The sequence below is a fragment of the Micromonospora sp. NBC_00389 genome (assembly GCF_036059255.1).
In the GTDB taxonomy this organism is placed as follows: Bacteria; Actinomycetota; Actinomycetes; order Mycobacteriales; family Micromonosporaceae; genus Micromonospora.
Genome location: NZ_CP107947.1, coordinates 6,552,680 through 6,609,120 on the forward strand (window position 1 = coordinate 6,552,680; position 56,441 = coordinate 6,609,120).

General features: G+C 69.2%; 55 protein-coding genes (2 of these 55 running past the window's edge). 23 read left to right on the plus strand and 32 right to left on the minus strand.

Features of this window, described 5'->3' with window-relative positions; translation table 11 throughout:
* On the minus strand, positions 1-548 hold the start of the coding sequence (locus OG470_RS31010) for an RNA-guided endonuclease InsQ/TnpB family protein (protein ID WP_328418029.1). It extends 682 nt beyond the left edge of the window; the window shows 548 of its 1,230 coding nt (coding positions 1-548); its start codon is at positions 546-548; its stop codon lies off the left edge, out of view.
* A 22-nt stretch (positions 549-570) separates the two neighbouring features.
* Between OG470_RS31010 and tnpA the strand changes: the two genes are divergently transcribed.
* A complete protein-coding gene (tnpA, locus tag OG470_RS31015) occupies positions 571-987 on the plus strand; it encodes an IS200/IS605 family transposase (RefSeq protein ID WP_328418031.1) in 417 nt (138 codons plus the stop codon).
* Here the strand turns inward: tnpA and OG470_RS31020 are convergent.
* Positions 941-1,492 carry a hypothetical protein gene (locus tag OG470_RS31020; protein ID WP_328418033.1) on the minus strand — a complete coding sequence of 184 codons (552 nt, stop codon included), beginning with the start codon at positions 1,490-1,492 and terminating at the stop codon, positions 941-943. The two genes, tnpA and OG470_RS31020, sit on opposite strands and share 47 nt — an antisense overlap.
* A 27-nt stretch (positions 1,493-1,519) precedes the next feature.
* On the opposite strand from OG470_RS31020, the gene OG470_RS31025 reads away from it, so the two are divergent.
* The gene (locus OG470_RS31025; protein ID WP_328418035.1) at positions 1,520-2,038 is read left to right on the plus strand and encodes a TetR/AcrR family transcriptional regulator; all 519 of its coding nucleotides are present in this window, start codon (positions 1,520-1,522) and stop codon (positions 2,036-2,038) included.
* 67 nt (positions 2,039-2,105) lie between these two features.
* Here the strand turns inward: OG470_RS31025 and OG470_RS31030 are convergent, their stop codons facing one another.
* The gene (locus tag OG470_RS31030; protein WP_328418037.1) at positions 2,106-2,894 is read right to left on the minus strand and encodes an SGNH/GDSL hydrolase family protein; all 789 of its coding nucleotides are present in this window, start codon (positions 2,892-2,894) and stop codon (positions 2,106-2,108) included.
* 285 nt (positions 2,895-3,179) lie between these two features.
* On the opposite strand from OG470_RS31030, the gene OG470_RS31035 reads away from it, so the two are divergent.
* Positions 3,180-5,423 carry a penicillin acylase family protein gene (locus tag OG470_RS31035; RefSeq protein WP_328418039.1) on the plus strand — a complete coding sequence of 748 codons (2,244 nt, stop codon included), beginning with the start codon at positions 3,180-3,182 and terminating at the stop codon, positions 5,421-5,423.
* Positions 5,424-5,504: 81 nt separating this feature from the next.
* Here OG470_RS31035 and OG470_RS31040 read toward each other — a convergent pair whose 3' ends face one another.
* The gene (locus tag OG470_RS31040; protein WP_328418041.1) at positions 5,505-5,693 is read right to left on the minus strand and encodes a ribonuclease; all 189 of its coding nucleotides are present in this window, start codon (positions 5,691-5,693) and stop codon (positions 5,505-5,507) included.
* Between the two features lie 61 nt (positions 5,694-5,754).
* On the opposite strand from OG470_RS31040, the gene OG470_RS31045 reads away from it, so the two are divergent.
* Positions 5,755-7,284 carry a pyridoxal phosphate-dependent decarboxylase family protein gene (locus tag OG470_RS31045; RefSeq protein WP_328418042.1) on the plus strand — a complete coding sequence of 510 codons (1,530 nt, stop codon included), beginning with the start codon at positions 5,755-5,757 and terminating at the stop codon, positions 7,282-7,284.
* A gap of 21 nt (positions 7,285-7,305) precedes the next feature.
* Here the strand turns inward: OG470_RS31045 and OG470_RS31050 are convergent, their stop codons facing one another.
* A complete protein-coding gene (locus OG470_RS31050; RefSeq protein ID WP_328418044.1) occupies positions 7,306-9,468 on the minus strand; it encodes an ABC transporter permease in 2,163 nt (720 codons plus the stop codon).
* Positions 9,469-9,638: 170 nt separating this feature from the next.
* Here OG470_RS31050 and OG470_RS31055 point away from each other — a divergent pair, with 170 nt between their 5' ends.
* A complete protein-coding gene (locus OG470_RS31055; RefSeq protein ID WP_328418046.1) occupies positions 9,639-10,301 on the plus strand; it encodes a TetR/AcrR family transcriptional regulator in 663 nt (220 codons plus the stop codon).
* Between the two features lie 266 nt (positions 10,302-10,567).
* Here OG470_RS31055 and OG470_RS31060 read toward each other — a convergent pair whose 3' ends face one another.
* From OG470_RS31060 to OG470_RS31080, 5 genes are all read right to left on the minus strand, one after another.
* Entirely contained in the window at positions 10,568-11,407 is an 840-nt protein-coding gene (locus OG470_RS31060; RefSeq protein WP_328418048.1) for a CHRD domain-containing protein, read from the minus strand.
* Between the two features lie 668 nt (positions 11,408-12,075).
* Entirely contained in the window at positions 12,076-12,387 is a 312-nt protein-coding gene (locus OG470_RS31065) for an NIPSNAP family protein (RefSeq protein WP_328418049.1), read from the minus strand.
* A 65-nt stretch (positions 12,388-12,452) separates the two neighbouring features.
* Positions 12,453-15,014, minus strand: a complete 2,562-nt coding sequence (locus OG470_RS31070; protein WP_328418051.1) for a M14 family metallopeptidase — start codon at positions 15,012-15,014, stop codon at positions 12,453-12,455.
* Between the two features lie 291 nt (positions 15,015-15,305).
* The gene (locus OG470_RS31075; protein WP_328418053.1) at positions 15,306-16,943 is read right to left on the minus strand and encodes an amidase; all 1,638 of its coding nucleotides are present in this window, start codon (positions 16,941-16,943) and stop codon (positions 15,306-15,308) included.
* Positions 16,940-17,242: a hypothetical protein gene (locus OG470_RS31080; RefSeq protein ID WP_328418055.1), complete on the minus strand. Its 303-nt coding sequence runs from the start codon at positions 17,240-17,242 to the stop codon at positions 16,940-16,942. The genes OG470_RS31075 and OG470_RS31080 overlap by 4 nt, the downstream gene beginning before the upstream one ends.
* Positions 17,243-17,448: 206 nt before the next feature.
* Here OG470_RS31080 and OG470_RS31085 point away from each other — a divergent pair, with 206 nt between their 5' ends.
* The gene (locus OG470_RS31085) at positions 17,449-20,817 is read left to right on the plus strand and encodes a hypothetical protein (protein WP_328418056.1); all 3,369 of its coding nucleotides are present in this window, start codon (positions 17,449-17,451) and stop codon (positions 20,815-20,817) included.
* A gap of 124 nt (positions 20,818-20,941) precedes the next feature.
* On the opposite strand, the gene tnpB is transcribed toward OG470_RS31085, so the two are convergent.
* Together tnpB and OG470_RS31095 are read right to left on the minus strand one after the other, a co-directional pair.
* Positions 20,942-22,363 carry an IS607 family element RNA-guided endonuclease TnpB gene (gene tnpB / locus OG470_RS31090; RefSeq protein ID WP_328418058.1) on the minus strand — a complete coding sequence of 474 codons (1,422 nt, stop codon included), beginning with the start codon at positions 22,361-22,363 and terminating at the stop codon, positions 20,942-20,944.
* Between the two features lie 26 nt (positions 22,364-22,389).
* Complete coding sequence (locus OG470_RS31095) at positions 22,390-22,968, minus strand: IS607 family transposase (protein WP_328418060.1); 579 nt, start codon at positions 22,966-22,968, stop codon at positions 22,390-22,392.
* Between the two features lie 27 nt (positions 22,969-22,995).
* Here OG470_RS31095 and OG470_RS31100 point away from each other — a divergent pair, with 27 nt between their 5' ends.
* On the plus strand, positions 22,996-24,441 hold the full coding sequence (locus OG470_RS31100; RefSeq protein WP_328418062.1) for a carboxylesterase/lipase family protein: 1,446 nt from the start codon (positions 22,996-22,998) through the stop codon (positions 24,439-24,441).
* 80 nt (positions 24,442-24,521) lie between these two features.
* Here the strand turns inward: OG470_RS31100 and OG470_RS31105 are convergent, their stop codons facing one another.
* Entirely contained in the window at positions 24,522-25,583 is a 1,062-nt protein-coding gene (locus OG470_RS31105) for a saccharopine dehydrogenase family protein (protein WP_328418064.1), read from the minus strand.
* Positions 25,584-25,687: 104 nt separating this feature from the next.
* On the opposite strand from OG470_RS31105, the gene OG470_RS31110 reads away from it, so the two are divergent.
* From OG470_RS31110 to OG470_RS31130, 5 genes are all read left to right on the plus strand, one after another.
* Positions 25,688-26,626, plus strand: a complete 939-nt coding sequence (locus OG470_RS31110; RefSeq protein ID WP_328418066.1) for a helix-turn-helix domain-containing protein — start codon at positions 25,688-25,690, stop codon at positions 26,624-26,626.
* A gap of 72 nt (positions 26,627-26,698) precedes the next feature.
* On the plus strand, positions 26,699-27,247 hold the full coding sequence (locus OG470_RS31115; RefSeq protein WP_328418068.1) for a dihydrofolate reductase family protein: 549 nt from the start codon (positions 26,699-26,701) through the stop codon (positions 27,245-27,247).
* Between the two features lie 83 nt (positions 27,248-27,330).
* Positions 27,331-28,206: an alpha/beta fold hydrolase gene (locus tag OG470_RS31120; RefSeq protein ID WP_328418070.1), complete on the plus strand. Its 876-nt coding sequence runs from the start codon at positions 27,331-27,333 to the stop codon at positions 28,204-28,206.
* A gap of 140 nt (positions 28,207-28,346) precedes the next feature.
* Positions 28,347-29,357 (plus strand): Acg family FMN-binding oxidoreductase, encoded by a 1,011-nt coding sequence (locus OG470_RS31125; RefSeq protein WP_328418072.1) that lies wholly within the window; start codon positions 28,347-28,349, stop codon positions 29,355-29,357.
* A gap of 69 nt (positions 29,358-29,426) precedes the next feature.
* Entirely contained in the window at positions 29,427-32,201 is a 2,775-nt protein-coding gene (locus tag OG470_RS31130; RefSeq protein WP_328418074.1) for a cation-translocating P-type ATPase, read from the plus strand.
* A 22-nt stretch (positions 32,202-32,223) separates the two neighbouring features.
* Here the strand turns inward: OG470_RS31130 and OG470_RS31135 are convergent, their stop codons facing one another.
* The gene (locus OG470_RS31135) at positions 32,224-33,117 is read right to left on the minus strand and encodes a universal stress protein (RefSeq protein ID WP_328418076.1); all 894 of its coding nucleotides are present in this window, start codon (positions 33,115-33,117) and stop codon (positions 32,224-32,226) included.
* Between the two features lie 17 nt (positions 33,118-33,134).
* Between OG470_RS31135 and OG470_RS31140 the strand changes: the two genes are divergently transcribed.
* On the plus strand, positions 33,135-33,455 hold the full coding sequence (locus OG470_RS31140) for a hypothetical protein (RefSeq protein ID WP_328418078.1): 321 nt from the start codon (positions 33,135-33,137) through the stop codon (positions 33,453-33,455).
* 98 nt (positions 33,456-33,553) lie between these two features.
* Here the strand turns inward: OG470_RS31140 and OG470_RS31145 are convergent, their stop codons facing one another.
* Positions 33,554-34,618 carry a golvesin C-terminal-like domain-containing protein gene (locus tag OG470_RS31145; protein WP_328418080.1) on the minus strand — a complete coding sequence of 355 codons (1,065 nt, stop codon included), beginning with the start codon at positions 34,616-34,618 and terminating at the stop codon, positions 33,554-33,556.
* 227 nt (positions 34,619-34,845) lie between these two features.
* Here OG470_RS31145 and OG470_RS31150 point away from each other — a divergent pair, with 227 nt between their 5' ends.
* Entirely contained in the window at positions 34,846-35,556 is a 711-nt protein-coding gene (locus tag OG470_RS31150) for a DNA alkylation repair protein (protein WP_328418082.1), read from the plus strand.
* A 19-nt stretch (positions 35,557-35,575) separates the two neighbouring features.
* Here OG470_RS31150 and OG470_RS31155 read toward each other — a convergent pair whose 3' ends face one another.
* The 4 genes from OG470_RS31155 to OG470_RS31170 form a co-directional block, all read right to left on the minus strand.
* Positions 35,576-35,932, minus strand: coding sequence for a nuclear transport factor 2 family protein (locus OG470_RS31155; RefSeq protein ID WP_328418084.1), 357 nt, complete (start codon positions 35,930-35,932; stop codon positions 35,576-35,578).
* On the minus strand, positions 35,929-36,396 hold the full coding sequence (locus tag OG470_RS31160) for an SRPBCC family protein (RefSeq protein WP_328418086.1): 468 nt from the start codon (positions 36,394-36,396) through the stop codon (positions 35,929-35,931). Before OG470_RS31160 ends, OG470_RS31155 begins: the two co-directional genes overlap by 4 nt.
* Entirely contained in the window at positions 36,393-36,740 is a 348-nt protein-coding gene (locus OG470_RS31165) for an ArsR/SmtB family transcription factor (protein WP_328418088.1), read from the minus strand. Before OG470_RS31165 ends, OG470_RS31160 begins: the two co-directional genes overlap by 4 nt.
* A 97-nt stretch (positions 36,741-36,837) precedes the next feature.
* A complete protein-coding gene (locus OG470_RS31170; protein WP_328418090.1) occupies positions 36,838-37,050 on the minus strand; it encodes a hypothetical protein in 213 nt (70 codons plus the stop codon).
* Positions 37,051-37,277: 227 nt separating this feature from the next.
* Between OG470_RS31170 and OG470_RS31175 the strand changes: the two genes are divergently transcribed.
* Positions 37,278-37,751, plus strand: a complete 474-nt coding sequence (locus tag OG470_RS31175; protein ID WP_328418092.1) for a DUF2231 domain-containing protein — start codon at positions 37,278-37,280, stop codon at positions 37,749-37,751.
* 29 nt (positions 37,752-37,780) lie between these two features.
* Here OG470_RS31175 and OG470_RS31180 read toward each other — a convergent pair whose 3' ends face one another.
* The 6 genes from OG470_RS31180 to OG470_RS31205 all read right to left on the minus strand — a co-directional run bounded on the left by OG470_RS31180 (position 37,781) and on the right by OG470_RS31205 (position 43,082).
* The gene (locus OG470_RS31180; RefSeq protein WP_328418093.1) at positions 37,781-39,610 is read right to left on the minus strand and encodes a glycoside hydrolase family 15 protein; all 1,830 of its coding nucleotides are present in this window, start codon (positions 39,608-39,610) and stop codon (positions 37,781-37,783) included.
* A 73-nt stretch (positions 39,611-39,683) separates the two neighbouring features.
* On the minus strand, positions 39,684-40,160 hold the full coding sequence (locus tag OG470_RS31185; RefSeq protein WP_328418095.1) for a hypothetical protein: 477 nt from the start codon (positions 40,158-40,160) through the stop codon (positions 39,684-39,686).
* 324 nt (positions 40,161-40,484) lie between these two features.
* A complete protein-coding gene (locus OG470_RS31190) occupies positions 40,485-41,099 on the minus strand; it encodes a dihydrofolate reductase family protein (protein ID WP_328418096.1) in 615 nt (204 codons plus the stop codon).
* A 148-nt stretch (positions 41,100-41,247) separates the two neighbouring features.
* Complete coding sequence (locus OG470_RS31195; RefSeq protein WP_328418098.1) at positions 41,248-41,481, minus strand: mycothiol transferase; 234 nt, start codon at positions 41,479-41,481, stop codon at positions 41,248-41,250.
* A 109-nt stretch (positions 41,482-41,590) separates the two neighbouring features.
* Positions 41,591-42,703, minus strand: coding sequence for an RNA-guided endonuclease InsQ/TnpB family protein (locus tag OG470_RS31200; protein ID WP_328418100.1), 1,113 nt, complete (start codon positions 42,701-42,703; stop codon positions 41,591-41,593).
* A gap of 10 nt (positions 42,704-42,713) precedes the next feature.
* Positions 42,714-43,082 (minus strand): mycothiol transferase, encoded by a 369-nt coding sequence (locus OG470_RS31205; protein ID WP_328418102.1) that lies wholly within the window; start codon positions 43,080-43,082, stop codon positions 42,714-42,716.
* A 181-nt stretch (positions 43,083-43,263) separates the two neighbouring features.
* Here OG470_RS31205 and OG470_RS31210 point away from each other — a divergent pair, with 181 nt between their 5' ends.
* Entirely contained in the window at positions 43,264-43,752 is a 489-nt protein-coding gene (locus OG470_RS31210; RefSeq protein ID WP_328426701.1) for a nitroreductase/quinone reductase family protein, read from the plus strand.
* A 97-nt stretch (positions 43,753-43,849) separates the two neighbouring features.
* On the opposite strand, the gene OG470_RS31215 is transcribed toward OG470_RS31210, so the two are convergent.
* The gene (locus tag OG470_RS31215) at positions 43,850-44,194 is read right to left on the minus strand and encodes a hypothetical protein (RefSeq protein WP_328418104.1); all 345 of its coding nucleotides are present in this window, start codon (positions 44,192-44,194) and stop codon (positions 43,850-43,852) included.
* 265 nt (positions 44,195-44,459) lie between these two features.
* On the opposite strand from OG470_RS31215, the gene OG470_RS31220 reads away from it, so the two are divergent.
* The 3 genes from OG470_RS31220 to OG470_RS31230 all read left to right on the plus strand — a co-directional run bounded on the left by OG470_RS31220 (position 44,460) and on the right by OG470_RS31230 (position 47,169).
* Positions 44,460-45,401 (plus strand): ATP-binding cassette domain-containing protein, encoded by a 942-nt coding sequence (locus OG470_RS31220; RefSeq protein ID WP_328426702.1) that lies wholly within the window; start codon positions 44,460-44,462, stop codon positions 45,399-45,401.
* Positions 45,398-46,147, plus strand: a complete 750-nt coding sequence (locus OG470_RS31225; RefSeq protein WP_328418106.1) for an ABC transporter permease — start codon at positions 45,398-45,400, stop codon at positions 46,145-46,147. Before OG470_RS31220 ends, OG470_RS31225 begins: the two co-directional genes overlap by 4 nt.
* Positions 46,148-46,332: 185 nt before the next feature.
* The gene (locus tag OG470_RS31230; protein ID WP_328418108.1) at positions 46,333-47,169 is read left to right on the plus strand and encodes a DUF4097 family beta strand repeat-containing protein; all 837 of its coding nucleotides are present in this window, start codon (positions 46,333-46,335) and stop codon (positions 47,167-47,169) included.
* Positions 47,170-47,188: 19 nt separating this feature from the next.
* On the opposite strand, the gene OG470_RS31235 is transcribed toward OG470_RS31230, so the two are convergent.
* The gene (locus OG470_RS31235) at positions 47,189-50,344 is read right to left on the minus strand and encodes a BTAD domain-containing putative transcriptional regulator (RefSeq protein WP_328418111.1); all 3,156 of its coding nucleotides are present in this window, start codon (positions 50,342-50,344) and stop codon (positions 47,189-47,191) included.
* A 164-nt stretch (positions 50,345-50,508) separates the two neighbouring features.
* Here OG470_RS31235 and OG470_RS31240 point away from each other — a divergent pair, with 164 nt between their 5' ends.
* Complete coding sequence (locus OG470_RS31240; protein ID WP_328418113.1) at positions 50,509-51,264, plus strand: MBL fold metallo-hydrolase; 756 nt, start codon at positions 50,509-50,511, stop codon at positions 51,262-51,264.
* Between the two features lie 31 nt (positions 51,265-51,295).
* Here the strand turns inward: OG470_RS31240 and OG470_RS31245 are convergent, their stop codons facing one another.
* Both OG470_RS31245 and OG470_RS31250 read right to left on the minus strand, forming a co-directional pair.
* Entirely contained in the window at positions 51,296-51,988 is a 693-nt protein-coding gene (locus tag OG470_RS31245; RefSeq protein WP_328418115.1) for a nitroreductase family protein, read from the minus strand.
* Positions 51,985-52,326: an ArsR/SmtB family transcription factor gene (locus OG470_RS31250; protein WP_328418117.1), complete on the minus strand. Its 342-nt coding sequence runs from the start codon at positions 52,324-52,326 to the stop codon at positions 51,985-51,987. The genes OG470_RS31245 and OG470_RS31250 overlap by 4 nt, the downstream gene beginning before the upstream one ends.
* 182 nt (positions 52,327-52,508) lie before the next feature.
* Here OG470_RS31250 and OG470_RS31255 point away from each other — a divergent pair, with 182 nt between their 5' ends.
* On the plus strand, positions 52,509-53,177 hold the full coding sequence (locus tag OG470_RS31255) for a ThuA domain-containing protein (RefSeq protein WP_328418119.1): 669 nt from the start codon (positions 52,509-52,511) through the stop codon (positions 53,175-53,177).
* Between the two features lie 45 nt (positions 53,178-53,222).
* On the opposite strand, the gene OG470_RS31260 is transcribed toward OG470_RS31255, so the two are convergent.
* Entirely contained in the window at positions 53,223-53,729 is a 507-nt protein-coding gene (locus tag OG470_RS31260) for an ArsR/SmtB family transcription factor (RefSeq protein ID WP_328418121.1), read from the minus strand.
* Between the two features lie 33 nt (positions 53,730-53,762).
* A complete protein-coding gene (locus OG470_RS31265) occupies positions 53,763-54,197 on the minus strand; it encodes a hypothetical protein (RefSeq protein ID WP_328418123.1) in 435 nt (144 codons plus the stop codon).
* Between the two features lie 59 nt (positions 54,198-54,256).
* Between OG470_RS31265 and OG470_RS31270 the strand changes: the two genes are divergently transcribed.
* Complete coding sequence (locus OG470_RS31270) at positions 54,257-55,033, plus strand: hypothetical protein (RefSeq protein WP_328418125.1); 777 nt, start codon at positions 54,257-54,259, stop codon at positions 55,031-55,033.
* Positions 55,034-55,094: 61 nt separating this feature from the next.
* Positions 55,095-55,436, plus strand: a complete 342-nt coding sequence (locus OG470_RS31275; RefSeq protein ID WP_328418127.1) for a hypothetical protein — start codon at positions 55,095-55,097, stop codon at positions 55,434-55,436.
* A 54-nt stretch (positions 55,437-55,490) separates the two neighbouring features.
* Here OG470_RS31275 and OG470_RS31280 read toward each other — a convergent pair whose 3' ends face one another.
* On the minus strand, positions 55,491-56,441 hold the 3' portion of the coding sequence (locus tag OG470_RS31280) for an epoxide hydrolase family protein (RefSeq protein WP_328426704.1). Its footprint extends 183 nt past the window's final position; the window shows 951 of its 1,134 coding nt (coding positions 184-1,134); the start codon falls outside the window, past its right edge; the stop codon is at positions 55,491-55,493.

Here is a 56,441-nt window from a genome sequence, read left to right on the forward strand (position 1 = left end):
GGTAACGGCTCGTCTGTGGTCTGCACAACGAACGAGGCGAAGTACCGGCCCGCGGCGTCCCGGATCACCGTGACCGAGGTGGGCTCGGCCGGCAAACCCCGCGACCAGCGCACGCTTAGGTCACCGACCTTCGGCAACCGCAGCCGGCCATTGGCGCAGACCTTGAACCGGCTGTTCCTGGTGAACCGGATGGCCTGCCGGTTGTCCTTGCGGGACCGGAACCGCGGCGGAGCCACCTTCCGACCTTTGCGTTTGCCGGTGACCGAGGCGAAAAAGTTGCGGTACGCGGTGTTCAGGTCCGCGAGGGCCTGCTGCAGCACCACCGACGACACCTCGCCCAGCCACGCCCGTTCAGGTGTGGCCTTAGCCGCGGTGATGACCTGCCTGGACAGTTCCCCGTCGGTGACATACCGCCGCCCGGCGTCGCGGGCTTCCTGCCGCGCGCGCAGTCCGTCGTTGAACACCACCCGCGCGCACCCGAACGCCCGAGCCAGCGAATGCTGCTGACTCGGCGTCGGGTAGACGCGGTAGTTGTAACGGAGCTGCACAGACAAAACGTACCATTGGTTTATGGCTCAGATCGAAGGCATTCGCACTGGCAGACACTGCGTTTTCGCTCTGCACGCTCATTTGGTCTTCGTGACTAAGTTCCGGCACGAAGTGTTCGCAGACCGGCACCTCGCCCGGATGGAGGAGATCGTGCGGACGGTGTGCGCCAACTTCGAGACTGAGTTGGTCGAATTCAACGGCGAGAACAACCACGTCCACCTGCTCGTGAACTTTCCACCCAAAGTCGCCCTGGCGAAGCTGGTCAACTCCCTCAAGGGCGTGTCCAGCCGACGGATGCGGCAGGAGTTTCCCGACCTGCGGCGGCACTACTACCGGGCCAACAAGCTCTGGTCGGGATCGTACTTCGCAGGCTCTCTCGGCGGGGCACCTCTCAGTGTCGTACGTCAGTACATCGAGCAGCAGAACCGTCCGGTTTAGAGCACTGCTCGGGCTTAGCGCCCTCCCAGCGCGGGTCTCCACCCCCGCCCTGAAGGGCGGAGCACTGGCCCGCAACCCGGTAGCCGACGGGCCCTGCGAACCGCTCCCGCACCGTGGGCACCGCCTCGGCGAGGAAGTCGCGCACCGCGGCGCGCGCGGCCGGGACCGCCTCCCTCATCCGCATCAGTTCGGTGAACAGCGCCATGCGCTCGGCCAGGTCGCGGCCGGGCAGGAAGCCGTCGGTGAACATGGCGATCTCGGAGCCGGTGAGGTACACGACCGACGCCCCGATCTGCCGCAGCCGCTCGGCCCGCTCCGCGCCGTCGAGCACGAACGCCATGAGCCCGTCGCGGTCGAGGCCGTTGGTGAACGGGCTGTACCACACCTCGAGCCCGGCCTCGGCGGCGAACCTCGCGGTCAGCTCGAGCCGGTCCTGGACCCCGCCGGTGATGCGCACCGCGTCGCAGTGCAGCTCGTCGCGGATGACGCGCAGGTCGCGCCGCACGATCTCGGGGTCGAACGGCTCGTGGGCGTGAGTGAGTCCGGCTACGCGGGGATGACCATGGACCGGGTCGCCGCCCGGGCCGGGACCAACAAGAACGCCATCTACCGCCGGTGGCCGCACCGGGCGGCGCTGGGCATCGCGGCGTACCGCCACCTGTCCGACGCCGTGCTACCGAACCCGGACACAGGCACTCTGCGGGGCGACGCGCTGGAGATGCTGCGGCGGGCGAACGAGACGTGGTCGTCGCCGTACGGGGCGATCCTGCGCGGGTTGCTCGTCGCCGCGGCCGACGACCCCGAGCTGCTCACTCTCATGCGGGAGCGGTCCGGCGCGGACACCATGGACCGCGCCTGGCTGGCGATGCTGGAGCGCGCCGCAGCCCGGGGCGAGGCACCGGCCGCGGCCGTACACCACCGGGTGGCGACGACGCCGATGATGCTGCTGCGCGCCGAGTACGCGATGCGCGGCATCCCCTCCGTGCCCGACGAGGTGCTGGTCGAGATCGTGGACGAGGTGTTCCTACCGCTCGTGCGCGGCCGCCACTGAACGTGCGCGGCGGCCGCGCGGAGGCTGGTCGGGGTGATACCGCTGCTGGCCGACCGCGTATCCGGACTCAGCCGGCCTTGGAGCGGAAGACCGGGTAGTAGCCGCCGGACTGACCGGCTGCGGTCGGGTGGTAGGAGATCCCGATGCTGGCGAAGTTGAGCGCGTGCAACCACTTCGTGCCGCCGCTGCACAGCTGGTGCCCGACGAACTGCGACCGGACGTCGGCGAAGGTGAACCCGGCGGCTGCGGCGGCAGTGCGGATGATGTCGTCCACCAGGTTGATGCCCTCGTTGATCTTCGTACGCGAGGTGACACTGAGCCCGACACACGTCGTGCCCAGCTGGTAGAAGACCGGGTAGCCGACGACCACCACCCGGGCCGAGGGCGCTCGGTTCCGGATTCCGGTGTAGACGTTGCGCAGCAGGGTGGGGAGGTCGGCCCGGGCCTTGTCCTCGGCAGCCTGCACGGCGGCCACGCAGTCGGTGGTGCCGTAGAGCACGCAGGTGGTCATGATGTTGGCGAAGCCGACGTCGTTGCCGCCGACCGTGACGCTGACCAGGGTCGTGGCGGCGCTGAGCGCGCCAAGCTGCGTGTTGATCACGCTGGTGGTGGTGGCGCCCGAGCAGGCGACCGAGCGGTACGACGCGGGCTGCACATTGGTGGCGTACAGCGCCGGATACGCCTTGGTGCTGCGCTGGCAGGAACCGCTCTCGGCGGTGTAGCTGCCGGCACCGACCCCGGAGGAGTAGGAGTCGCCGAGGGCGACGTAGTGGTCGCTGGGAGCGGCCTGGGCGGGCGCTGCCAGGGCGAGGGTGGCGCCCAGAGCCGTGACCAGGCTCAGGACGAGGGTTGCCAAACGGGATCTCCGCACGTTGCACTCCGGTGGTGTAGGAGGATCGGTGGGAGATTGATATCACCTAATATTGATGCTGGAAAGATCCTTCCGGCAAGTTCCGTGGTTGCGGCAATTTCCGCCGGTGGTCGCAGGGGTCCAATGAGGACAGTCGCGGGCAACTCCCGCGGAACCGGTCGTCCAGAACGGCTCGGCCGCCCCTGCGAGGCGCCCATCGGGCGCGCCCGCCACCGCTCCGATCGGCACTCCGGCAGGATCCGTTGACCCCCGAGGAAGGTGGACCACCTCATGAACCACCCGCAGAACGAAAGGTTGAGCCGACGCCGCGTACTGGGCGGAGCAGCCGGACTGGCAGCGGGCGCCGCGGTCGTCGCGGCGGGGCTGCCGTCCGGCGCCGCCGCCGCTCCCCCGCGGACCGCGCCCGACGTCGCCCGCTGGCACCGGCAGGCGGCGCACGTGACCATCACCCGCGATGACTGGGGTATCCCGCACGTGGTCGGCAGGACCGACGCCGACGCGGTCTTCGGAATGATGTACGCCCAGGCCGAGGACGACTTCAACCGGATCGAGAGGAACTACCTGGTGAGCCTCGGCCGCCTCGCCGAGGCCGAGGGTGAGGGTGCGATCTGGCAGGACCTGCGCCAGCGGCTGTACGTCGACCCCGGGGCGCTGAAGAGGGACTACGCGCAGAGCCCGTCCTGGCTGCGCAAGCTGATGCAGGCCTGGGCCGACGGGCTGAACTACTACCTAGCGACACACCCCGAGGTGCAGCCACGTGTGCTCACGCGGTTCGAGCCGTGGATGCCGCTGAGCTTCTCCGAGGGCAGCATCGGTGGTGACACCGAGCGGGTGCCGCTCACCCAACTCGAAGCTTTCTACAGCAAGCGCACGGTGCCGATGACCGATGACGAGCGCGGTCTGCTGTTCCGCGAGCCCAGCGGCTCGAACGGCATGGCGATCGCGCCGAGCCACACGCGTAACGGTCACGCCCTGCTGCTGATCAACCCGCACACCAGCTTCTTCTTCCGCTCCGAGCAGCACGTGACGAGCCGGGAGGGGCTCAACGCCTATGGCGCGGCCACCTGGGGCCAGTTCTTCATCTACCAGGGCTTCAACCCGAACACCGGCTGGATGCACACGTCGAGCGGCGTCGACAACGTCGACGAGTTCGCCGAGACGATCGTGACCCGGGCGGACGGCCGACACTCCTACCGCTACGGCAACGCGCTGCGGCCGGTGACGACGAAGACGATCACGCTGTCGTATCGCACGACGGATGGCGGGCGGGCTCGGCGTAGCTTCACGACCTTCGCCACGCACCACGGCCCGATCGTCCGGGAGGCGGACGGCAGGTGGATCGCGTTCGCGCTGATGAACAAGCCGGTCGAGGCGCTGCAGCAGAGCTTCCTGCGCACCAAGACGCGGGACTACGCGGACTTCATCCAGGTGGCGGGCCTCAAGGCCAACAGCTCGAACAACACGCTCTTCGCGGACTCGAAGGGTGAGATCGCCTTCCTGGTGCCGCAGTTCATGCCGCGCCGCGACGATCGCTTCGACTACCGCAAGCCCGTCGACGGCAGCGACCCGGCGACGGACTGGCGCGGACTGCACAGCCTCCGGAGCCTTCCGCAGGCGGTGAACCCGAGGAACGGCTGGGCGTTCAACGCGAACAACTGGCCCTGGACCGCGGCCGGCCCGGACAGCCCGGACGCCGCCGACTATCCGCGCTACTTCGACCAGGCCGGCGAGAACCCCCGTGGACCGCAGGCGATCCGGGTGCTCACCGCGCGCGACGACTTCACCCCGCAGACGCTCATCGCTGCCGCCTTCGACACCTACCTCACCGCCTTCGCCCGGCTCGTGCCCGGGCTGATCGCGGCATGGGACAGGCTGCCCGGGGGCAACCAGCAGAAGGCGGCGCTCGCCGACCCGATCGGCCTGCTACGCGGCTGGGACTACCGCTGGAGCGCGCAATCGACCGCGACGTCGCTGGCCGTGTTCTGGGGCGAGGCGCTCTGGGCGCCGCTGGCCCAGGCGGCGAGAGACGCGGGCATGTCGATGTGGGACTACCTGGCCGAGCGCGCCACCGATGCGCAGCGACTCACCGCGCTCGAAGCGGCGACGCAGCGGCTGACGCAGGATTTCGGCAACTGGCAGGTGCCCTGGGGCGAGATCAACCGCTTCCAGCGCAACGACGGCGCGATCGTCCAGACGTTCGACGACGCCAAGCCGAGCAGGCCGGTGCCCTTCACCTCCGCGCAGTGGGGCTCGCTCGCCTCCTTCGGGGCGAGGCGCTACCCGGGAACGAAGCGCTACTACGGCACCAGCGGCAACAGCTTCGTGGCGGTCGTGGAGTTCGGCCCGAGGCTGCGCGCCTGGGCCGTGACGGCGGGGGGCGCGAGCGGCCACCCGGACTCGCCGCACTTCAACGACCAGGTCGAACGCTACGCGAGCGGCAACCTCCGGCCCGTCTACTTCTATCCGGAGGACCTCAGGGGCCATGTCGAGCGAAGCTACCGGCCGGGTAGGTGATCACTCGCCCACAGTCAGGTCGTCGACGCCGTCGCGTGCCCAGGCCGGCCATCCGGTCGGGCACGCCTCGGCGCCGGCTGCCTACTCCTCCGGGATGCCCGGCCCGACCTCGCCACGCCTCAGCTGCTCGGCGTTGCGGTCGGCTTCGCTGTTGGCGTGCGCCGCCCCGGCGCCCGGGTCTCTGGTTCGGCGTCCTTCGGCGTCCTGATACACCTCGCCGCTTTCGAGTGCATCCTCCTGCTGCCGCCGGCTCTGCTCAGGTGTGGTCACAACGCCCGGTTACCCTGCACCCACAGCAGCAAACGGCAAGATCCAGACTATCCTCCGGGCCATGACCTCGATTCCACCCGATCGGCGCGGCGTCGACTCGGCCCTGGACCCCTCCACGGAGCAGATCCGGGACATGGTGGCCCGATCCGTCGACTGGGTCACCGCCCACCACGACTCGATCCGTGACCTGCCCATCGCCCCGCGCACCTCCGCCGCCGCGCTGAAGGAGACGCTCGCCGAGCCCCTGCCCGTCGAGGGCCGTGACTTCGCCGACCTGCTCAGGGTCTTCCGTGAGGTGGTTGTGCCCGGCACCCGGCACAACGGGCATCCCCGCTTCTTCGGGTACGTCTCGGCGCCGGGCACCGCCGTCGCCTCGGTGGCCGACTTCCTCGCGTCGGCGCTGAACGCCAACCTCACCGCGTGGCGGTCGGCACCGGCTCCCGCCGAACTGGAGCATGTGGCCATCGACTGGATCAAGGAGGCCCTCGGCTGCGACCCCGGTGCCGGAGGCCTGTTCATGAGCGGCGGTTCGATGGCTAACTTCACCGCGCTCGCCGCCGCCCGACACCGCCACTGCGGTGACACGGTCGCCACCCACGGGGCGGCCGCCCACCCGGCGCCGCTGCGCGTCTACGCCTCCACCGAGACCCACCACTCGATCCACAAGGCCGCCGCGCTGCTCGGCATCGGGCGGACGAACGTCCGCGACATCCCGGTGGACGCCCGTTTCCGGATGGACGTCGACGCCCTCGTCCGCGCTATCGAGGAAGACCGGGCCGCCGGGGCGGAACCGCTCTGCGTGGTGGCGAACGCCGGCACCGTCGTCACCGGCGCGGTCGACCCGCTCGCCGACATCGCAGCGGTCGCGCGGGAGTACGGGTTGTGGATGCACGTCGACGCCTGCTATGGCGGCTTCGCGCGGCTCTCCCCCACGGCCCGTCCGCTCTTCGACGGCCTGTCCGAGGCCGACTCGATCTCCCTCGACCCGCACAAGTGGCTCTACCTGCCCGCGGACTGCGGCTGTCTCATCTACCGCGACCCCGAGGCGGCGCGGCCCGCCTTCAGCCTGGACGCCGACTACACCCGGGTCACGCAGACCGAACCGGCCGAGGCCTTCGCCTTCTGGGACTACGGCCCCGATCTGTCCCGACGATTCCGGGCACTCAAGGTCTGGATGACGCTGGCGCACGCCGGTTCGCGAGCTGTCGGCGACGCGATCGAGAGCAACCTCGACTGTGCCCGGCACCTGGCCGAACTCGTCGAGGGCAGGGCCGACTTCGAGCTGCTCGCCCCGGTCGAACTCTCCATCTTCTGCTTCCGCTACCTGCCGCCGAACGCACGGGCCGGCTCACGGTCGCGCACCGAAGAGGAGCAACTCGACCGCCTCAACGAACGGATCATGCTGGCAGTCCAGCAGGCCGGCAGCTCGTACCTGTCGAACGCCACCGTCAACGGCCGCTTCGCGCTGCGCGGCTGCGTGCTCAACTACCGCACCACGCGGCGCGACATGGAGATCCTGCTCGACGACGTACGCCGCGCCGCCGAGCAGGTGGTCGAGAAGACCCCTGAAGACTCGACGGACGCGGCGTAACGCGCGTCAGCGTGGCGGCCGTCAGATGGCGGCGGTGCCCGTCAGCTCATCGCGGACCTCGCGGCGGTCAGCATCGACGTCGGGTGCCTTCGCGAGGTGAGCCGGAGGGGCCGCCTTCGTCGACTTTTCCCGGCGCCGCAGCCAGAGGTCGACCACGAGGTTCAGCGCAAGGCCGATCACACCCCAGATCGCGATGACCAGCAGGTTCCGGCCGACCCCGTTGCCGTCGAAGTAGATCAGGGATCGAGCGGTGTCGACTGCGGCCGGCAGCGGCAGGATGTCCTGCAGATGCCGGAACAACTCGGGCACCATGTACACCGAGAGTCCGCCGCCGGACGCCGGCACGCCCGCCAGCATCAGCACGACCATCACCGGGATGATGGCGGCCAGGCCGAGGGTACGTGTGAAGACAGCGGTGGCGAGGGACACGGCGAGGATGGTCGCCGCGCCGAATCCGATCATCTCCCAGGCGTGCCCGTTGACCGCGCCGATGATGACGTCGAAGAGCACCCACAGCCACACGGACATGCCGATCGCCCAGCCGCCGAGCAGCGGCAGGAACTGGCGCAGGCGCTTGAGCTCCGGCGCACCGCCGCGCAGTACGGCCAGCATCAGGAACCCGGCCATGATCCACGACATGCCGACGTACAGGCTGTTGCTGCCCATGGTGTCGGTGTCCGTGAGTGGCGTCACGTCGGTGGTCGTCAACGGGGCCTGCTGCTGGGCGGAGATCTGCTGGAACATCGCCTGCACCGCGCTCTGCTGGCTGACCCCGGCAGCTGAGGAGGTGTAGAGCGTCGCCGCGGCGTCGGGCGCCGTGGGCAGGACGTAGGCGGCGACCACGTCCTGGGAGCGGATCCGGTCGGTGGCGTCGTCGACCGACGTGGCCACGCCGACGTCGAGGATGTCGCCCAGGTTCGACCTGAGTCCGGTGGCGACCTGGTCGGCCTGCTGCGCGTTGGCGCTGACCACGATGACGGGAAGGCTGTGCACCTGCGGCTTGTGCATGGAGAAGCCCATCAGGCCGACCACCATCACCAGGATCGACAGCGGGAAGGCCGCCACCGCCAGGTACCGCGTCCACAGCGGTCGATTCGGACCACCGGCCAGCGCCGGCATCGGCGTGCCGGGGTGGACGCCCGGTGCCACGCCCGGAATCGCCTTCCCGCTGACGCGCTCCTTGAGCAGGGACAGCAGCAGCCCCGCGACCAGCCAGATGGCGAGCGTCAACAGGTGCCCGCCGGCGCCGCGACCGTCGAAGTAGAGCAGCGAGCGCAGTGCTTCCCCGGCGGCCGGCAGGGGAAGGACGCCGTGCAGGAACTGGAAGAAGCCAGGCATCACGTCGATCGACAGCGCCAGGTTCGACGACGGCATGCCGAACACGACGTACAGCAGCATGCCGACCAGGACGGCGAGCGGACCCATCAGCTTGGTGAACAGCAGCTGGGCCGCGCCGACAGCGCCGACGGTGAGCATCCCGACGCCGAGGAACTGCAGATAGTGGCCTTCGACTGCGCCGACGATCGGCCCGAGGATGAGCCAGATGATCGTGCTGGTGGCCGCCGCCCAGCCGGTCAGCAGCGGCACGAACCGCCGCAGCGCCAGCAGGTGCGGGGTGGCGATCACCAGCAGGCTCAGGGGGACGTACCCGGCCAGCATCATGCCCATGGCGGCGAACAGCACCGAGATGCCGGCCAGGTCGCCCTCGGGCAGCGGGGCCACGTCCTGAGTGGTGGTGGTCCAGTCCTGCTGCACGGCGATCGGGGCAAGTAGTTGCTGGGCGGTGGTGGCCTGGGAGGCGCCAGCCGCCATCGCGGTGTAGACGGTCGCCTCGCGGGAACCGGCGGCCGGGATCTCGATCGCCCCGGCGATCTCACGTTCTTCGAGCAGCTCGACGGCATCACTGCCGGAGGGGACCAGGCGTGCGTCGACGGCCTGGCCTGGCGCGGAGTTCAGCCCGTCGACGACTGCCTGAGCCTGCGCGCCCGATCCCACCACGGCCACCGGCATGTCTCGCGGCTGCGGGGAGTGCATGGTGGCCACGTAGGTGGCGAACATCATCGTGACCATGAGGAACGGCATCACGAAGAGAGCGACATACCGGGCGATCCGGGTCTTGCGGTCCTCGACAGGCGGGCCGGTGCCAGCCTCGGCGGCGGGAGCAGAAATGGCCGAGCTGTCCAAGGGGATACTCCAGGCGGGTTGCGGGAGGCGTCTGCGTCACACGCGGAACGGAAGGCTTGCCCCGCGTAAGCCACGTGACTTATAAGAGTAAGTCACGTGGCTTGTAATGTCTTGGAACGGCTACCTTGATGTAGATCACACCGCCACGCCACCTAGAGGAGAGGGCTGCGATGACCCAGGCAGAACCGGCTCGAACCGCGCTGCTCGACGCGGCAGAGCGCCTATTCGCCGGGTCCGGCATCGCGCAGATCTCCGACCGCAAGGTGGCCGAGGCCGCCGGAAACACCAACCATTCCGCGGTGCGGTACTACTTCGGAGGCCGGGACGGGCTGTTGCACGCGCTGATCCTTCGCCATGCGGCCGCGCTGGAAGAACCGCGCCGGGCGATGTTCGAACACTCCGACTCGGTTCTCGGCGACGTCCGCAGCCTGGTCATGCCGACCATGAAGGTGCTCGCCGGGCTACCGCAGCCGACCTGGCGCGCCCGGTTCCTCGGTCAGGCCCTGCACGATCCGGCCACCAGGCCACTCCTGATCGAAGCCGCGGACGCCGTGCCCACCGCGAGAATGATCGTCCGGTCACTCGCAGCGCGCCTCGAGCACCTGGACCCGGACATCGTGGCCGCCCGGGCGGGGCTGATCACCATGATCGTCTCCACGGCCGCCGCCGAGGTCGAGGCCCGCACCGAACGCAGCGGTCAGGATGCCCGCTGGGCGTCAGTGGGCGACTTCCTCTGCGACGCCATCGCCGGCATGCTGCTCGCCCCCGTCACCCGGGCGACCAGCAGTAACCCGCTCACCGAGGACCCCGCATCCGCCGACACCGCGGGGTGACCACCGCGTCGACCCGCGGCTCCGGCCGAGGGCGCGTTCAACCAGACGGCAGGAGCGGACAACGGGCCAGCCGCCGTGCAGACTGAACCGGATCTGGTCGACCGGCCCCGACCGCCTTGGTGCCGCTGTACGCAGCTGCTGCCGCTGAGGTCGCCGGCGGTGGTCGACGTGGCGGCGGGTGGGCCGACGCATGGCGGAACGCCCAACCCGTCAAGGGTTGGGCGTTCCCCCCGTCGCGAGGCGACAGGTCACTTCTCGTCGTTGGGTCAAGCGTCCCCGTGGTCGTGGCCCTTGTCCCGGTCCTCGTCGCCCTTGTCGTCGTGGCCCTTGTCCCGGTCCTTGTCGCCCTTGTCGTCGTGGCCCTTGTCCCGGTCCTCGTGGTCCCGGTCCCAGTTCTTCTTGAACTCGTTCCAGTCCCGGTCCTCGTCACTGCTCCACCACGAGTTCCGGTCCTCGTCCTTGTCGCGGCTCCGGTTCTGGTCCCGCTTGTCGTCGCTCTTGATCTGGCCGCGGATTTCGCCGTTCGGGTACTTCTTGGTGTGCACGTTCACGTAGGTGACGCCGGCCTCGATCGCGTCGACGAGTTCGTCGAACTCGCCCGGCTCGATGCCCTGGTCGGCGGGGCCGACCACGTCATCGGGCTTGATGGTCCCCTTGATGGTGGCTGGGGCCTGGGGGCAGGACTGGACGTCGTGCGACGCGCCGCCCTTCGCGTCCTTCAGGTTGGAGCACAGGAAGACGGCGATGCCGCCGCTCTGGTGCCTCCCTCCGAAGTGGATGTGGGCCTGCTGGACGTCCTTCAGGTCCTCGTAGCTCAGCTTGAACTCGATCTTCTTGTCCCGCTCGTCGATCGTGGCTTCGAACTGGCCGGAGCCGGGCGTCGAGATCGGCTTTGGATCTTCCTCGAAGCCGCTGAGCTTGGCCCGGACGTTCACCTCCTTACGGTCCCGCGAGTCGCTCCAGTCCCGCGAGTCGCGGGAGTCGTGCGAATCCCGCTTGTCGCCCGAGTCGTCCCGGCCGTCGCCCATGGCGGCGGTACCGATGGCGGTTACCGCCACCGCTGCGCTGGCCGCCATCGCGACCGCCCAGAGTCGGGTACGTCCCATCATTGCTGCTCCCTTCTCCGTGGAGTCCTGAGCCGCGGGATCACCGGCGGACGAACCACTCGTGACCGGACTCAGGCAGGCAAAGGTGCCGTGCGCCGGAGGTCGTTGTCGTCGAGACCGTCCCGCGCTCGGTTCGATTGGCACCCTTTGTGAAATTGTTCCACGTTCGCGGCAAACATGAGCCAGCTTCCCTGATCCGACCGTCAGGGATCTTCGGGAGGTGTGGAGCAGGCTGGGTGCTGTGCGGCCCGCCCGGGCGGTTCGACGGGGCCGAGGCCCTTGGTGGACGCGCCCCATCGGGTCCTCGCCGTGCCGCATCTTTTGGGCCTCTGCCGCGCCCTCGCACCACTGGTGCGGCATGGGGGCGATCGACTCGTTGTCGGCGATGTCGCCGTATCCCGACGCGGGGATGCCCAGTGTCGGCGATCTGGAATTGACCATCACCTGGCGTGCGACCGGCTGCACCCGTGCGGGCGGTACCCTCCGGCGTGCTCATCCGGCCCGACGGCCGCGAAGACGTACGGCGCCCGTCCCGCCCGGGCTCGCCGCGTCGATCAGGTTGGGTACGTGGGGCAGGCCCTGGCTGCGCGGGTCCATGGGGTCCTCGCCTGCCGGAGGCACGGCGCGGTGACCCTCACGCCGACCCGCAGCTCCGGCCGACGGCGCGTTCAATCAGACGGCAGGAGCGGACGCATGAACGTCCGCTCGTAGCGCACGACACAACCCGACTCGTCGCGAATCCGATCAGCCACGACGAACTCCGGGTCATCGCCGAACCGTGCGCGGTAACGCTCGTAGGCCGCCAGACTCTCGAAGCTGAACAACGCCTCGGCCTTGTCGCTCGCGCCCTCGGCCGGCAGGAAGTAGCCGTGGTGCACACCACCGTGCTTGCCCACCAACCGCATCCACTCCCGGGCGAAGCGTTCAAATGCTTCGATCTGTGCGGGATTGATGGTGTAGTGCACCACGCAGGTGATCACGCATTCACCATACGCGCGCGGTGGCCGAGCGCAGAGCGCGCTCGGCCACCACGACTGACGTCAGGTCAGCGCTGACCCCCCAGGTACATCGCGTTGAACAGCAGCCGGTACGTACCGTGCGACTGAGCCCGGTGCTGCGGCTTGAAGCCGATCATCACGACCTGCCCGTCGCCCACCTTCGCCGTCACCACGGCCGCCTTGCCACCGATGACGTCCTCACCGAGGAGGAAGCCGCTCTTCAGCAGGTTGGTCTTCGGCCAGGTGGCCGCCACCGTGACACCCTGCGCGCCGTCCTCGACCTCGAACGCCGGCCCGTCGGCGACGAACGCCGACGCGGTCGATCCGAACCCGGCGGCGACCGGGTCACTGGCGTCGACGTTGAGGTTCAGCACCGAGCCCGGAATGTTGTAGCTGGTGTCCGGCACCCCCTCGGTGACGTCCTTGACCGGCACGTCGAACGCCTTGATCGGCAACTCGGCCGCCTTGTTGAGGGTGACCACCGTGCCGCCCGCCTCGACGAACGCCTTCAGGTTGGCCACGCCGGCGTCGGTCATCCCGCCGGTGTACTCCGGCGGCAGCGAGCCCGCCGCCCGGCCGTTGCGCATCGAGTTGTACGTGGCGTCGGGCAGCACGATCGTATCGAACTTCGCCCGCAGATCGCCGGCCCGGACCGACGCGTTCGTCAGCTTCTGGTAGCCGAAGCCGAACTGGTCCAGGGCCAGCCGGGTCCAGCCCTCGTCGTAGTTGTTGAAGCCGTCGTACAGTCCGATCCGAGGCGCGACGAGCTCCCGCACCTGAGCCGGCTTCGCATCCACCGCGGCGATGCTGAGCCCGTACCGGGTGGCGAGCGCCGTCACCCGAGCCTCGGTGCCCGGACCGGGCGTCACCAGGAACGTGCCAGCCGGCAGCTTGCCACTGCGAGTGGTCACCTCAGCGCTGCTGAGGAAGACCTTGTCCCCCGCCGCCAGCAGGGAGTTCACGGCGGCGGAACTGTCGTTGACCCGAGGGTCGAGGGCGTACGCGTACTTCGGCGCGCCGGCCACCACACCCGCCGGCACCTTCGGCGAGTCGACCCGGACAGTGCTGGCCTGCACCGCCTGGCCGAGCTTGTCGACGGCGACGCCCATCTGGAACGACAGGGTGTAGCCGGTGATGTCGTACGGCGGCTCCAGCGGGCCACCCGGGTAGAGCCGCCGGTCCGGATAGACCTGCGGGTTCAGCAGGTCCAACACGGCTGCCCGGTACGGCTGGGCCTCCCGCACCAGGTAGCTCCCGGCCGGGTAGGTGCGCTTGCCGACGGTGAAGGAGTTCACCGCACGCTCGACCTGGATGTTGTTCCAGCGCAGCTTGTCCACCAGCTTGGTGGCGGTCGGGAAGTCCGCCTGATCCGCGGGGATCACGTAGGTGGTGCCGGCACCGTTGCGGGCACCGTCCCGGGCCATCTGTGCCACGCCGTAGAGCAGGCCCTCGCGGTCGTCGCTGGCCACCCGCAGCATCGCCCAGGAGGCCGTCTTGATGTAGTCGCAGCTCTGCGACAGATGCCACTCGCCGCCCTTCCAGGGGCTGGGGTAGAAGACCGACGGCTCGCTCGTCGAGGTGCCGTCCGCGAAGGTCTTCGGGAAGGTCGCCGGGTCGTACACCCTGGGGGTCGCCGAGGCGTGCGCGGTCTCGGTCAGGATGCCGATCTGGTTGTGGTAGTACGGCGCGGTCCGCGCGCCGCCGTTCCACCAGATGTCGTACGACTGGCGGGCCAGCGCGCCGACCTTGCCCTCACGATCCAGCCGCTGCCCCATCGCGTCACCGACGAGGTTGACGCCCCGGACCACCTGGGGGTTGATGTTCGGGTTCAGCGGGTCCTCGTACGGCGGGATGCTGATCCGGGCGGGGAAGACCGCGGTCTGATGCACGTTGTGCATGACCTGCGGAATCCACTCGTGGAACAGTTGACGCCCGACGTTCTGCGTCTCCTGCAGGTTGAACATGTACCAGTCCCGGTTGTTGTCGTGTCCGGCGTACTTCTGGTACAGCTCGGGATAGCCGGCATCCTGGTAGGGCCCACCCAGGTTCTTCTTGTACCACTCGGCGACCTTCGTGCCGCCGTCCGGGTTCACGTTCGGCACCAACAGGGTGATGACGTTGTCCCGGATCGCTCGCGCCTCGGGCGTCTCGCTGGTCACCAGGTCAAACGCGAACTGCGGGGCGGTCTGGTGGCCGGCCACCTCGGTGGAGTGGATGCCGAAGTCGACCCAGGCGATGGCCTTGCCGTTCTTCGCCAGGTCACGCGCCTGAGACTCGGACAGCGAGTCGCCCTGAGAGAGCCGCACCGAGGTTTCCCGGTAGCGCTTGAGGTTCGCGTCCTTGAGATTCTTCTCGGAGGAGACGATCGCCATCAACTGCGGCCGTCCCTCGCTGGTCTTGCCGATCTCGACCAGCTTCATCCGGTCGCTGGCCTTGTCGATTGCCCGGTAGTACTCGGCGATCTGCTCGTAGGTGGCGAGCTTGTAGTCGGCACACGGCGCCCAGCCGATCACCGACTCCGGCTTCGGTACGCGGTTCGAGGCGGTAGCGGTGGTCGCCGACGTCAACACCGGCGTACCGACCAGAGCCAGCGCGCAAGCAACCGACACCGTTGTCCGAGACAGTCTTCGTTTCACCTGATACCCCTTCGCAGTACGTACACGACGGAAAAGGGTCCGGTAGGGGCGGCCGCGCCAATCGGATAGCTTGATTCAACAGGTTTCGATCGAGGTCCGGAATGCTCAGGATGGCAGTTGAGGAAATCTTGAGACTCACCACTGTGCCGGATCGGACCAGGACCAATTTGTTTAGGCACGACAATTCCACCAAGGACGTATTGGACAGTCCTTGGCGTTGGCGTGGCCACAAAGGGCGGGCATCGAATGCCCGCCCTTTGCACGTCACTGGCTGAGCTCGGCGACCTCCTCGGCCGTCAGGCGGAGCGCCTCGGCGGGAGCTGCGCCCCGCGCTGCGGCGGTGGGCGGGTCGGTCGGCCGCCGCAGATGCCAGTCCGTCACCGCCTGGTAGGCGGCCACCACGGACAACAGCCGGTCCTCGGCGTACGGGAGGCCACCCAGGATGGTGCCGACCGGTAGCCCCGCGGTGGTGAGCCCGATCGGGAAGGCGATCTCCGGCAGGCCCAGGATGTCGAAGGGCACCGGGTCGGTCTGCACCACCACGTCGCAGCCGTCGAAGAGGTCGTTGAGCACCCGGTCCATCAGCAGCAGCTTGGCCCGCTGACCGGTGATGAACTCGTTGCCACCCATCAGCGCTCCTTGCAGCCAACTGGTCACCGACACACCGAAGCCGCGCAGGTCGGTGCGCAGGTACGGCATGAACGGCTCGGCTCGCTCGGGCAACCGGATGTTGTTGAAGGTGCTGCCGGTCAGCTGGCTCCACTCGGCGGGCAACTGCACGTCCACCAGGGTGACGCCCGGGATCGCGGCGAGCTGCGCCAGGTACGCCGTACGGGCCAGCGCACTGGGCGAGGTGCCGTTGGCGAAGCCCGGCAGCACGCCGATCCGGGTTTTCCAGCGCAGCTTGACGCGGCGTCCCTGATAGACCGGGCTCGCCGCGTCGATCAGTTTGGGTACGTGGGGCAGGCCCTGGCTGCGCGGGTCCATGGGGTCCTCGCCTGCCATCGCGGTCAGCATGATCGCGGCGTCCTTGGCGTCGCGCGCCAACGGGCCCGGATGGTCGCGGCTGTACGTGAGCGGAATGATGCCGGCCGCCGAGACCCGACCCATGGTCGGCTTGAGGCCGGTGAGGTTCTGCGCGTTGGACGGGGCGGTGATCGAGCCGCCGGTCTGCGTGCCGATGCCCGAGGTGGCCATCCGGCCGGCAACCGCGGTGGCGGTGCCGGTGGAAGACCCGCCCGGGTCGACGCCGCGGTCGGTCGGCGTCCAGGCGTTCACCGTGGTGATCACACCGGCCGGCGTGGTGGCACGGGTGGTCGCCAGCGGGCCCATCTGAGTCTTGCCGAGCACGATCGCGCCGCTTGCCTTCAGCCGGGCCACCGCAGTCGCGTCGTACGGAGGCACGAAGTCCTTGAACAGGAACGAGTTCGCGGTGGTGGGGACCCCTTCCGTGTAGTAGTTGTCCTTGATGGCCAGTGGGATGCCGTGCAGCGCACCGTGTCGGGGCCTGCGTCCGGCATCTCTCGCGGCCGCAATGGCCGCCTCGGCGAGCACCCGGTTGAACGCCTGGTAGCTACCGTCGTACCGGGAGATGCGATCCAGGTACGCCTCGACCAGGTGCTCGGGGGTGAGTTTGCCGGCGCGGATGAGCCAGGCTGCCTCGGCGATGGTGAGCTCGGACGGATCGGCGAGCGCTTCCGGCCGGGGCTTGGTGTAGGCGTTCGGCTGGTCCAGCGGCCGTCCCCCCGCTCCCGGCTTGGCGTTGGCGGACAGGCCGCTGCTCGCCAGCGCGACCGAGGGCAGTCCAACGTTGACGCCCACGGCTGAGACGGTGGCCAGAGCGGCGGCGCGGGCCAGAAACGCGCGGCGGTCGACCGTACGGTCGAGCGGTTCGGACGTCATGCCGACCGCCATTCAGTGCTGTTGGAGGGGTAGAGGACCGGCACGTGCTGCTGCGACAGCGCCTTCGCGGTGTCGGGATCGGTGCCATCGGGAGCGGGCAACTGGTATGCGGCGAGCGTCGCCACGGTGCCCCGCATGAAGGAGCGCAGCGAGGCGAGCACGGAGTCCCGGCCGGGCGAGCCGGTCTCCGGGTCGGGGCTGGTCCCCGGCGGAAGTTGGTCGAGGTCGATGCCGAGGGCAGCGAGCCGGGCACGGATCAGAACGTTCAGCTCAGCATCCGTGGGCGGAGTAGGTGCCATGATGCTCCCAAGTCGTGCGACAGGGGGTGTCGCGGGTCCCGGTCGAAGTGACCTTGACCGTAGGCCGGTAGCAACTCGCGGCGGCCGGGCGCGCGTAGAAGTTGAGCAATATTTGAGTTTGCCGATCATGTGGCACCCGACGTCGGGTGGACTGGGGCGGGCGCCCGTCAGAAACGGGTCGGCAGGGCGACCCTGCGCCGGTCACAATGAGCGCCGTGCAGAGATCAACGCAGCGCCTGCTCGACGAACTGGACGTCCTGCCGTACCGGGAGCGGATGGCCACGCTCGCGCGCCGGGCCGTCGATCTCAGCACCACCGGCGAGCTGCCGGGAGTGCTGACGGACCTGCGTGGTGGCACGACGTACCACCGGTTCCTCGCGGTCACCGCCGGCCAGGTCGTCGGCGACGGCGCGGCGGTGCGGGTGGCGCTGGACGACCCGCACCGCCCGATCCGGTCGGTCGCGGTGAAGGCCGGCCTGCGCGCCGGTTGGCTCTCCGGTGCCGAGCTGCTCACCCTCGTGCTCGACGCGTCGGCTGATCTGCGCCGCCTGGTCTACCGGTCGCTGCGCAACCTACGCCGCTCGGAGGTCGCGGACGCGCTGGTCGACGCCGTGTGGGATCGCTTCGGCGCGGTGGAGGCGGTCGCTCTGCTGCCGGCCTGCGGTCCGGACACCGTCCGCCGGCTGCTCCCAGCGGTCGAGCACGCGGTGGAAGGTTGGGTTCCACTGGCCCGTCGCCATGCCAACGTGCTGCTCGACCATGCCGAGGCGGTGCTGCCCGACCTGGACCCGAAGGAGCTTTCGCGGTGGTGGTCGGCGCACTCCAGGGGCGTCCTGATGGCTGGCCGGGGCCGACCGGATCGCGCGCTGACGCTACTCGAACGCCACGCCCCGGCCGACTGTCTCCCCGGCGACCTGACAGATTACGGTGCGCTCGCCGCCGCGGCTCCGAGCCGGGTCCTGGCGCTGCTGACCGCTCCCTCCCGGGCGGGCTGGGTGGCCTACCAGTGGCTGCCTCCGGCGCTGCTGCGTCGGTTCGTGGGGCTGCCGCACGCGGAGTTGGTCGAGCTGGGCCGGCGGGTACGCGGCCACAACAACTCGCTGGACCGGCTGTTGGGAGCAGTGCCCCCGTCGCGTCGAGGCGCCCTCTACGACGCGGTGCTCGCGGACCTGGAGACCGCCGACGAGATCCCGGACGTGGCGTTGCTGGAGGTGCTGCCACGCGCCTGGCGGGAGCGGGAGGCCCGCCGGGTGCTCGCCCTGGACCGGGTTCGCCACGACGAGGCGGCGGTACGGTCGTGGAGCGCGTTCCTGCCCTGGCCGGAGGCGTCCGCAGCGCTCACCCCGGCCCTGCGCGCCGCCGACGCCCAGGACCGTGCGGTGGCATACGAACTGCTCCTCGACGCCGCGCGGCGTAGCCGAGACCCGGCCGTGGTGGCCGAGGCGGTGGCCCGGTTGAGTCGGTTGCGCAACGAGCAGGACCCCGTCCGCGCCGCAGCCCTGACGGCCCTGGCAAGCCTCGCCCGGTTGCTGCGCGCGGACTCCGTCGAGGCGCTGACCCAGATCACGGTCGACGCGACGACCACCCGGGACGCGTCAACGCGCACCCTCGCCGCACTCGGCAGCCTCTCCACCGGGGTGCTGGGTCAGCACATCGACGAACCGGCCCTGCTGCGGTGGGCGCTGGACACCCTCGACCGACTCTTCGGCGGCCACCGGCTACCGACGCTGGGCCGGTTCGACGAGACGCTGCGCCACGGCCAGGAGGAGATGGTTTTCGCCCAGTTGCGAGGGTGGATCGAGGCGGGCTCGGCGCGGGGGCAGTTCAGCGCGCTGTTCGCGGTGACCCGGGCCCTGGGACGGCGGGCCTGGCGGCTGCCCGAGCTTCAGGAGTTGCTGAGCAGGGCGGGCGACCCGGGCAGCGTCGCCGTGGTGGTCCGGGAAGCCGTCGAGCTGTGGCTGGCTGACCCGAGGACCCGGGCGCAGCGCGTGGCGCACGTCCTGGACCGCGACGCCTCCACCATCACGTTCCCGACGGTGTGGCGGACGGTCAGCGCTCGGCGTACCGATCTGCTCGACCGGGTGCTGCTCGGCCCGCCGCCCACCGGGGCGTTTCTCACCGCCGGCACCCGCTGGATTCCGGGCCCACCCGTGCATCCCGAGCGGTGGCTGCCCCGGCAACAGGAGGCGTTCGTGCGGTTGCAGGCCCGGCTCGCCGCCGACGCCGGCACGCCACTGCACGGCCGGGCCGCCGCCATCCGGGCCGCCGCGCCGGTCCCCGACGCCGGGCGCGAGCTGGTGCTTCGGTACGTCGAGTCGCCGAACATCACCCTGGCCGAGGCGGCCCTCGGGGCGCTGCCGTGGACCGACCGACCGGACGAGGCGCTGCCGGTGCTGATGTCGCACGCCGACGACGAGCAGGCCCGCGTCGCCCTCTACGCCGCCGGCCGCGCAGTCCGGTTCACCCGGCCGGCCGCGCTACTGACGCCGCTGTCCGGCGTGGCCCTTGGCCGAGGCAAGGTGACCAGCCGCAAGGAGTCCCTCCGACTGCTCGGTCGCTACGGACCGCCAGCGGCGATGCCAGTGCTGCTGGCGGCGTGGCAGCAGCCCGACCAGCACCGCGACGTCCGGGCGGCAGTCGTCGCCGCCGCCCGGCAACGGCTGCACGCGCCGCAGAGCTGGACCATCCTCGAAGAGGCGGTCGTCGGTAGCCGCGAGGAGTCCCTGACCGTTCTGACGACCCCGCCTGATCGTGTCGCCCGACCGGACCGCCCCCGGTACGCCGCCCTCATCGTGCGGGCCTGCGCGAACCCGGGCCGCGAGGTCACCCGGGCCGCCTGGCCCCGACTCGCGCACTGGATGTCGTGGGCGCCAGACGTCACGGACCTGATCACGGCGGCGCTCACCGACCTGGGCGAGCACCACGCCTGGCCGTCGCTGCACCCGATGGTGGGCGCGTTGCTCGACCACCCGGACCGACCCGAACGGGGAGCGCTCGCCACGGCCCTGCGCGCCCTGGTCCAGATCGACGAGGCCGACCTGAACGCCGGTGGCCCCGCCGCCGACCGCCCGGCCCGACGGCGGATCAGCGCCATCCTGGACCAGGCAGGGACCTGGGCACGGTCGGTGGGCTCGCAGATCGACCGCGCCCAGGCCCGAGCGGCGGCCCGCGACCTGGGTCGACACCCGGCGTACGTAGCCAAGGCAGCTGAACTGTTGACCGCGCTGCAACTGGGCGGCACGACACCCCACCAGCTCACTGCCGACGTGGTGGAGATCGCCGAACTGGTCAGCGGGCGGCCGGCGCTCGCCGCCCGGCTGGCCGACGGCCTCGGCCAGCAGACAGAGCGGCGGTGGTCCGGGACAACCATCGACTCGGACCTGCTGTTCGACACCACCCGCAACCTCACCGCGCGAGGCGAGGCGACCACAGGCCTGTTCGCGGTGGCACTGGTCCGCGAGGGCAGGTCACTCGGCTGGCCGGAGCCGTGGCGGGACCTGCTCCGTTCGCTACGGGAGCACCCGATCGCCGACGTCCGCGATGGCGCCTTCGACATCTCGATGGAGGCAGTCTGACCGTACCCGCCCGCCTGCCCTGCCTCGTCGTCACGCCGCCGTGGCGAACTTCGCCAGCCGTTGCTGATCCCATCGTCAGGTCTCAGCAATCCGTGCGTTTCCGCAGGGAAGGTCCGTAACGGTGTCACCACAACGTGAGGGTCGCGGCGTCCTGATGACGGTCTCTCGCTTCCGTCTGCCGACATGTCGGCAGGGTTGCGCCACCTGCCCGCCCCGCCCCAACCTTTCGGCCGGGGCGGGTAGCGCGGGTCTTCTGGTCGGCTCCACGAGGGTTCGGCGCTTGCGCGCCCCGGTCTCCGGCCACTGCGGTACCGGTCGAGCTGGCCGCCGCGAGGGCGGCGAGGTTGCAGGCGGCGTTAGCGTCCCGGTCGGCGACCAGGCCGCACACGTCGCAGCGGAAAGTGCGCACGTGCAGCGGCAGCTTGGCTTTCACCGCGCCACACGTGGAGCAGGTCTTCGAGGAAGGGAACCAGCGGTCGGCGACATGGATCCGTCCACCGTTCCAGCCGGCCTTGTACGTCAGTTGCCGCCGGATTTCCCCGAATCCGGCGTCGGCGATCTTCCGCGCCAGGCGCCGATTGCGCAGCATCCCAGCGACGTTGAGGTCTTCGACCACAACCGTGCCGTACTCGGCGCTGATCTTGGTGGTGAGTTTATGCAGCGCGTCGCCGCGCAGGTTCGCCACCCGATGGTGCAGCCGGTTTCGTTCCGCGTTGGCTTTCAACCAACTGCGGGAAGGGGTCTGGCCGGTGCGCCGGTTCGGTCCTCGGCGGCGCGAGACGCGGCGGGAGAGCCGCTTGAGCTGTTTGACCGCCGCGTCGTAATGCCCGGGGTTGGGCACATGGCGGATCTCGCCCTGGCTGTCGGCGAGGACGGCGAGGCATTTCACGCCCAGGTCCACCCCGACGGCGACGTCCTGGCGGGTCGGGGTGCGTGCGGCGCGTTCGACCTCGACCTGGAAGGAGACGAACCAGCGCCCCCGCTCAAACCTGACCGTTGCGCAGAGGATGCGGGCGGTGTCGACGGCGATACGGCGCTCAAGCTTGCGTGTGGATTCGTGGGTGCGGATCGTGCCCAGTCTGGGCAGGGTGACATGCCGACGATCGGGCTCGACGCGGATGGCGCCGGTGGTGAACCGGCACGACAACCCCGCCCGGTGCTTGGACTTGCGCCGCGGCATGCCCATCCGTCGGCCCTTGCGCTGCCCGCGCTTCGACTTCGCGTAGTTGTCGAACGCGGCGGCGGCGTTGGCCAGCCCGGTGTTGTAGGCCTCCTTGGAGTTCTCCTCCCACCAGCCAGCAAACCGCGGGTCGGTCTTCTTGACCTGGTTGAACTCCTTACGCAGGGCGATCAGCGACCACGGCCGCCACTCGGTCAACTCCGGCTCGGCCAGCCCGTAGGACGCCTCGGCGCGGCGCTGCCACCACGACGCCGACACCCAGCCCACCGCCCAGTTGTAGGCGGCGCGTGCCGCGCCGCAGTGCGAGCGCAACGCCCGCTCCTGCGCGGCGTTGGGGTCCAGGGCGAACCGGTACGCCTGCACCACGAAGCCCGGCCGTGGCCGGAACTTCTTCACCCGACATCCCCCGCGGCCTCAGCTGCCCGCAACGCGGCGTCGGCCCGGTGTCGGGCCGAGCGGCGGCCGTACAGGCGGGCACGCATCGAGGTCAGCACCTCGGTCATGTCCCGCACCGGGTCATCGCTGGCTTCCTGCGCGTCGAGGACGATCAGGCGATGCCCGGACGCGGCGAGGGCGGCCTCCAGGTGCTCCACACCGAAACGGGCCAGGCGGTCGCGGTGCTCCACCACGATCACCACCGCTTCGGGGTCAGCCAGCACGCGGGCGAGTTTGCGCCGCCGGCCGTTCAGCCCGGAGCCGACCTCGGTGACGACTTCGCCCACGGCAAGCCCGAGCTTGGTCACTCCCACAACCACACGGGCAACCTGCCGATCCAAGTCTGGATTCTGGTCCGACGAGGACACCCGGCAGTACGCCACCACCCGGCCGGTCGCGAGGGTGCCCGGCTCCTGCACCAGCCAGGTCCCGGTAGCGGTGCGCACCACTGGCACGGGCATCTTGCCGTCCCTGGCCCACCGCCACGCGGTCTGGTAGTGCACGCCGTTGCGTGCCACCCACCCGCTCAACCTCACGCGATTATTCTAAACGAAAGTTGATAGGTGCAGAGCCAGAGCGGGCTCGTCCGTGGCGTCGCGACGCCCCAGTTCGACCAGTTCCTCGGGCTGCCGTACGCGGCGCCTCCCGTACGCGAACTCCGGTTCGCCGCTCCGGCCGCGCCGGAGTCGTGGCGGGGAATCCGGTCGGCCGATCGGCAGTCCCCGGCGTGCCTGCAGTTCGAGCCGACCGGCATCCGCGAGGAGCAGGCGGTCAGCGAGGACTGCCTCTACCTGGACGTCTACCGGCCGCGCAACGTCGCGAAGAACGCCAAGCTGCCGGTCATGGTCTGGTTCCACGGCGGAGGTCACACCCAGGGCACCGGCGTCATCTACGGCGGCGGAACGATGGCCGACAAGACCGACACCATCATCGTCTCGGTCAACTACCGCCTCGGGGCGCTCGGCTTCCTGGCCCACCCCGCACTCAGCGCGGTCACGAACGGCGGCTCCGGCAACTACGGCCGGATGGACCAGCTGGCGTCTGCCCAGTGGGTCCGCGACAACATCGCCAACTTCGGCGGCGACCGGAACAACGTGACGATCTACGGTCAGTCCGCCGGTGGACAGGCCGTCTGCGACATGCTGGCCATGCCGGCGGCCAAGGGGCTGTTCCACAAGGCGATCGTGCAGAGCCAGCAGTGCCTGGCCACCCGGAACACGCTCGCGGCCGGTGAGCAGCGGGGCGTCGGATTCGCCGAGTCGGTGGGTTGCACCGATGCCGCCACCGTCGTGAACTGCCTGCGCGCGGCGTGGCCCGCGAAGCTCATCGCCAACCAGGCGAACTACCTCGGCAACTCGAAGGTGGGCGGCTCGCTGCTCCCCAAGTCGTTCCCCGACGCGCTCGCCGACGGCACCTGGAACAAGGTCCCGGTGATGACCGGCACCACGCGCTCCGAGAACCGTCTCACCGAGACCGCCCTCGCCGGAATCACCGCGCAGGGCTACGTCGACACGATCAAGCGCGAGTACGGCGACAAGGCCGACCGCGTCCTCGAGCTGTACCCGCTGAGCAAGTTCAAGAGCCCGTGGGACGCCATCACCCAGGTGCACACCGACGCCGGGCGCGCGTGCCTCACCGAGCGGGCCGCTCAGGTGATCTCGACCAAGACCCCGCTCTACCGCTACGAGTTCAACGACCCGACCTCGCCGACCCTCTACGGGTTCCGCGTCCCGGGTGAGGACGTCTCCAACGGACACAGCGGCGAGCTCGCCTACCTGTTCGACTTCACCCTCGGGGAGCGGCCCCTGACCGCGCAGCAGGAGCGGCTGTCGGACCAGATGATGCGGTACTGGGGCGCCTTCGCCCACAACGGGAACCCGAACTACCGGGGTGCCCCGGCGTGGCCGACCTACGGTGCCGAGAACGTGCTGCAGCTGCGCACCGGCGGAGCGAGCCGCGTGATCAACACCTTCTCGGCGGACCACAACTGCGGCTTCTGGCTCAGCTGACCTCGCACGGCGCGCATCGATAGCAGAACAGCGCGGGCCCGCCCCGAACGGGGGCGGGCCCGCATCACGCCGCTGGGCGGTCAGGCGAACTGTGGCACGCGAGACTCCTGGCGCGGTTCGAGCGAGATGTACGCGGACAGGGCGCGGAGGAAGTCGGGCGCGTCGAAGATCTCGCCAGCGGAAGCGACGCCGCTCGCGCTCGTCTGACTGCCGAGAATGCGATGGACCGCTTCCACCGCCAGCGGTGCGCTGATGGCGTAGATGTCCTGGCCGCTGGCGACGACGCGTCGCTGCGTGTCGCCGGAGCGCACGATGACGTCCACGGTGAACGTCTGCGCGGACCGGCCGCGCTCGTCGACCGCAGTCGGTGCGGGTGTGTCTCGCGCGGCCAGGTCCTTGGCCGCGTCGGTGGTCATGTACGTGCGCACCTCGGGGATGGACAGGTGGCTGGGGACGGTGACGACATCGGCCATCGCGAACTCACCGAGGACCGTCCGGGTGCCCATCGGAGCGGGGAAGTCCCACTCCAGAATCGGCAGGTCGCGCTCGTCGAGGTAATACTCCAGCCGGCCACCGGTGTAGCGGACACGTTGGCCATCGCGCCGTTGCCGGGAGACGGTGCCGGAGGCGAGGGTCCCGGCCGTGGGGTGCCAACTGCTCAGGCCGTACGCGACGTGCGCCTCGTCGGCCGCGACCCAATCGCCCATCGCCGTCGTGACCAGCAGATCGCCGAGTCCGCCGAAGAAGGCCATCGCCGGGACCACCGCGACGCCCGCGGCCTGAGCGCGGTCGGTGAAGTGCGTGAACGTGTCGAGGTTGGCCTCGATCTCGGCCGCCACGTCCACGTACGGGATCCCGGTCCGCAGGGCGGCCTCGATCACCGGCGCCGCGGTCGAGGCGAACGGGCCGGCGCAGTTGATGACCGCGGCCGCACCCCTCAATGCCTGGTCGAGCGAGGCCGGATCGTCTACCGACGCCACCCGGTACTCGAGCCCTGGATGCGACGTCGCCAGCGCCTGGAGCTTGCCCGCGTCGCGACCGAGGAGAAGCGGGACGTACCCGCGATCGCGCAACTCCGTCACCACGAACCGCCCGGTGTGTCCGTACGCACCGAATACCGCCACGGTCTGACCCGAACCCATCTGCGGTTCCTCCATGCTTTTCGAAAGATCGACTGAAGAGAGCCTGTCAGCAGCGCCCGGCTCGGACGAGTGTCTGGAACGCCATGCCCCGTACAATTTCGGACATGGCCACTATCGCGCTCGCCGCCACCGAGGGGATGCTGCACTTCGAGCTCGCCATGGCCTGCGAGGTCTTCGTCCGCGACCCCTCCGGCCTGGCAGACCCGTGGTACGACCTCGTGGTCTGCGGCCCCGGCCCGGTCCGGATCGGCACATTCCATGTCGACCCTGACGACGGGTTGGACCGACTCGCCCGCGCCGACACCGTGATCATCCCTGCCGTGGAAGACATCGACGCGGACGTGCCATCCGACCTGCTCGACGCCGTCCGCACTGCCCACGAGGCGGGCGCTCGGATGGTCTCGCTGTGTACCGGTGCGTTCGTGCTGGCCGCCGCCGGGGTGCTGGACGGGCTGCACGCGACCACGCACTGGGCCCACACCGAAGCGCTGGCCGCCCGCTATCCCCGGGTGAAGGTCGACCCGGACGTGCTCTACGTCGACAACGGCAACGTGCTCGCCTCTGCCGGCAAGGCCGCCGCGATCGACCTGTGCCTGCACCTGATCCGCCGCGACCACGGCTCGACGGTCGCCAACGCCGTCGCCCGCCGCCTGGTCGTCCCGCCGCACCGCGCCGGCGGCCAGGCCCAGTTCGTCACCACCCCGGTGCCCGCCCGCGACGACCATCCCCTCGCCAACCTTCTTCCCTGGGCGATGGAACGACTGAACCGTCCGCTGACCGTGGAGGACCTGGCTCGCCAGGCGAACATGAGCTCGCGAAACCTGGCCCGCCACTTCAAATCGGTAACCGGCACCACCCCACTGCACTGGCTGTCAACGCAGCGGATCCGCCGGGCCCAGGAACTGCTGGAGAACACCGACAACAGCATCGACGCCATCGCTCAGGCGGCCGGTATGGGAACCGCCACGACGCTACGCCGACACTTCAACCGCACCGTCGGTGTACCTCCGGACGCCTACCGTCGCACCTTCCGCAGCGCCTGACCCGCACGCCCACCGAACGGCGGGTACATTGATCGAACAATCGACCAACTCAGCACACGGGTGGGCCACGAGATGAGCAAGCTGCAGTACCAGTGCGCGATGTCTCTCGACGGCTTTATCGCCGGCCCAAACGGCGACATGTCCTGGCTCAGCAGCCAATCCGACGACACCCCGACCGACACAACCGAAACTGAAACCACAAACCCTCTCGTAGCGCAGGTCGGCGCGGTACTCACCGGGAACCGCACCTACCGTGGCGACGACCCGAACGCCGGCACCGACAAGGAAGGCGGCTACGACGGGCAGTACTTCGGGCCGTCCATTGTGCTCACCCACCACATACCGGAAATCGCCGAACCCGGCGTTACGTTCGTCGACAATCTCGACAAGGCCATATCCATGGCCAAAGAGGCCGCCGGGGAAAAGCTGGTCAGCGTACTCGGCGCCAACGTCGCCCGCCAATGCATCGAGATCGGCGCGCTCGACGAGATCCTCGTCTACATCACACCGGTACTCCTTGGCGACGGCGTCCGGCTCTTCGATCACCCCGGCGGCTCTCTCGTCCGGCTCGAAGTCCTGGAAGCAGACAACCTGAGCATCCTCAGCCGCATCGTCTACTGACCGAGCGGCGCCATTTGAATGCCGCGCTGCGACCCGCACACATAGCACGCCGATCCGTTCCCGCCGGCCGTAGTCTCACCAGCATGACGAAAACGCAGACGCACACCCTCTCGGTACCCGGCGCCGACCTGGTCTACGACGTCCGCGGCCCGCTACCCCCGTCTGGCGGATCCCCCGCGCTGCTCATGATCGGCCAGCCGATGACGGCCGAGGGCTTCGACGCGCTCGCCGAACACTTCACGGACCGCACAGTCGTCACCTACGACCCGCGCGGCCTGGGCCGCAGCATCCGCACGGACGGCCGGTCCGACCACACCCCGCAGCGTCAGGCGGCCGACCTGCACCTGCTGATCGAGGCGCTCGGCGCCGGCCCGGTTGACGTGTTCGCCAGCAGCGGCGGTGCGGTGACCGCACTCGAACTGGTCGCGACGCACCCCGGCGACGTCGTCACACTGGTGGCGCACGAGCCGCCGATCAACGCTGTGCTCCCCGACGCCACGGCCGCCGAGCGCGCCCGGGCCGCCTTCTACGAGGCGTACCAGGCGAAGGGCACCAGCGCAGGGATGGCCGCCTTCATCGCGATGACTTCCTGGCAGGGCGAGTTCACCGAGGCCTACTTCGCCCAGCCCACGCCCGACCCGGCGATGTTCGGCATGTCGACCGACGACGACGGCACCCGCGACGACCCGCTGCTGTCGAAGAACTCCTGGGCGATCAGCGACTACCGCCCCGACGCGAGCGTGCTCACCGCAGTACCGACCCGGATCGTGATCGCGGTCGGCGAGGAGTCGGCGGGAACGTACACCGCGCGTACGGCCCTGTGCACTGCGGCGTTGCTCGGCCAGGAGGCCACGGTGTTCCCGAGCCACCACGGAGGCTTCCTCGGTGGTCAGTTCGGTTACGCCGGCAAACCCGAGGAGTTCGCGGCAAGGCTGCGCGACGTGCTGGACGCCGGCTGACCGTCGCGGGCCTGCGCAGCAAACGGGACGGCCACCGACGACCGCCTGTCGCATCGCTGGTCGGTCCGCACGGACACGCCCGCAGCACCCCTGGCTAGCCTGCGTAGGGTGATCATTCGAAGAGACGAAGGGGTCTGACGATGAGCCACGAGACGCCGGCTACCGATCACCCGCTGACCACCGCGCTCGCGGAGGCCGCCGGATTGGCCGGCCACGCACCCTCGGTGCACAACACCCAGCCGTGGCGCTGGACGGTCCTCCCCGACGCGCTGGAGCTGCGGGTGGTCCACGACCGTCAGCTCAGCGCGACGGACCCTGAGGGCCGGCTGCAGGCGATCAGCTGCGGCGCCGCGCTGCACCACGCCCGGGTGGCGCTGGCCGCCAAGGGCTGGACACCGGTGGTGGAGCGGCTGCCCGACCCCGCCCAGTCCGACCTGCTGGCCCGGCTCACCAGCTTCCACCACACCGGCGCCGACCCGGACGCCACGCGTCTGGTCCAGGCCATTGAGGTGCGGCACACCGACCGCCGCCCGGTCAGTGACGAGCAGATTCCCCCGGCGACGCTCGGTGAGATCGAACGGGCGGCCACCCGCGAGGGCGCGAACCTCCAGGTCCTCGACGACACCCAGAAGCTCGCGCTGGCCAGCGCTGCCCAGCAGGCCGCCGCTGTCGAGGCGGCCAGCCCTGGGCTGCGCGAGGAACTGGCGTACTGGACCAGCCGCGCCGGCGCCGGCACCGGGCTGCCGCCGGAGGTGCTGCCCGAGCAGGCGCCACAGACCACCGTCCCGGTGCGCGACTTCGGCCGCGCGGGCACCCTGCCGGTCGGCTCCGGCCACGACCAGGCCGCCGTCTACGGGATCCTCTGGGGCAGCGAGGACGAACCGGACAGCTGGCTGCGCGCCGGTGAAGGGCTCTCCGCCGCCTGGCTCACGGCCACCCGGCTCGGGGTGTCCCTGGTGCCGCTCTCCGGCGTGGTGGAGGTCGAGGGCACCCGCCAGACGCTGCGGCGAATGCTGTCCGGCCTGGGCTTCCCGTACCTCGCCATGCGGCTCGGCGTGGCCGACCCGACGCACGCGGACCTGCCGCACGCCCCGCGGCTGGAGACCGCGCAGACCGTCGACACCTCGGCGGTGGCCGGCCAGCTGCCATAGCACCGACGGTGACGCCGATCTCGTCCTGTCATGCGGGCAGCCGCAGACCTGATCGGAAAGGATGGTCGGGTGATCAGTGGTAGTTCTGGCCGCATGACCAAGACCGGCTCGGGCGATCCGGTCGCCTGGCACGCCGTCGCAGCGGACGGCGTCGCCACGGCGTTCGCGGTCGAGCCGCCCTCCGGGTTGACCGCGCTGGAGGTCGAGCGGCGGCGGAGTCAGTACGGGCTCAACCGCCTCGCCGAGGCGCCCAGGGAGCCGTGGTGGAGGGCTCTCCTCCGGCAGTTCCAGGACCTGCTCATCGTGATTCTGCTGGTGGCGGCCGTAGTGAGCCTGCTGGTCAGCAGGGAGTGGGAGACACCGGCGGCGATCGCCGTCGTGGTGTTGCTCAACGCGACGATCGGGTTCGTGCAGGAGTCTCGGGCGGAGGCATCGCTGGAGGCGCTCAGACGGATGCTCGTGACGTCGGCGACCGTGCGCCGGGACGGTCGGCTGCTTCGTGTCAACGCCGAAGAACTGGTGCCGGGTGACGTGGTCGTGGTCGAGGCGGGCGACCGGATGCCGGCCGACGCGCGGTTGCTGCAGGCGATTTCGCTGGAGGTGCAGGAGTCGTCCCTGACCGGCGAGGCGCAACCCGTGACGAAGAGAGCGGACGCCGACGTGCGGCCGGACGCCGCGCTGGGTGATCGCGTCACGTTGTTGTTCATGAACACGATGGCGACCCGCGGTCGTGGCGAGGCGGTCGTCACCGCCACGGGGATGGATACGGAAATCGGTCGAGTGGCCGGGTTGTTGCACGAGGCCCGGGCCGGCCTGACCCCGTTGCAACGGCAGATCAACGCCCTCGGTCGCACCTTGGCGGTGACCGCCGGCATCGTCATCGCCATCGTGTTCGGCCTCGGACTGGCACGAGGGCAGCAGTTCCACGAGCTTTTCGTCACCGCGGTCTCGCTGGCAGTGGCGACCATTCCCGAAGGACTGCCGGCGGTCGTGGCATTCACCCTGGCGATGGGAACCGGCCGTCTCGCCCGCCGCGGAGCGATCATCAAGCGGCTGGCGTCGGTGGAGACGTTGGGCAGCACGTCGGAGATCTGCACGGACAAGACCGGCACGTTGACCTTGAACGAGATGACGGCGCGGGAAATGGTGTTCGCGGGCCGGCCGTTCACCGTCTCTGGTGAGGGTTACCGCACCGACGGGCAGATCCAGACCACCGACGGCGGTGTCGGGCCGGGTGGGCTGAAGGACGCGCTCACCGCAATGGCGCTGTGCAGTGACGCGGTGCTGCGGGACGATGCGCTGGTCGGTGACCCCACGGAGGGCGCGCTGGTGGTGCTCGCGGAGAAGGGTGACGTCGATGTCGCGCGCCTGCGCGCGCAACGTCCCCGACTCGCCGAGGTGCCGTTCGACGCCGATCAGAAATACATGATCACCTTCCACCTCTGGACCGGCGAGAACGGAGAGGACATCGTCCGGGCCTTCATCAAGGGCGCGCCGGACGTCCTCGCCGAACGCGCCGACCGGCACCTTGACGGGGAGCACGTCGTCGCCTTCGACGACGACGCGCGGGTGCGATACGGCGAGGCCAACGCGGACCTTGCAAGGCGCGGACTGCGAGTACTCGCGATCGGTGTGCAGGACCTGCCGGCGGCGGACTTCGATGCCGCAGCAGACCTGCGGAAACTACTCGATCGTGTGGTGTTGCTCGCGCTGGTGGGAATCGTCGATCCGCCACGCCCGGAGGCCCGCGACGCGATCGCCGCCTGCCGCGACGCCGGCATCCGAGTCCGGATGATCACCGGCGACCACGCCGTCACGGCAGCGGCGATCGCCGAGAATCTCGGCATCCAGGGCAGAGCCGTCACCGGCAGGGACCTGGACCGCATCGGCGACGACGACCTCGCCGACTACCTGGCCGACATCGGCGTCATCGCCCGTGTGTCGCCGGCCCACAAGATCCGGATCGTGCAGGCACTGCAGAACACCGGCAGCGTGGTCGCCATGACCGGCGACGGGGTCAACGACGCCCCCGCGTTGCGGGCCGCCGACATCGGCGTGGCGATGGGCGTCACCGGCACGGAGGTGGCCAAGGAAGCCTCCACCATGATCCTCACCGACGACAACTTCGCCACGATCGTCCGCGCCGTTCATGGCGGGCGGGGCATCTACGACAACATCGTCAACTTCACCCGTTTTCAGGTGTCCACCGCGTTCGCATTCGTGATCACCTTCCTCGTCGCGTCGGTGACCGGCATCGCCGGCGGGGCACCCTTCACCGCTCTGCAAATCCTGTTCGTCAACCTCGTCATGGACGGTCCTCCCGCCATGTCGTTGGGTGTCGACCCGGTCAGCCCGGACGCGATGCGCCGACCACCACGGCCTGCGGGGGAACACATCCTCAACCGGCAGCGAATGGGTCGGATCGTGCTGGCCGCGGCCGTGATGGCTGCGGGAACGGTCGCGGTGCTGCAGTTGGCGCCCGGGCCCGCCCCGGCGGCGGCGCACGCCACGATCGCCGGCACCATGGCGTTCGTGACGTTCGTCTTCTTCCAGGTGTTCAACCTGCTCAACGTCCGCAGCTTCACCCGCAGCGTGTTCTCACGGGAAACGCTGCGCAACCGGTCTGCCTTCGTCGCCACCGGCGTAGTGGTGGCCCTGCTCGTGCTGGTCGTGGAACTCGACGTGCTGAACGGACTGTTCACCACGACCGACCTCAGCGCAGGCCAGTGGCTGGCCTGCGCTGCTGTCGGGTCAACGATCCTGATCGCCGGTGAAGTCGTCAAGGCACTGACGCGCAGCCGTCGGCACCGGCAGAGCCTGGCCGCCGGGGCTGGCGTGTCGTGACAGCACCCTAGGGGCAGGTGCCCTAGTCAGCTTCGTTGGCAGGAACCTCAGGGACCACCAGGACGGGCCGGTGGGCGCGGTGCAGGGTGGCCATGGCGACGCTGCCCAGCAGAATCTTGCGCACGGCCGAACGTCCGCGCGAGCCGACCACGAGCAGGCTCGCCTTTCGGTCCGCTGCGACCGCGGCCAGCGCGTCGGCCACGGCCCGCCCGGGGGCCCCAGCTCCGGCGCGCACACGGACGGTAGTCACGTGCTGATCGCCGGGCGCCGCCACCGCAGGGCTCTTCTCGCTGTCGCTGTCGCCGTCGCTCTCGACAGAGACCAGAACGACATCACGTTCGGGGAAGAGCCGCCGGGCGGTGGTGAGCGCAGCCTCGGCGCTTGCCGAGGAGTCCCAGCCGACCACGATCGGCCCGTCGGCGAGCGCGGCATGTTCGTCGGTCAACAGCGGGTGTGGCACCACCAGCACAGGACGCGGGCTGTAGTGCACGGCCATGTCCGACACACTGCCGAGCACCGCCCGTGCGCCGCCCAGCCCTCGAGAGCCGATCAGCAGCACATCGGCCTGCTTCTCGTCGGCCGCCTCAGCCAGCTGCAGCCCTTCCCCGCCGTAGCTGCGGCACACGAGAGGCTCAGCGTCCCAGCCGGCAGCCCCGGCCAGCATCACGCCCATCGATGTCAAACGATCGGCCTCGCGGCCGCCCTCACGCTCGACCGCCTGCACATACACATTGATGTTGCGGGTACCCGTCCACAGCCGCCGCCGCAACTCCTCGCTGGCGAACGGAGGCGTCCACAGATGCGCGATCCATGCGTGAGCCCCAGGAAACAACAGCCCTCCGGCTTCGATCGCAGAGCTCGCGGCCGGAGACCCGTCGTAACCCACCACTACTCGTCTGACGTTCGCGCCACTCACCGCACAACCTCCCTAACGTGCCCGAACAAAGCCGCGCCCCGGATGAGAGCGCGCGCCGCATGCCGATACCGACGCCTGCGGTGGCCGGCCGGCTGGATAAGTACGGCAGAAGGGCACAACCTGATCATATCTTCGGCGCAGGTCAGCACCGGCTCTCGCCCTGTCGCTACCAACCGGCGGCCCTGCCGCGAAGCCTGACCGACCGCCGCGTCCGACGTGGCGATCACGGCGCCGCCCAAGGGGCCGATCAACGAAGACCAGCGCCCGACGTCGTTGGCAGTCGGGTGGTGATCGACCTCGCCGACAAGCACTACTTCGCGCAGGGCAGCCGGGCCTGACGGAGAAAAGCCGTGGAGACCGGTCAGAGCATCTGACCTGTCTCCACGGCCGCCGGAAGGAATCGTGCAGCCGACTCCCCCTGTGGCTCCGCGGTGCGCTAGACCCGGGTGACCCGGACGGCGTCGGCCACGACGTAGCCGGCGGCGCTGGTCCACCGACTCACCGCGACCAGGTTGCGGTCGCCGGCAGCGAGCGAAAAGGTGCCGAGCGAACGCCAGACGCCACCGTTCGCGCGCTGGTCGACGTTGACCGTCTGGGTGCCCGAGGCGGTGGCGATGACGTGCGGGGTCGAGCTGTTGTACCCCGGATCGGCCGGGTGCCGTACCTCGATCCGGTAGTTTCCGGCCGCCGGGATGTCGACCTTGAACCAGGCGGCGTCGCTGGCGGGGGTGGGGTCGGCGAAGCGGTAGTCAGCGCCGTAGCGCTGGCTGGAGTAGCTCGAGGTCCCCCAGTTGGTGCTCGCCGTGAACCGCCCCGCGGTGGCGTTGTCCACGATGACGCTGAAGGTGGGCGGGGGGGTGCTGCCCAGCCCCAGATAGCTGGCGATGCCCTGACCGTGCGCGCGGGCGGTGGCGGTGATGAAGTCGGCCCGTTTGAGCAGGTTCGCGTCGGCCAAGGTGTCGATGAAGAGATTCTCGGTGAGCACCGCGGGCATGTTCGTCTCGCGCAGCACGTGGAAGTTGGCCGTCTTCAGCCCCCGGTCGGTGACCGAACTGACCGACCGCATGCCGGCGATCACCTTCGGGTGCAACGCGTTGTGCAGATTGACGGTGGCGGCGTCCGCCGTCGGGTACCGGTAGCTCTCGAAGCCGGTGCCGCCCCCGGAGTTGATGTGCACACTCACGAAGAGGTTGGCACCCCAGGCGTTGGCGTCGTCGGTGCGGTAGGCCAGGCTGCGAGTGATGTCGGTCGTCCGGGACATACGGACGTCGACGTTCCAGCTGGCCAGCAGGATACTGCGCAGTTGCAGGGAGATGTCGAGCGTCAGGGCCTTCTCCTGCAACCCGTTGCCGACCGCCCCAGAGTCAGTGCCGCCGTGGCCGGGGTCGATATAAATCTTGGGCAACGCGGCATGCGCGGCTCCCCCGAAGATGGGGGCGGCCGCAGCACCGGCGAGGGCCGCCAGCAGGGTACGCCGCCGTAGCGCCACGTCATCGAACATATACACCTCTCATGGGGAACCGAAGAGATCAACGATGGACGGAATATAGCGGAACGTCGATGGAGATGAAAGATGTCTTCGCCTAGCGATCTGACCGTCGGAGGTTTCCGCCACTGCGCCGCCGGCCAACCAACCGTGGGACGACGCAGGGCACTCAAGCGCACGGCGAGCAGTCCTCTTCGGATGCAGCACCGCAGCCACCGGCGGTCGCGGTAGGTTGCACAGTCATGGCCACGACCGCCGACGTCCGCCACGAACTCGCCAGCCTCGCCGACCCACGTCGAGCGGCGGCATCGAGCCAGTTTCTGCAGATGGCCCCGGGCGGGTATGGCGAGGGCGACAAGACCATCGGTGTCTCCGTGCCGGAACAGCGCAAGGTGGCCGCCCGCTACTGGCGCGAGCTCTCGCTGGCCGAAACGGCGAAGCTGCTGAGCAGCGGCGTGCATGAGGAGCGGCTGACGTCGCTGTTCATCCTGGTGCGCAAGTTCACCAAGGCAGATGAGGAGGAACGCGGCCGGATCTTCGGCACCATCCTGGCCAACACCGGCCGCATCAACAACTGGGACCTGGTGGACTCATCGGCGCCGTACATCGTCGGCCCTTGGCTGATCGACAAGGACCGGAGCGTCCTGGACCGGTTGGCCGAGTCGAGCCTGGTGTGGGACCGGCGCATCGCCATCATGGCAACTTTCGCCTTCATCAAGGCCGGTGACTTCCAGTGGACCTTCCGCCTCAGTGAACGGCTCCTGCGCGACCCACACGACCTCATCCAGAAGGCGGTGGGCTGGATGCTGCGCGAGGTAGGCAACCGTGACAGAGCGGCGGAGGAGGAGTTCCTGGCCCGACGCTATCGAGTCATGCCGCGGGTCATGCTGCGCTACGCGATCGAAAAGTTTGAACCGCAGCGACGCAGGGAGTACCTGTCCGGCATGGCCTAGATGATTGATGCCCGCCGCTTCAGGGCAGCGGGACGAGGTAGGAGTCGACACGAGCGATGAGCCCGTCGCGGAATGTGAACAGGTCGTTGAAGGCGAACCGGAACGGCCCGTGCTCGACGCTGGCGCCGCGGCCCTCGCCCGTGGTGACGACGACTGGGCCGTCCTCGTGGACGCGGTGGACGTCGAGCTCGGGGCTGCCGGTGAACGCCGGATTCTCGATCTCGCCGTCGAACTCGGCCTTGCCGCGGGTGGTCCGATGGCCGTGGATGACCCACTCGACGTCGTCGGTGAGGGTCGCGAGGATTCGCGGGTGGTCGCTCGTCCGGAATCCGTCGAAGTACTCGGCAACGAGGTCGCGTTGGGTCGTCGGTGTCATGGCGTTCTCCACTCTGGTGTGGCCTCGTGGTGCTGCAGATGTGTGGCGAGGGCGTCGAGGATCGAGGCGAGCCCGTCGGCTGCTTGGGCGATCCGGAGCTCAGGGGGAAGCCTGCGCTGGTGGACGGTGAGGTCCGTGCCGCCGTTGGCGGGGCGGACGGTCACGGTCGTGCGGAGGCCGGTGACGGGCTCATCGAACACGAGTTCGTGCGGTGCGGTGATGCTCACGTAGACGAACCGGAGCCGGCGGGTCGCGCCGTCCGGCGCGCGGGTGTCGAGTGCGAACTCTCCCCCGGGACGCAGGTCGACGGTCACGGACTCAGGGGGCACGGTGGCGTGCGAGCCACCCCAGAACGCGGCGATGCTTACCGGCGAGGTGAAGGCGGTCCAGACACGTTCAGGGTCCGCCGGGAGGTGGCGTTTGGCGATCAGTTCGTCGCCGCGGAGCTCGGCGCTGGCGGTCAACGGACGGCTCCGTCGCCGGTGAGGTGCTGTTCGAGGGCGTCGAGCCGGTCGTCCCAGGCGCGGCGCTGGTCGTCGATCCACGTGCTGAGCAGCGACAGCTGATCGGCCCTCAGTCGGCAGGGGCGTCTGGTGCCCTCGCGTCGCTGCTCGACCAAGCCGCACCGCCGCAGGACACCGACGTGGTGGGAGATCGCCTGTGGGGTCAGGTCGAACGGTTCAGCCAGCTCTCCCACCGTGGCGTCACCCCGCGTGAGGCGAGTCACCAGGGCGCGACGGACCGGGTCACCGAGAGCGGCGAAGGCCGAATCGAGGTCTGGGCCAGGTGCCGCGAGCGAGGAGGGCATGGCTTCACCCTAGCGCAAACGATCGTTTGTGCAAGCCATCTTTTTCGAAGATGGATCGCCAGCCTCCACCCAAATCCAGGGCGGCCTGGCCCCACGACTACGGTCCGCTACGAAGCCGTCGGCGCATGGCTGTGGCGAAGCGGAGCATGGCCCGGTACATCCGGCGCGGCGCCGGCGGGGCCGGCAGGGGCTCGGCCGCCGTGGCGGCGCATGCCTGGAGGAAGTACGCGACCAGCCAGCGCGACGTTTCGGGTGCGGCGTCGGCGGTGGCGGTGAGGACGCCAGCGTTGGCCATCAGGAACATGGCCATGTCCTCGGCGACCATAACCCCGGCGGGAGTTGCGGCCGGCGGTGTTCAGTGTCGAGGTCATCACGGCACCCTGCTCACCAGGCGCAACGCCTGGTGGGTCAGGCCGGAAACACCGCTAGATCCACTCCCCCGCCCCGACGAGGCACCGCGCGGAGCAAACGTGTAAACGCCGGATAAGCGGGTAACGGCTGCCTCGGCATCAGCGCCGCGCGGCGAGGGGGACTTCGATGGAGAGCCGAGCCAAGGCCATGGGACACGGCATTCACCCAATGTTGATCGTTTTCCCGTTGGGGCTACTGGCCACCTCGGTGATCTTCGACATTCTGTATCTCATCACGGATCGAACCGGCTTTCAGATCTCCGCCGCGTACACCATCGCCGCCGGTGTGCTCGGCGGTCTCCTCGCCGCGTTGTTCGGGATGATCGACTGGAAAGCCATCCCGGCCGGGACCCGCGCCAAACGGGTCGGGGCCGCTCATGGGCTCGGGAACGTCGTCGTGGTGCTGCTCTTCGCCATCAGTTGGTTGTTGCGGCTGAATGCGGAGAACTGGGAGCCCCCTGCGGCGGCACTGGTCCTGAGTTTCGTCGGAATCATTCTGTCCGGTGTCACGGGCTGGCTCGGTGGCCAACTCGTCGAGCGTTTGGGCATCGGGGTGAGCGCGGATGCCGGCGTCAATGCCCCGAGCTCCCTGGCCCGCTAGAAGCTGTCGGGATTGCGGGATGGGCGTGGTCATCGCACGGTCTCCTGATCAACAGCCGGGGCATCTCGGATCGCGAGTGCGGCCTGGATGAGCGCGGCGTGGGTCAGCGTCTGCGGGTAGTTGCCGAGGAAAGCGCCGGTTGCGGGGTCCAACTCTTCGGCGTAGAGGCCGAGTGCGTTAGCGCGTCCGAGCAGTTCCTGGAACAATTCGACCGCCTCGGTGCGTCGTCCGGTGTGGGCGAGGGCCTGCACGAGCCAGAATGAGCAGGGCAGGAACGCGCCTTCGGAGCCGGGGAGGCCGTCGCGTCCTGGCGGGTAGCGGTAGAGAAGTGGGCCGCCGGCAGAAAGCCGGTCGCGAATGGCGTCGATGGTGCCGCGTATGCGTGGCGACGCAATGTCGTCCATGCCCAGCAAGGGCAGGACGAGCAGAGCCGCGTCCAGTGCCGGTGAGCCGTAGCTGCCGACGTAGCTTTCCTGCGACGGGTCGAAGGCCCGGGCCCGGACATCGGTGGCGATGGCATCCCGGGCGCCCTGCCACCGGCGGCGCTGCCGCTCGGAGAGCCGGTGGGTAGCGGCGATGCGCAGGGCCCGGTCGAGAGCGAGCCAGCCCATGAGCTTGGAATGCACATGTTGGACGGGCTCGCGCACCTCCCAGATGCCGGCATCGGGCTCCGGCCAGCGCCGGGCGACCAGATCGGCAAAGCCGCGCACCGCCCGCCACGTCTCCGAATTCAGGCGGTGCCCGGCCTGCACGAGCACCCACGCGGCGTCGACCACCCAGCCATAGCCGTCGAGCTGGTGCTGCTCGGCGGCGGCATTGCCAACCCGTACCGGCGTGCTGTCGAGGTAGCCACCCCAGCCGGACAGCTCCCGCTCTCGCGGTACGTGGCGGCCGTCCAAGGTGAGCAGCGCCGGCAGGCGCGGTCGCTGCAGCCGGCTGGCGTGCAGCAACCACGCGAGGAATCCGTTGGCCTCCCGGAGTTTGCCGACGCCGAGGAACGCGTTGACATTGATGCTGGCGTCTCGTGGCCAGACATAGCGGTAGTCCCAATTGCGCACCCCGCCCGGATCCTCGGGCAACGATGTCGTCGGTGCGGCCACCGGCGCCTGCGACGGAGAGTAGGTCAACAACCGCAGGGTCAGCAGACTGCGTACGACGCTCTCCCGGAACGGCAGCGACGCGTCGATTTCTGCGGCCCAGTCCCGCCAACGGCCCTCGTCGGCGACGACAATTTCCCAGGCCGCGGCCGGCTCGACGTGGATCAACGGTTCGCGATAGGCGATGGCCAGCACGAGGGTGACCGGACGACCCGGCATGACGGTGACCGCGGTGGGCGTACCCGGTTCGACGGTGAATCCGGGTGCGCAGCCCAGCGACACCGCGAGCGACCCCCACTCACACACGAGATCCCGGCCGCGATGGTGGACCCGGGGTCGGCGGTGCCGGGCACCGAGCCGGGGATCAAACTCCACAACGGCGTCAACAGGACCTCCCTCGGCCGACAGACGCCGCACGAGCATCGTCGTGGGCAGCAGACGTCCGGCGAGCTCGGCCACCATGGCCTCGGTGAGGGTGAGCCGGCAGCCGTCCACCATCCAGGTCGTCTCCAGCGTGGCGGTGTGCTGCCGGTAACGCCGCTCGACGACTGTGGCGGGCCTGGCCGGCCCGACCCGAAAGGCCCCCGCCGCCGGGCCACCGACCAGCCGGCCGAACAAGGGGTCGCCGTCGAAGCGTGGCACGCAGAGCCAGTCAATCCCGCCGTCACTGGCGACGAGGGCAGCGGTGCGGGTGTCACTGAGCAGCCCATAGTCTCCGATCGGCGCCGGAGGCCGCTGACGGGTCAAGGGGACGGCGGTCATGGAGGACCTCCAGCGACGAGCTGCCGGCGGCGGCCGCGCGCCAGCCAGGAACGCTCACCGCGGCCGGTGCAGGTCAACGAGCCTGAAGGAGTAGCCCGAGGACCACCCCGTAGACGACATGGACGAGAGCCGTGACCGTCGGAGTCTGAACGCCATAGTTGAGGGCGAACAGGCCGGGCGGCTCCAGCACGGCGGTGCTAGCCGGGCCGGCCCGATGTGACGCCATGCGCGGATGGACACCAGGCAGCAGGGGCAGGAGCACAGTCAGCGCAATCGCGACGTGGAGTGCACCGAGCAGCGCCCCGATCCACCATGTGGCGCGATGCAGCACGGCGAACACGGCCGCGTACCCGAGCGCGAAACCCTGACCGGCCGCGAGGTGGATGAAGAACCCGACGACCCGGGCCCGGTCGGGATCCTCGGTGACGATGGTCCCGAGCACCAGAGGAAGGTCGAGACGGGTGAGCCCGGCCATCTGAGCAGTGATCGACGTCGCGGTGAGCGCCACGGTGGCGACCAACCCGAACAGCGCCCATCCAGCCCAGTCCATCTCAGCGAGAGCAGGCGGCCAACGCTGGCCCGGCCTGGCAGACATGCGCGGCCGCGCATGAAGGTGACCGTGTCGGTACCGGTCGAACAAGCGCCGCCCCGCCCAGCCGTACGCGGCAACGCGAATTGATCCCGGACATCGCACGCCTTCCGGCTAGCACAGGAAGAATCATGTACGGCGCCGTCCGTAGCGCATGTCTTCACACAGCTATCAGCCACGGCGGTCGCCCGGGTCTTACCCTAGGCGCACGGCACCTGCAGGACCGGCGGTTCGCCGGACGGCCTTGTTGAACAACAGAGCGACCCTGAACATCCGAAAGTTCCTCTAGTTCCCTCCGGGTACCTGGTCCTTGACCTCGTCGTAGCCGGCCTTGGTCGGTGCCGCGGTCGGCGAGTAGATCACCCGGATCACGCCCGTCGGGAACGCCTCCGTCGCCGTCAACTTCATGTGGTACGCCGTATCGCCCTCGTCGAACAGCTTGCGGCCCTTACGCGCTGCTACCGGATGCACCAGCAGGCGCAGCTCGTCGACCAGCCCCGCGGCGAGCAGTTGCTGCACCACGGAGATCGACCCAGGGATGAGGATGCCCTTGATGCCGGCATCAGCCTTGAGCGAGGCGACGGCATCGAGGAGTTCGCCCTTGATCAGCTCGGAGTTGCGCCAGGAGAACTCCAGCGGCTGACGCGAGACGACCACCTTGCGTACGTCCCCGAGTTGCTTGGCGAACTGTGCATCCTCCCCACCGGCGGCCTCACGGTCGGGCCAGGCTCCGGCAAAGCTGTCGTACGTCTCGCGGCCGATGAGCAGCACGTCAGAGGTGTCATAGTCCTCGCCGACGGCGCGACCCATGTTCTCGTCGAAGTACGGAAAGTGCCAATCGGGGTCGATCTCGGCCACACCGTCGGCCGAGATGAACAGCGTGGAGATGACCTTTGCCATCGCGGTGATCCCTTCGAGTCAGGTGGTGTCGGCGGGTACACCGGCGCATCATCCCAAACTCATCGGCCAGCCACGGTCCGCCGCTACGAAGAGTTCGGCGTTTCGAGCTCGTGAACGCCTGTCGGCGGCACGTGCGGACGCCCGCTCGCTACTCGCTGAGGAGTTGCTCGCGCAGGATGTCTGCGTGCCCGCCGTGCTGAGCGAGCTCGCGCAGCACGTGGAGGTACACCCAGCGCAGCGGGAGCGGGCCGCGCCGGTTGCCGTGCACCGTGTCGTCCAGCCCGAGGGGTGACGTCGCGCGGCGTGACGCTTCGCATGCCTCGGCATGTGCTCGCCGAAGGGTAGCGATGGTGTCGTCGTCATCGAGGTTGACATCCTCCACCGCCCTGAAGGGCGGGGATTCCCTCGGTCACCCGGGGGGTTTCCTGTTTCACCGGGCCGCGCCTTCACCGCTTGCGCGGGTCGGGTCTTATCGTCCCTCCACAGGCGTTTTACCTCTCCGCCAGCCCGGCGGCGAGGATGTTGCGGGCGGCGTTGACGTCCCTGTCGTGCACGGCATCGCAGCCGGGGCACGTCCAGGCGCGAACGCCAAGAGTCATCGCGGTGTTGATCCGCCCGCACGCCGAGCAGGTCTTCGTGCTCGGGTGCCAACGGTCGACGGCGATAACGGTCCGCCCGTACCAGGCGGCCTTGTACTCGATCATGCCGCGCAGTTGCGTCCACGCCGCGTCGGAAATGGCGCGGGCGAGTTTGTGGTTGCGCAGCATGTTGCGCACGCTGAGGTCTTCGATCACGACCGTTTGATTCTCACGGACGAGTCGAGTCGACAGCTTGTGCAGGTGATCCCGCCGCCGATCGGCGATGCGGGCATGGATGCGGGCCACCGCAAGCCGGGCTTTGGCCCGGTTCTTGGTGTCCTTGCCCTTGCGGGACAGGTCGCGTTGCGCCTTGGCCAGCTTGCGCCGGTCAGCGCGCTCATGACGCGGGTTGGTGACCTTCTCCCCGGTGGACAAGGTGAGCAGACTGGTGATGCCCGCGTCTATCCCCACCGCCGTGTCGACCGGCGGGAGCGATGTCACGGTGGGATCCTCGACCAGCAGGGACACGAACCACCGACCGGCCGCGTCGCGGGACACCGTGACCGTGGACGGCTCGGCGCCGTCGGGCAGGGCCCGGGACCACACGATGGTCAGCGGCGCGTCCATCTTGGCCAGGGTGAGCTGCCCGTCGCGCCAGCGGAACGCCGAGCGGGTGTACTCCGCCGACGCCCGAGACTTCCGCTTGGACTTGAAACGCGGGTACCGCGACCGCTTACCCCAAAAAGCCGCGAACCCGGCTTGCAGATGCCGCAGCGCCTGCTGCAACGGCACGGAACTGACCTCGTTAAGGAACACCAACTCCTCGGTGCGCTTCCACTCGGTCAGCCACGCCGACGACTGAACGTAGGTGCTGCGCTGCCGGTGCACCGCCCACGCACGGGTGCGCGCATCCAAGGCCAGGTTGTAGACCTTGCGCACGCACCCGAAGGTGCGGTTGAGCTGTTCGGCCTGCTCGGGGGTCGGATAGAAGCGGTACTTGTATGCCCGCTTCACCACCTCACCCATGCTTCACATTCTAGCATTTGCCTATGTGAGCCTGCGCTTGAAGGGAGGGAGCGGCGTTTCCTCCCCCGCCTGAAGGCAGGGGTATCCACGCCGCGACACCGATAAACGACTCGTCTGGCGTCGCGGGGATGCCGATCTCGGCGCGCGATCGGCACGTGACGGCTTCGTCGAACCAGACCTTCTCGACGAAAGTCGCATGCTTTACCAAGCCCAGCAGCGTCGTCCGGGACTGCACCAACGATCGGCGCACCTGCTCCTCGGTCAGCCCGTCCAAGCAGTCATTGAGCACGCGGCGGTGCTCATCGAGAAACGCCTCGAACTGGGCCTTCGCCGGCTGATTGATCACGCCTTCGGCGAATGTCGGCGGGAAGGAAGACATCTGCGAAGCATCTCAAGACCCGTCATCCAAGAGCAACCAGATCGGCTCTGGTGATTCAAGCTGGCGGGTGCCACGCTAGGCACCTGGCGAGGGAAAGCACGTTCATGGCCGATAGTCGTCGGCGCGGTGGTCAAACCCGCCGGGACAGGCTGACCAGCCTGGCCCGCCATAGGAGGTCGTGATGTCGGTCGAGAATCAAGCGGAAAAACCGAAGCTTCCGCCGCGCTGGTTCATCCGGCTGGCCTGGCACGTTCACCGGGGCCTGTATCGGGTCTTTCGCGGCCGGGTCGGACTCTGGCGGCCCCGCGCCAACCGCTGGGGCACCGTGCGGCTGACTACCACCGGGCGCCGCACCGCCCAGCAGCGCAGCGTCATCGTCGCGTACCTGGAGGATGGGCAAAATCTGTTCACGCTGGCGATGAATGGATGGGGTGAGGCTGAGCCCGCCTGGTGGCTCAACCTGCAGTCGCATCCGGATGCGACCGTCGACCTGGTCGACGGGCAGCGGCTGGTACGTGGGCGCGCCGCGACAGGCGAGGAGCGGGTGCGACTGTGGGCCCGGTGGCGCGAAATCGACACGAAACTCGACGCTTTCGCGGCGCTGCGGTCGTCCGAGACCGCTGTGGTGGTCCTGGAGCCCCGGCCTGCCGTCGAACACGTCACCGGGTAGCTGCGGCCCGGGTTCACGGCGCGGATCCGACGGGGTCTCCCCCGGCGCCCGGTGGCAACTGGCCTTGATGGCGGGCCGGACGCTGTGGCCTGCTGGCCTACCGCAGCCACCGCAGTGCGGCGTCGGCAGTGTCCTCGGGGCTGCTGTTGAAGGCGATGGCCGCCCCGGGAGCACGCTGCCGAACGAGGTTGACCACCGTCTCGAAGAACTCGAGCAACGGCTCATGCTTGCGGATGCCGCCCCCAACCACGACGCAGGCGTAGTCCTTCCGGGTCAGCGCCTCGACGATCGCTCCTTCGGCGGTCTCGTCGGGCACCACCAAGCACAGGTCGGCCTCGATATCGAGATCAACGAAACGGGCCTGACCGCGTGCGATCGCCGCTACGACCGGCTCAGGGTCCCAGCCCGGGATCCTGACGGGATCGAGGCCGATCACCAACACTGGCCCCCGTGCCATGCGTCCTCCTTCTTGCCATCGAAGGGTCTGGCCCTGGCGCTCGGTGCCCACAGGCACCGAGCGCGCCGAACACCGACACCTTGTCGGACGGCCGTGTCACACGATCCCGATGCTGCCACAGGCAGTATCAGAGGTGCTCGACTCCCGACCGCCGCAGCGGACACCAACCGTTCCCTCGGACCAGGCCGTGTCAGTGGCCGTGTCAGGGGCGTGTCAGGGCCGTGACAGGCAGGCTGCCGACAGTGGGCACATGACAAGTTCTGCGATTGCAGTTTCAGGGCTACGGAAAGCCTTCGGGGACAAGGTGGTGCTCGATGGCATCGATCTGGATGTGCGTGCGGGCACGGTGTTTTCCCTGCTCGGTCCGAATGGGGCGGGTAAGACCACGACGGTGAACGTGTTGACCACGTTGATGAAGGCCGACGCCGGGACGGTTCGGGTTGCCGGGCATGATGTCGCGACCGAGACCAAGGCGGTGCGGGCGGCGATCGGGGTCACCGGTCAGTTCGCGGCGGTGGACGAGCTGCTGACGGGGCAGGAAAACCTGCAGCTGATGGCGGACCTGAAGCGTCTGGGCTCTACCGCCGGCCGGCGGGTCGTCACCGACCTGCTGGAACGCTTCGACCTGGCCGAGTCGGCGCTGAAGCCGGTGTCCACCTATTCCGGGGGTATGCGCCGCAAGCTGGACCTGGCGATGACCCTGGTCGGCAAGCCCCGCATCATCTTCCTGGACGAGCCGACGACGGGACTGGACCCGCGCAGCCGCCGAACGATGTGGGACATCGTCCGCGAACTGGTCACCGACGGCGTGACCATTTTCCTCACCACCCAGTACCTCGAGGAAGCCGACCAGCTCGCCGACCGGATCGCCGTCCTCGACCAGGGCCGCCTGGTCGCCCAGGGCACCCCCGACGACCTCAAAGCCCAGGTCCCCGGCAGCCACGTCCGACTCCGCTTCACCACCGCCGGCGAACTCGACGCGGCCGCGCGGGTCCTCACCGACTCCACCCGCGACAACGAAGCACTGACCCTGCGAGTGCCCAGCGACGGCGGAACCAAGTCACTGCGGGCCCTGCTCGACAGGCTCGACGAAAACACGATCAACGCCGAAGCGTTCTCCGTGCACACCCCAGACCTCGATGACGTTTTCCTCGCCCTGACCGGCCGCACCACGGAGGTAGCAGCGAAATGAGCACCCCATCCCACTCGATGGTCATGTTGCGTCGCAACTTCAAGCACATCGCCCGGAACCCGACGTCGGTGTTCAACGCGGTCCTGATGCCGATCGTGCTCATGTTGATGTTCGTGTACATGTTCGGAGACGCTTTCAACGTCGGTGTCGACTACATCGACTACGCCACGCCGGGGCTGATGCTGCTGGCCGTGTGTTACGGGCTGGGGGCCACCGCCACGGCGGTGAACTCTGACATGACCAAGGGCATCATCAACCGGTTCAAAGTCATGGACGTCTCCCGTGGTGCGGTGTTGACCGGTCACGTCATCGCCAGCCTGCTGACCAACCTGATCGCCATCGGATCCCTCCTCGGGGTGGCTTTCCTGCTGGGATTCAACCCGTCGGCGAGTTCCCTCGACTGGCTCGCCGTGCTCGGCATCATCGTGCTGCTCGGGTTCGCGGCCGGCTGGCTCACCGTCGCCCTCGGACTGTTCGCCAAGTCCCCAGAAACCGCCGGCCTGGCCGCCGTGCCACTGGTCATGCTGCCGTTCTTCAGCAGCGCGATCGTCCCGGCGGAGAAGATGGGGCCGGGCCTCCGGCAGTTCGCCGAGTACCAGCCCTTCACGTCGATCATCGAAACCCTCCGCGGGTTGCTCAACGGCACACCAACCACCAGCACCACGATCACCGCCATCGCCTGGTGCGTCGGCATCGCACTCATCGGGTACCTCTGGGCAGGCTCCACGTTCAAGAAGCGCGCGTGACCTCCCGGGCGATGACCTTCCGAGGACCGTGATCGGGCCGACCTCCAAGGCCGTGATCGACAGCTGATACGGCGCGCGCTCGCCAGCGACGAGCGCGCGCCGTGGCCGTGCGGACCGATGCTTCACCGGCTGGGGCGGCTCAGCCCCACCACACGGACCAAGGATGAGACAAGAGGAGAGTTGTCATGCCTACCTTCGCCACGCCAGGACCCATCGTCGCCACCGTTGTTGTCGCCGGTGCTCAGGTGCGGGTCACCGCGAGCGAGCGGACCGACACCTCAGTGCTGGTCGAACCCATCAACAAGGCGAGCCAGTCGGATGTCAAGGTTGCCAACAAAACCAAGGTCGACTTCGCCGGCGGTCAGCTATCGGTCAAGACGACCGCGTCCGGAGACAAGAACGGTTCGGTCGCCATCACGATCGACCTGCCCGCCGGCTCCAGCCTGGTTTCGTACCTGACGTACTCGGATGTGCACGCCGACGGCTCGTTCGGAGAGTGCGAGCTGCACATGGCATCGGGTCGGGTCCACCTCGATCGCATCAACGCGCTGCAGGCGAACATCACGGCCGGTGAGGTCACGATCGGCCACATCGCCGAGTGCGCCACCATCGACGGTGCGTCGTTCGCAATGCGGATCAGCGAGGTCAAGGACACCGTCAAGCTCTCGAGCTCGGGCGGGCAGATCTGGATCGGCCACGCATCGTCCGACCTTGATCTCAGCAGTGGCAGCGGCGGTTTCGACATCGACCGCGCCGACGGCAGCGTCACCGCCAAAACAGGCGACGGCGCCATTCGGATCGGCCGGTTGACGCGCGGTCAGGCGGAGCTGCTGAACGGCTCGGGAAACATCGAGGTCGGCATCAGCGAGGGCACCGCCGCCTGGGTGGACGCCAACAGCGAGCGAGGGTCGGTGCGCAACTCCGTCCCGTCCCCGGAAAACCCTGACACGTCGGACAACAAGGTCACGGTTCACGCCCGCACGCGGCACGGCGACATCAGCATTCAACGCGTAGCAAACTGACCGGGGGCGCCTGCCCCGTTCAGGCGGCGAGTGTGACCGTGACCAGTTGATGCCAACTCGTCTGCGTACCCTCCCGAGTCGCCTCAGCGAACCGTGTGTCGCCGAGGCGGAGCCGCGCGGCCTGCTCGATCCGGGCCACGTCCGGCTGGGAACGATCCGGCAGCCCGCGCACGGCGGCGCTCGCCGCGAGCAACCGCGCGGCCTGCTCGTGTTGTTCACGGCGCAGTGCCAGGTCCGCGATCCCGACGAGGACCTGCGCGATCACGGGTGCGTGCCCCGCCTCGGCCGCGGCCCGGCAGGCCGCTGCGCGGTATGTGCGGGCCTCGCCGAGGTCGTCGGCGAGGTAGCCGAGCAGATCGTGTGTCACCGCGCGGATGTGCGCACGCTCCGCAGTGTCGCCCAGCATGGTTGTCGCGACGCCGAGTTGCTGGTGTGCCTCCTCCGCGTCGCCGCCCCAACGGGCGAGTTCCGCCTTCGCCAGGGCCAGCTCGGCCAGCGCGTCCGGCCAGGTGACCCGTGCCGCGTGCCGTTGCGCCTCGGCTATCGCAGCCGCGCTGGACTCCTTGTCGCCCAGCAGCCAGTACAGCTGAGCCTGTCGCGACCGCATGCGGATGACATCCTCGATGGCACCGACTTCGGTGACGACCGCGATCGCCTGTTCGAAGTGCTCGCAGGCAGCGGCGAACTCGCCGCGCGCGGCGATGCGGTCCGCCAGCTCGGTCTGGGCGAAGGAAATCCCGAACCGTTCGCCGATTGCCCGGAACTCGGCGAGCGCCATCTCGAGATGCGCGTCCGCATCCCGCCCGTCCTGGCCGAGGATGATCCGCATCTTGCCGAGGTGGAGCCGGGCCATCGCGCGGACCCAGGGGTCTTCGTCGTCCAACAGTGCTTCGAACGCGGGCAAGATCTCGTCCGGCGCCTGCAACATGCGTTCCATGGCGGCGACGAACGCCAGCGCCGGGTGTCGGCCCTGGCCGCGCTGACTGCCCTGGCCGAACCGGTACGCCTTGTGGATCCACTCCTCCGTCTGATGTTCGTCGCCCCGCCCGGAACTCAGGAAATGCCCGACAAGGGCGTACACCGTCGCCCGGATCTCGTCGGTCACCTCGCCGGGCGTTTCGGTCGCCGCGGTGAGCAGCTCGATGCCTTCGGCCCGGTGCCCGCCGAGCCACCAGTACCAGCCGGCGTTCGCCGCGAGCCGCATCGTCGCGTGCGCCTCGCCGGCCGTGATTGCACCACGCATCGCAGAACCGATGTTGTCGTGCTCGACCTCGAGCGTGGCGAGCCATCGCACCTGCTCGGCGCGGCGAAGATGCGGCTCCGCGGTCTCGGTGAGTTCCGTGAAGTAGGCGAGATGCGCGGTGCGCGCCAGGTCCGACTCCCCCGCCTCCGCGAGGCGGTGCCCGGCGTACTCCTTGATCGTCTCGATCATCCGGTAGCGCGGTGCGCTGTCGCGATCGGCGACCAGGAGTGATTTCTCGGCGAGCGCGGTGAGCAGATCGAGCACCTGCTCCCGCTCGACCGTATCGCCGGCGCAGACCCGCTCGGCCGCTTCCAGGCTCGCCCCGCCGGAGAACACCGAGAGCCTGCGCAGGACCATCCGTTCGGCGTCGGTGAGCAACTCCCAGCTCCAGTCGACCACCGCGCGCAGCGTCCTGTGGTGCGGCAACGCGGTACGGCTACCGCTGGTCAGCAGGCGGAACCGGTCGTCGAGCCGGTGGGCGAGCTGATCGATCGACATGGTGCGCAGCCTGGCCGCGGCCAGTTCGATCGCCAGCGGCATCCCGTCCAGCGCCCGGCAGACGCGCACCATCGTCGACAACGTGTGGGCGTCGAGCGCGAGATCCGTGCGCACCGCGCCCGCCCGGTCCCGCAGCATCTGGACGGCGGGAGAGGACTCGATCTCGCCGGGGCTGGCGTCCCCCTCCGGCAAGGTCAGTGGCTCGACCAGCCACAGCGCCTCCCCGGTGATGCCGAGCGGTTCCCTGCTCGTCGCCAGGATCCGCAGTCGCTGGCACTCCCCGAGCACTCGATGGGCGAACGCCGCCGCCGACTCGATCACATGCTCACAGTTGTCCAGAATCAGCAGCGCCTCCCGATCGCGGATCGCGGCGATGAGCCGGTCCGTCGGCTCCACGTTCGGTGCCCCGCCGAGCAGAGCATCCCGGAGGCCGAGCCCGGCGAGCGCCGACTGCGCCAGGTCAGCATCCGCGCCGATGGCTGCGAGCTCCACCAGCCAGACCCCGTCCGGCAGGTCGCCGAGCAGCGTGCGCGCGGTTTCCGTGGCCAGCCTGGTCTTCCCCGAGCCGCCCGGCCCGATGAGAGTGGTGAGCCGATGCTCGGCGAGGAGTTCGCGGACCGCGGCGATATCGGCGTCCTTGCCGATGAAGCTGGTCAGCTCGGCACGCAAGTTGGTCTTCCGGTTCTCCTCCCGCCGTCGTCCCAACCCGCCCCGCAGCAGCGCGACGTGCAATGCGGACAGCTCCGGAGAGGGGTCGACGCCCAGCGCGTCGGCCAGTGCCTCTCTCGCGCGCTGGTACACGAGCAGCGCGTCGGTGTCGCGGCCGGCCGCGACGAGGGCACGCATCAGCGCGGCGACAAGCCGTTCTCGCACCGGATGCGCGGCCACCAGGTCGGTCAGCTCCGTGACCAGCTCCACACCGTGGCCGAGGCGGATCTCGGCATCGAACCGATCCTCCATGGCTGTCAGGCGTAGCCCTTCGAGCCGGGTGACCGCCGCGTCCAACGCGGCACTATCCGGCAAATCGACGCCCTGCATGGCCGCACCGCGCCACAGTGCGAGGGCCTCACGCAGCAGCCGTACCCGCCGCGATTCATCATCCGTCTGGACCTGGCCCGCCGTGATGAGGCGTTCGAACTTCACGGCGTCGACAGCGTCGGGTTCCACCGTCAACCGGTAGCCGTCCGGCTGCCCCTCGATCCAGCCTTCCGGCAGCGCCTTGCGCAGCCGGGAAACCAAGCGTTGCAGGGCATTCGTCGCGTCGGAGGGCGGCCGCTCACCCCAGATCCAGTCGATGAGAGTCGCCTTCGGGACCACGTGTCGTGGTTCGAGCGCGAGGGCGATCAACAGACCGCGCAACCGGGCACCCGGCACGTCGGCCAAGACGCCGTCGTCCGCACGAACCTCGAATGGTCCAAGCATCCCGATCTGCACCTGGCAGATCTTGCCACGGGCGATTGGCAGCCCCGCCGACGGTGAGCTGGGCGGAGGTCGAATCCGGTGCCATTGGGGGTACTGCCGCATTTGCCGACCTCGAGCAGGCACACGTCGTCGATGATGGTGATGTCAAGCGACACAGGGAAACCGAGGAGAGCACCTTGAACAGGCTGACCGTACGCGCCATCGGCGGGCCGACGGCCGTCCTCGACTACGCGGGCTCGCGCATCGTGTTGGACCCGACCTTCGACGAACCACGGACGTACCAGAACGGGCCGGTCACCGCGACCAAGCTGACCGGCCCGAGCGCCGCGCCCGAGGACCTCGACCAGGCCGATGCGGTACTCGTATCGCACGAGCACCACATCGACAACCTCGACATCTCCGGGCGGGAGTACGCCCGCCGGGCCCGACGGGTGTTCACCACCACGGCGGGGGCACAGAATCTTGGCCCCGGGTGCATCGGCCTCCGGCTGTTCGAGCACGCCGTGGTCGGCGACCTGCGCGTCACGGCGGTTCCGGCGCTGCACGGGACGCCGGAGATTGGCGTGGTCAACGGTCCGGTGATCGGATTCGTGCTGGAGGCCGATGGCTGGCCGACGGTCTACGTCAGCGGGGACAACGCCTCACTGGATGTCGTGGCGGTGGTCGCGGAACAGTTTCCGGCGATAAAGATCGCGATCCTCAACCTCGGCGCGGCCCGGATCGCGGCACGCGGCGAGGGGTACCTCACCTTGACGGCAGAACTGGCGGCACGAGCGGCGGCTCTGCTCGGTGTCCGGGCGATGGTTCCGGTGCACCAGGACGGCTGGGGGCACTACACCCAGGATGCCGACGACGTCGTGCGCGCCTTTGAAAAGGCGGGCTTGACGGACGTGCTCGTCGACCTCCGGCCCGGCGACTCGGCGACTCTCTGACGAGGACACGGCGACCTCACCGGCGGTTGTCCTACCAACGGTCCCAGTGGGCGAAAGACTCGGCTTCGGCGCGAGGGCCGGGCTTGAAGTCCGTGCCGAGGGTGTAGGCCACCGGTGTGAGGGCTACCTGCACAACCGTGTCGTACGGGATGCCGAGCAGGTCGGCCATCTCCCGCTCGTAGCTGAGATGACTCGTGGTCCAGGCGGTGCCGAGCCCGCGTTCACGTGCGGCCAGCATGAAACTCCAGAACGCCGGTATGACCGAACCCCAGGCACCAGCCTGCCCGCGAACGCTGTCGAGCTCGGCGCGTGACTCAACGCGCAGGCACGGGACGAGAAGCAACGGCACCTCGTGCAGGTGTTCGGCGAGGTGTTGCAGGCTGCCCGCGATGCGACTCCACTCGGTCGAGGCGAAGTTCATGCGGCTGAAGGCGGGCCCGGCCGTTCCGGAGGCCGGCGGCGGCGCCATCAGACCGCGCCGCCACAGATCCGCGACGGCCGCCCGGGTCCGCTGGTCTTGGACGAAGATGAAGTCCCAGCGCTGCCTGTTCCGGCCGCTCGGCGCTTGCAGGGCTATGCGGAGGCACTCCTCGATCACGTGGCGCGGCACGGGGCGGCGCAGGTCGAGACGCTTGCGCACGGCGCGGGTTGTGGTCAGGACCTCGTCGGCGGACAGACCGAGGGTGCCCGGCGAGCTCTGCGGTGCCGATCCCGAGTCGGTCATGCCAGCGCTCCCCCGGTCGTCGTCTCGCAGATGCCCAGGTTGGCGGTGACCGCAGGAAGCAGCCCGGGAAACCGGTCGTCGATCTCGTCGGCACGCAATTCGTGACGGCGAAAACTCCCGTTCGGCGTGACGCGGAGGATGCCGGCCTCACGGAGGACCTTCAGGTGGTGCGAGAGGGTCGACATGCTCACCTCGGACAGCGCTTCGAACTTCCCGCAGACGACACCACCCGACTGCGCCAACTGCCGTACGACACTCAAGCGGACCGGGTCGGCGAGCGCGCTGAGCAGCGTGGCCAGGTCGACCGCGGCGAGGTCGGGATGATGCAGAGCCCTCATGGGCGCCATGCTACCGTTCATTTCGTCATTTCGCGAATCATCGAAATGGCGGTCTGGACGGCCCCGGGGGCCGGCACCGAACCGGGACACGGCTCGCATCGGTCGAAGATCGACAGGGTGTCCGCTCCCCCACCCACCGTGGGCCAGTCACCCTGGCATCAAGCAAGCAGGATCGGAGCATCATGGCGCAGCCCATCGAAACCATCATCTTCAGCGGAGAAGGCCCGTACGCCGACCCGTGGCACCCGCTGGCCGACACCAGCGCAAAGATCGCCGAGATCGTCGGCGACGCGAGTTCCGTGGCGACCGTGACGTCCATCAGCCAGCTCGACACCGCCCTCAACGGTGTCGACCTGCTGGTCGTCAACGCGAGCGCCAACCGCGCGACGCCGATCGCCGAGGATGACGACTTTGCCCGCATCCTTGACGCCTTCCTCGCCCGCGGCGGCAACGTTCTCGCCACCCACAGCGCGACAATCGCCTTCCCCCGCCTGCCAATCTGGCGGTCCACGATCGGCGCCGTCTGGGACTACGACAAAACCTTCCACCCGCCGATCGGCCAGACTCTCATCCGGCGCAGCGGCGTGGAACACCCGATAGTCGATGGACTCGGCGACTTCGAGGTCCACGACGAGCGCTTCACCAACCTGGATCTGGTCGACGACGGAAGCATTGAGCCGCTCTACGTCCACGAGGAGAAGGGTGCCTCCCACCCGCTCGTCTGGGCACGCATCGTCGGCAGCAGCCGGGTGATCTACGACGGTCTCGGTCACGACCTCAGGTCGTACGAGTCGCCGGGACACGTCGACCTGCTCAGGCGCACCGTGTCCTGGCTTCGCCACCACATCTGACCCAGCGCGAGGCGGAGCCGGTACTGCTGGTGGCGGCGTTGACCGCTAGGTGTCGGGATGGGACTGCGCGCGGACGAGATCGTCGCCGGTGCCGGTGCGGTAGTACAGCACTGAACGGCCTGATCGTCGCCGGCTGACCAGTCTCCCGTCCAGCAGCACCCGCAGGTGGCCGCCGACCGAGCCGAGTCCGTACCCGGTCAGCGCCACCAGTTGGGTGGTGCTCTTCGGCGTGCCCAGTGCGGTGAGGATGCGGGCACGTACCGGTCCCAGCAGCCTTGCCAACGCCTCGGGCGTCGCGCCGGTCCGCGGCCGGGCGAGGAGCCCTGAGCACGGATAGATGACGGCATAACGGCGTTGCCGCGGGTCGGACGCCACCCAGCCACGGCGGGTCGTGGCGGGAATGAAGACCAGCTCGGCCCCGGAGATGTCGCGCGGCGGGTAGTCGTACGTGTTGATCTGCAGCCGCCCGTCGCCCAGCCATCGCATTCCCGGTCGCATGCCGTCCAGCGCGGTCGCCCAGCCACCGGAGCTGAGCTGGTGCGTTCGGGCCACGACGTCGGCCTCGAACGCCCGGGCCCGCCACGGCTAGTCCGGTTCGACACTGCGGGTCCAGATCCACGACAGCAGGTCGGCCACTCGGGCCGCGCCGTCCGGCACCCGCAGCGCGTCGGGCACCGGACCCTGCAGGGCGACGGCGAGGTCGTCGAGGTAGGTGCCGGACGGGGTCGCGGCGAGCCTGCCCAGCTCGTCATCGATGGAGCGATCGCCCGGCCGCGGCGGCACGGTCAGGAAATCGGGAAGCCATGCCCGCCGGAACGCCACCTTCACGAACGTCGCCGCGAACGAGTCCGCCGCGATGCGCTCGCGGTAGGCGAGACGGTCCACGTCCAGTTGGCTGCCTTCGCCGGCCGGTGCCGGCCGTCCGATGAGCACCACCAGGCGCCCGACCGTCTCGGCCAGCGGCGACAGGGTGAACCGGCTCCGCGCGAGCGTGTCGGAGCCGATCAGCCACACCCCCACGTTTCGCCTCCACAGGAAACTTTAGGGCCTCACCGAGCCGCCCACTGAGACTGCCGGCCATGAGTACGTACCGCGAATTGTTTCGTACGCCGGAATTCACGCCGATGTTCGCCAGCGCCTCAGCCACCATCGCCGCCCGCACGGTTAGTGGCCTGGCCCTCGGCACCCTGGTGTACGGGGCGACCGGCTCGCCGCTGCTGTCCGCGTTGAGCACGTTCGGCTCATCGTTCGCCCAGATGATCGGCATTTTCACCGTGCTGTCGGCCGCCGACCGACTGCCGCCGCGGGCCGCGACGGCCGGCATCGCGGTTCTCTTCGCCGCCGGTACGGCGGTCCTGGCGGTGCCTGGCCTCCCGGCGTGGGGCATGGTGCTGGTCGTCCTCGGCATCGGGCTGGTCAACTCGGTCGCCGGCGGCGTGCGCTGGGGTTTGCTCCATGAGATCCTGCCGGCCGAGCGTTACCTGCTGGGCCGGTCGGTGTTCAACATGGCGGTCGGGGTGATGCAGATCGCCGGCTTCGCCGCGGGTGGGCTGCTACTGGTGGTGCTGTCGCCCCGCCAGGGTGCTGGCCGCCGCCGGGCTCAATCTCCTCGCCGCAGCGGTGGCCCGGCTCGGGCTCACCGCCCGCCCGCCGCGCGCCGCAGGCCGCCCGTCGATCCGCAGGACCTGGCAGGTCAACGGCCAACTGTGGGCGTCGCCAGCACGCCGCGCCACGTACCTCGCGATGTGGTTGCCCAACGGCTTCATCGTGGGTTGCGAAGCGCTGTTCGTCCCGTACGCGCCCGCTTCGGCCAGTGCGCTGTTCGTCGTTACCGCGTTCGGGATGTTGACCGGTGACGTTCTCGTCGGCCGATTCCTGCCGCAACGGCACCGCCGGCGGCTGATCACGCCGCTACAGATGCTGCTGGCGGCCCCGTTCCTGCTGTTCGCACTGCCTCTACCGTATGGCGTCGCCCTGACCGCCGCGGCACTCGGAGCGGCTGGCTACAGCGCCGGTCTGCTGCTGCAGGAACGCCTGCTCGCTCAGACCGGCGACGACATCCGCGGCCAGGCGCTCGGCCTGCACTCGGCGGGCATGCTCACGATGCAGGCGGTCGGCGCCACCATGGCCGGGGCCGCAGCGCAGATCCTGCCGGTCGGCACCGCGATGGCTGTCATGGCGCTGGCATCGCTGTGCATCAGCGCCACCCTCGCCGCAGCGATACGCCGCCCAATCACGGTTCCGGTCCACGTCGGCTGAGCCCGGACCGGGGCGGTCCGGGCCAGCAAGACCTCTACCCTGACGCGCTTGCGGTCAGCGGAGCGGGCGGAAGAATTCGCGCATGTCGTCGACCAGGAGATCGGGTGCTTCCAGGGCGGCGAAGTGACCGCCGCGGCTGTACTCGGCCCAGTGCACCACATTGTGGTCGCGTTCGGCGAGGGGTCGGATGGTGATGTCGTTGGGGAACACCGCCACCCCGGTCGGCACTGGCGACCGGGTCTGGGCCTGACCCCAACTGCGGGCCCCTTCGTAGTAGATGTGGGCCGCCGATCCGGCGGTGCCGGTCAGCCAGTACACCGAGACATCGGTGAGGATCAGGTCGCGGTCGATGGCGTCCTCGGGCAGGTTCGCGCTCGGGTCGGTCCATTCCTTGAACTTCTCGACGATCCAGGCGAGCTGCCCGACCGGTGAGTCGGTGAGGGCGTAGGAGATGGTCTGCGGACGGGTCGACTGGACGATCGCGTATCCGCTCATGTCCTGGCCCCACGTCGACATGAGCGCGAGTCGGGCCTGATCGGCCTCGGTGAGGTCGGCCAGCTCAGCCGGATCGCCGGAGGGGAAGGTCCCCAGGTTGTTGACGTGCACGCCGATCACCCGGTCGGTATCGATACGGCCGAGCTCGGGGGACACGATCGCTCCGGTGTCCCCGCCCTGGGCGCCGTAGCGGTGGTAGCCGAGGCGTTCCATCAGGGTGGCCCAGGCCCGGGCCACCCGGCTGGTGTCCCAGCCCGGGGCGGACAGCGGGTTGGAAAAGCCGAAGCCGGGCAGCGACGGGGCTACCACGTGGAAAGCGTCGGCAGGGTCGCCGCCGTACCGGGCGGGATCGGTCAGCGGGCCGATGATCTTCATGAACTCCACGATCGAGCCGGGCCAGCCATGGGTGATGATGAGCGGCAGCGCCCCCGGCTCGGGCGAACGGACGTGCAGGAAGTGCACGGTCTGGCCGTCGATGGCAGTGGTGAACTGCGGAAACTCGTTCAGCTG

Bases quoted from the DNA above. Each gene is read 5' to 3' on its own strand.
- tnpA (WP_328418031.1), top strand. From the start codon at position 571: ATGGCTCAGATCGAAGGCATTCGCACTGGCAGACACTGCGTTTTCGCT.
- OG470_RS31035 (WP_328418039.1), top strand. From the start codon at position 3,180: ATGAACCACCCGCAGAACGAAAGGTTGAGCCGACGCCGCGTACTGGGC.
- OG470_RS31045 (WP_328418042.1), top strand. From the start codon at position 5,755: ATGACCTCGATTCCACCCGATCGGCGCGGCGTCGACTCGGCCCTGGAC.
- OG470_RS31055 (WP_328418046.1), top strand. From the start codon at position 9,639: ATGACCCAGGCAGAACCGGCTCGAACCGCGCTGCTCGACGCGGCAGAG.
- OG470_RS31060 (WP_328418048.1), bottom strand. From the start codon at position 11,407: ATGGGACGTACCCGACTCTGGGCGGTCGCGATGGCGGCCAGCGCAGCG.
- OG470_RS31075 (WP_328418053.1), bottom strand. From the start codon at position 16,943: ATGACGTCCGAACCGCTCGACCGTACGGTCGACCGCCGCGCGTTTCTG.
- OG470_RS31080 (WP_328418055.1), bottom strand. From the start codon at position 17,242: ATGGCACCTACTCCGCCCACGGATGCTGAGCTGAACGTTCTGATCCGT.
- OG470_RS31085 (WP_328418056.1), top strand. From the start codon at position 17,449: ATGAGCGCCGTGCAGAGATCAACGCAGCGCCTGCTCGACGAACTGGAC.
- OG470_RS31105 (WP_328418064.1), bottom strand. From the start codon at position 25,583: ATGGGTTCGGGTCAGACCGTGGCGGTATTCGGTGCGTACGGACACACC.
- OG470_RS31110 (WP_328418066.1), top strand. From the start codon at position 25,688: ATGGCCACTATCGCGCTCGCCGCCACCGAGGGGATGCTGCACTTCGAG.
- OG470_RS31115 (WP_328418068.1), top strand. From the start codon at position 26,699: ATGAGCAAGCTGCAGTACCAGTGCGCGATGTCTCTCGACGGCTTTATC.
- OG470_RS31120 (WP_328418070.1), top strand. From the start codon at position 27,331: ATGACGAAAACGCAGACGCACACCCTCTCGGTACCCGGCGCCGACCTG.
- OG470_RS31125 (WP_328418072.1), top strand. From the start codon at position 28,347: ATGAGCCACGAGACGCCGGCTACCGATCACCCGCTGACCACCGCGCTC.
- OG470_RS31145 (WP_328418080.1), bottom strand. From the start codon at position 34,618: ATGTTCGATGACGTGGCGCTACGGCGGCGTACCCTGCTGGCGGCCCTC.
- OG470_RS31150 (WP_328418082.1), top strand. From the start codon at position 34,846: ATGGCCACGACCGCCGACGTCCGCCACGAACTCGCCAGCCTCGCCGAC.
- OG470_RS31155 (WP_328418084.1), bottom strand. From the start codon at position 35,932: ATGACACCGACGACCCAACGCGACCTCGTTGCCGAGTACTTCGACGGA.
- OG470_RS31165 (WP_328418088.1), bottom strand. From the start codon at position 36,740: ATGCCCTCCTCGCTCGCGGCACCTGGCCCAGACCTCGATTCGGCCTTC.
- OG470_RS31170 (WP_328418090.1), bottom strand. From the start codon at position 37,050: ATGGCCATGTTCCTGATGGCCAACGCTGGCGTCCTCACCGCCACCGCC.
- OG470_RS31175 (WP_328418092.1), top strand. From the start codon at position 37,278: ATGGAGAGCCGAGCCAAGGCCATGGGACACGGCATTCACCCAATGTTG.
- OG470_RS31180 (WP_328418093.1), bottom strand. From the start codon at position 39,610: ATGACCGCCGTCCCCTTGACCCGTCAGCGGCCTCCGGCGCCGATCGGA.
- OG470_RS31185 (WP_328418095.1), bottom strand. From the start codon at position 40,160: ATGGACTGGGCTGGATGGGCGCTGTTCGGGTTGGTCGCCACCGTGGCG.
- OG470_RS31190 (WP_328418096.1), bottom strand. From the start codon at position 41,099: ATGGCAAAGGTCATCTCCACGCTGTTCATCTCGGCCGACGGTGTGGCC.
- OG470_RS31200 (WP_328418100.1), bottom strand. From the start codon at position 42,703: ATGGGTGAGGTGGTGAAGCGGGCATACAAGTACCGCTTCTATCCGACC.
- OG470_RS31205 (WP_328418102.1), bottom strand. From the start codon at position 43,082: ATGTCTTCCTTCCCGCCGACATTCGCCGAAGGCGTGATCAATCAGCCG.
- OG470_RS31210 (WP_328426701.1), top strand. From the start codon at position 43,264: ATGTCGGTCGAGAATCAAGCGGAAAAACCGAAGCTTCCGCCGCGCTGG.
- OG470_RS31220 (WP_328426702.1), top strand. From the start codon at position 44,460: ATGACAAGTTCTGCGATTGCAGTTTCAGGGCTACGGAAAGCCTTCGGG.
- OG470_RS31225 (WP_328418106.1), top strand. From the start codon at position 45,398: ATGAGCACCCCATCCCACTCGATGGTCATGTTGCGTCGCAACTTCAAG.
- OG470_RS31230 (WP_328418108.1), top strand. From the start codon at position 46,333: ATGCCTACCTTCGCCACGCCAGGACCCATCGTCGCCACCGTTGTTGTC.
- OG470_RS31245 (WP_328418115.1), bottom strand. From the start codon at position 51,988: ATGACCGACTCGGGATCGGCACCGCAGAGCTCGCCGGGCACCCTCGGT.
- OG470_RS31250 (WP_328418117.1), bottom strand. From the start codon at position 52,326: ATGAGGGCTCTGCATCATCCCGACCTCGCCGCGGTCGACCTGGCCACG.
- OG470_RS31255 (WP_328418119.1), top strand. From the start codon at position 52,509: ATGGCGCAGCCCATCGAAACCATCATCTTCAGCGGAGAAGGCCCGTAC.
- OG470_RS31270 (WP_328418125.1), top strand. From the start codon at position 54,257: ATGAGTACGTACCGCGAATTGTTTCGTACGCCGGAATTCACGCCGATG.
- OG470_RS31275 (WP_328418127.1), top strand. From the start codon at position 55,095: ATGCTGCTGGCGGCCCCGTTCCTGCTGTTCGCACTGCCTCTACCGTAT.